The 56,054-nt window shown below is 63.8% G+C and carries 52 protein-coding genes, 1 other RNA gene and 1 pseudogene (2 of these 54 cut by a window edge); 35 read left to right on the top strand and 19 right to left on the bottom strand.

The annotated features are described in order from the left end of the window. Window positions 1–1,666, bottom strand: partial view of a VRR-NUC domain-containing protein gene (locus tag QY917_RS03465; protein ID WP_123676432.1) — the 5' portion only. The gene continues 20 nt to the left of window position 1, outside the view; 1,666 of the gene's 1,686 nt are visible here — the first part of the coding sequence; the start codon lies at window positions 1,664–1,666; its stop codon lies off the left edge, out of view. 109 nt (window positions 1,667–1,775) lie between these two features. Between QY917_RS03465 and QY917_RS03460 the strand changes: the two genes are divergently transcribed. Genes QY917_RS03460 through QY917_RS03450 form a run of 3 tightly spaced genes read left to right on the top strand, consistent with a single transcriptional unit; the run spans window position 1,776 to window position 4,751 of the window. Then, window positions 1,776–2,453 carry a response regulator gene (locus tag QY917_RS03460; RefSeq protein ID WP_088887013.1) on the top strand — a complete coding sequence of 226 codons (678 nt, stop codon included), beginning with the start codon at window positions 1,776–1,778 and terminating at the stop codon, window positions 2,451–2,453. Continuing rightward, a complete protein-coding gene (locus QY917_RS03455; protein ID WP_123676433.1) occupies window positions 2,450–3,910 on the top strand; it encodes an ATP-binding protein in 1,461 nt (486 codons plus the stop codon). Before QY917_RS03460 ends, QY917_RS03455 begins: the two co-directional genes overlap by 4 nt. A gap of 7 nt (window positions 3,911–3,917) precedes the next feature. Then, on the top strand, window positions 3,918–4,751 hold the full coding sequence (locus tag QY917_RS03450; protein WP_123676434.1) for a TlpA disulfide reductase family protein: 834 nt from the start codon (window positions 3,918–3,920) through the stop codon (window positions 4,749–4,751). Window positions 4,752–4,789: 38 nt separating this feature from the next. Here QY917_RS03450 and QY917_RS03445 read toward each other — a convergent pair whose 3' ends face one another. Beyond that, window positions 4,790–5,692, bottom strand: coding sequence for an MBL fold metallo-hydrolase (locus QY917_RS03445; protein ID WP_123676435.1), 903 nt, complete (start codon window positions 5,690–5,692; stop codon window positions 4,790–4,792). Between the two features lie 107 nt (window positions 5,693–5,799). Between QY917_RS03445 and QY917_RS03440 the strand changes: the two genes are divergently transcribed. The 4 genes from QY917_RS03440 to QY917_RS03425 all read left to right on the top strand — a co-directional run bounded on the left by QY917_RS03440 (window position 5,800) and on the right by QY917_RS03425 (window position 7,737). After that, the gene (locus QY917_RS03440; protein ID WP_047349308.1) at window positions 5,800–6,123 is read left to right on the top strand and encodes a metalloregulator ArsR/SmtB family transcription factor; all 324 of its coding nucleotides are present in this window, start codon (window positions 5,800–5,802) and stop codon (window positions 6,121–6,123) included. A 4-nt stretch (window positions 6,124–6,127) separates the two neighbouring features. Continuing rightward, entirely contained in the window at window positions 6,128–6,571 is a 444-nt protein-coding gene (locus QY917_RS03435) for a YeeE/YedE family protein (protein ID WP_123676436.1), read from the top strand. 22 nt (window positions 6,572–6,593) lie between these two features. Further along, window positions 6,594–7,016, top strand: coding sequence for a YeeE/YedE family protein (locus QY917_RS03430; RefSeq protein ID WP_123676437.1), 423 nt, complete (start codon window positions 6,594–6,596; stop codon window positions 7,014–7,016). 103 nt (window positions 7,017–7,119) lie between these two features. Next, window positions 7,120–7,737 carry a DUF599 family protein gene (locus QY917_RS03425; RefSeq protein WP_228403738.1) on the top strand — a complete coding sequence of 206 codons (618 nt, stop codon included), beginning with the start codon at window positions 7,120–7,122 and terminating at the stop codon, window positions 7,735–7,737. A gap of 4 nt (window positions 7,738–7,741) precedes the next feature. On the opposite strand, the gene QY917_RS03420 is transcribed toward QY917_RS03425, so the two are convergent. From QY917_RS03420 to QY917_RS03410, 3 genes are all read right to left on the bottom strand, one after another. Continuing rightward, window positions 7,742–8,314: a hypothetical protein gene (locus QY917_RS03420; RefSeq protein WP_123676438.1), complete on the bottom strand. Its 573-nt coding sequence runs from the start codon at window positions 8,312–8,314 to the stop codon at window positions 7,742–7,744. A 410-nt stretch (window positions 8,315–8,724) separates the two neighbouring features. After that, complete coding sequence (locus QY917_RS03415; RefSeq protein WP_123676440.1) at window positions 8,725–9,345, bottom strand: FMN-binding negative transcriptional regulator; 621 nt, start codon at window positions 9,343–9,345, stop codon at window positions 8,725–8,727. Window positions 9,346–9,516: 171 nt separating this feature from the next. After that, window positions 9,517–10,098, bottom strand: coding sequence for a TetR/AcrR family transcriptional regulator (locus QY917_RS03410; protein ID WP_123676441.1), 582 nt, complete (start codon window positions 10,096–10,098; stop codon window positions 9,517–9,519). 106 nt (window positions 10,099–10,204) lie between these two features. Between QY917_RS03410 and fabF the strand changes: the two genes are divergently transcribed. After that, entirely contained in the window at window positions 10,205–11,476 is a 1,272-nt protein-coding gene (gene fabF, locus QY917_RS03405) for a beta-ketoacyl-ACP synthase II (protein ID WP_123676442.1), read from the top strand. A 105-nt stretch (window positions 11,477–11,581) separates the two neighbouring features. Here the strand turns inward: fabF and QY917_RS03400 are convergent. The 5 genes from QY917_RS03400 to QY917_RS03380 all read right to left on the bottom strand — a co-directional run bounded on the left by QY917_RS03400 (window position 11,582) and on the right by QY917_RS03380 (window position 15,169). After that, a protein-coding gene (locus tag QY917_RS03400; RefSeq protein ID WP_085945346.1) for an IS3 family transposase occupies window positions 11,582–12,711 on the bottom strand; the annotation gives its coding sequence in 2 pieces (ribosomal slippage) (window positions 11,582–12,450 and window positions 12,450–12,711; 1,131 coding nt in all). Next, window positions 12,645–13,352, bottom strand: coding sequence for a hypothetical protein (locus QY917_RS03395; RefSeq protein WP_302078601.1), 708 nt, complete (start codon window positions 13,350–13,352; stop codon window positions 12,645–12,647). Before QY917_RS03395 ends, QY917_RS03400 begins: the two co-directional genes overlap by 67 nt. Window positions 13,353–13,477: 125 nt before the next feature. Beyond that, a complete protein-coding gene (locus QY917_RS03390) occupies window positions 13,478–14,014 on the bottom strand; it encodes a BrnT family toxin (RefSeq protein WP_302078599.1) in 537 nt (178 codons plus the stop codon). A 106-nt stretch (window positions 14,015–14,120) separates the two neighbouring features. Then, window positions 14,121–14,465 (bottom strand): hypothetical protein, encoded by a 345-nt coding sequence (locus QY917_RS03385; protein WP_148061011.1) that lies wholly within the window; start codon window positions 14,463–14,465, stop codon window positions 14,121–14,123. Window positions 14,466–14,845: 380 nt separating this feature from the next. Next, entirely contained in the window at window positions 14,846–15,169 is a 324-nt protein-coding gene (locus QY917_RS03380) for a hypothetical protein (protein WP_123676457.1), read from the bottom strand. A 149-nt stretch (window positions 15,170–15,318) separates the two neighbouring features. On the opposite strand from QY917_RS03380, the pseudogene QY917_RS03375 reads away from it, so the two are divergent. After that, window positions 15,319–16,302: pseudogene (locus QY917_RS03375) on the top strand (integron integrase); the annotation flags it as partial. 284 nt (window positions 16,303–16,586) lie between these two features. Here QY917_RS03375 and QY917_RS03370 read toward each other — a convergent pair. Continuing rightward, complete coding sequence (locus QY917_RS03370; RefSeq protein WP_302078597.1) at window positions 16,587–16,712, bottom strand: hypothetical protein; 126 nt, start codon at window positions 16,710–16,712, stop codon at window positions 16,587–16,589. A 71-nt stretch (window positions 16,713–16,783) separates the two neighbouring features. Further along, a complete protein-coding gene (locus tag QY917_RS03365; protein ID WP_123676459.1) occupies window positions 16,784–17,491 on the bottom strand; it encodes a VIT family protein in 708 nt (235 codons plus the stop codon). Between the two features lie 621 nt (window positions 17,492–18,112). Between QY917_RS03365 and QY917_RS03360 the strand changes: the two genes are divergently transcribed. The 5 genes from QY917_RS03360 to QY917_RS17335 all read left to right on the top strand — a co-directional run bounded on the left by QY917_RS03360 (window position 18,113) and on the right by QY917_RS17335 (window position 22,002). Beyond that, on the top strand, window positions 18,113–18,724 hold the full coding sequence (locus QY917_RS03360) for a glutathione S-transferase family protein (protein ID WP_123676460.1): 612 nt from the start codon (window positions 18,113–18,115) through the stop codon (window positions 18,722–18,724). A 47-nt stretch (window positions 18,725–18,771) separates the two neighbouring features. Then, the gene (locus QY917_RS03355; RefSeq protein ID WP_123676461.1) at window positions 18,772–19,761 is read left to right on the top strand and encodes a pyridoxamine 5'-phosphate oxidase family protein; all 990 of its coding nucleotides are present in this window, start codon (window positions 18,772–18,774) and stop codon (window positions 19,759–19,761) included. 11 nt (window positions 19,762–19,772) lie between these two features. Further along, the gene (locus QY917_RS03350; protein ID WP_123676462.1) at window positions 19,773–20,237 is read left to right on the top strand and encodes a nuclear transport factor 2 family protein; all 465 of its coding nucleotides are present in this window, start codon (window positions 19,773–19,775) and stop codon (window positions 20,235–20,237) included. Between the two features lie 157 nt (window positions 20,238–20,394). Further along, window positions 20,395–21,282, top strand: a complete 888-nt coding sequence (locus QY917_RS03345; protein WP_123676463.1) for a LysR family transcriptional regulator — start codon at window positions 20,395–20,397, stop codon at window positions 21,280–21,282. Between the two features lie 498 nt (window positions 21,283–21,780). Continuing rightward, window positions 21,781–22,002, top strand: a complete 222-nt coding sequence (locus tag QY917_RS17335) for a type IV toxin-antitoxin system AbiEi family antitoxin (protein WP_369684867.1) — start codon at window positions 21,781–21,783, stop codon at window positions 22,000–22,002. A gap of 360 nt (window positions 22,003–22,362) precedes the next feature. On the opposite strand, the gene QY917_RS03340 is transcribed toward QY917_RS17335, so the two are convergent. Further along, window positions 22,363–22,662: a DUF6471 domain-containing protein gene (locus tag QY917_RS03340; protein ID WP_123676465.1), complete on the bottom strand. Its 300-nt coding sequence runs from the start codon at window positions 22,660–22,662 to the stop codon at window positions 22,363–22,365. A gap of 122 nt (window positions 22,663–22,784) precedes the next feature. Between QY917_RS03340 and QY917_RS03335 the strand changes: the two genes are divergently transcribed. Genes QY917_RS03335 through QY917_RS03325 form a run of 3 tightly spaced genes read left to right on the top strand, consistent with a single transcriptional unit; the run spans window position 22,785 to window position 27,901 of the window. Beyond that, entirely contained in the window at window positions 22,785–25,490 is a 2,706-nt protein-coding gene (locus QY917_RS03335; RefSeq protein WP_123676466.1) for a DDE-type integrase/transposase/recombinase, read from the top strand. A gap of 1 nt (window position 25,491) precedes the next feature. After that, window positions 25,492–26,538, top strand: coding sequence for a TniB family NTP-binding protein (locus tag QY917_RS03330; protein WP_123676467.1), 1,047 nt, complete (start codon window positions 25,492–25,494; stop codon window positions 26,536–26,538). A gap of 1 nt (window position 26,539) precedes the next feature. Continuing rightward, window positions 26,540–27,901, top strand: coding sequence for a TniQ family protein (locus QY917_RS03325; protein WP_123676468.1), 1,362 nt, complete (start codon window positions 26,540–26,542; stop codon window positions 27,899–27,901). A 349-nt stretch (window positions 27,902–28,250) separates the two neighbouring features. Here the strand turns inward: QY917_RS03325 and ssrA are convergent. The 4 genes from ssrA to ompA form a co-directional block, all read right to left on the bottom strand. Then, window positions 28,251–28,629, bottom strand: a transfer-messenger RNA (tmRNA) gene (ssrA, locus tag QY917_RS03320). 13 nt (window positions 28,630–28,642) lie between these two features. Further along, entirely contained in the window at window positions 28,643–29,320 is a 678-nt protein-coding gene (locus QY917_RS03315) for an HAD-IA family hydrolase (RefSeq protein WP_123676469.1), read from the bottom strand. Then, window positions 29,317–30,030: a bifunctional 2-polyprenyl-6-hydroxyphenol methylase/3-demethylubiquinol 3-O-methyltransferase UbiG gene (gene ubiG, locus QY917_RS03310; RefSeq protein WP_011805662.1), complete on the bottom strand. Its 714-nt coding sequence runs from the start codon at window positions 30,028–30,030 to the stop codon at window positions 29,317–29,319. The genes QY917_RS03315 and ubiG overlap by 4 nt, the downstream gene beginning before the upstream one ends. 79 nt (window positions 30,031–30,109) lie before the next feature. Then, window positions 30,110–30,766 (bottom strand): outer membrane protein OmpA, encoded by a 657-nt coding sequence (ompA, locus tag QY917_RS03305; RefSeq protein WP_011805663.1) that lies wholly within the window; start codon window positions 30,764–30,766, stop codon window positions 30,110–30,112. A 226-nt stretch (window positions 30,767–30,992) separates the two neighbouring features. Here ompA and gyrA point away from each other — a divergent pair, with 226 nt between their 5' ends. From gyrA to QY917_RS03225, 16 genes are all read left to right on the top strand, one after another. Further along, a complete protein-coding gene (gyrA, locus tag QY917_RS03300) occupies window positions 30,993–33,626 on the top strand; it encodes a DNA gyrase subunit A (protein ID WP_123676470.1) in 2,634 nt (877 codons plus the stop codon). Between the two features lie 69 nt (window positions 33,627–33,695). After that, window positions 33,696–34,805, top strand: a complete 1,110-nt coding sequence (serC, locus tag QY917_RS03295; protein WP_123676580.1) for a 3-phosphoserine/phosphohydroxythreonine transaminase — start codon at window positions 33,696–33,698, stop codon at window positions 34,803–34,805. A gap of 115 nt (window positions 34,806–34,920) precedes the next feature. Next, on the top strand, window positions 34,921–36,036 hold the full coding sequence (pheA, locus tag QY917_RS03290) for a prephenate dehydratase (protein WP_123676471.1): 1,116 nt from the start codon (window positions 34,921–34,923) through the stop codon (window positions 36,034–36,036). A gap of 9 nt (window positions 36,037–36,045) precedes the next feature. Continuing rightward, window positions 36,046–36,930: a prephenate dehydrogenase/arogenate dehydrogenase family protein gene (locus QY917_RS03285; RefSeq protein WP_011805667.1), complete on the top strand. Its 885-nt coding sequence runs from the start codon at window positions 36,046–36,048 to the stop codon at window positions 36,928–36,930. After that, complete coding sequence (locus QY917_RS03280; RefSeq protein ID WP_123676472.1) at window positions 36,930–38,951, top strand: bifunctional 3-phosphoshikimate 1-carboxyvinyltransferase/cytidylate kinase; 2,022 nt, start codon at window positions 36,930–36,932, stop codon at window positions 38,949–38,951. The genes QY917_RS03285 and QY917_RS03280 overlap by 1 nt, the downstream gene beginning before the upstream one ends. Window positions 38,952–39,124: 173 nt before the next feature. Beyond that, on the top strand, window positions 39,125–40,810 hold the full coding sequence (gene rpsA, locus QY917_RS03275; RefSeq protein WP_015913004.1) for a 30S ribosomal protein S1: 1,686 nt from the start codon (window positions 39,125–39,127) through the stop codon (window positions 40,808–40,810). A 121-nt stretch (window positions 40,811–40,931) separates the two neighbouring features. Then, window positions 40,932–41,243 (top strand): integration host factor subunit beta, encoded by a 312-nt coding sequence (locus tag QY917_RS03270; RefSeq protein WP_011805670.1) that lies wholly within the window; start codon window positions 40,932–40,934, stop codon window positions 41,241–41,243. A gap of 129 nt (window positions 41,244–41,372) precedes the next feature. Then, window positions 41,373–41,687: a lipopolysaccharide assembly LapA domain-containing protein gene (locus QY917_RS03265; RefSeq protein WP_123676473.1), complete on the top strand. Its 315-nt coding sequence runs from the start codon at window positions 41,373–41,375 to the stop codon at window positions 41,685–41,687. After that, entirely contained in the window at window positions 41,677–42,834 is a 1,158-nt protein-coding gene (gene lapB, locus QY917_RS03260; RefSeq protein WP_123676474.1) for a lipopolysaccharide assembly protein LapB, read from the top strand. The genes QY917_RS03265 and lapB overlap by 11 nt, the downstream gene beginning before the upstream one ends. Before the next feature lie 8 nt (window positions 42,835–42,842). Beyond that, a complete protein-coding gene (locus tag QY917_RS03255; protein WP_123676581.1) occupies window positions 42,843–43,187 on the top strand; it encodes a helix-hairpin-helix domain-containing protein in 345 nt (114 codons plus the stop codon). A 111-nt stretch (window positions 43,188–43,298) separates the two neighbouring features. Further along, window positions 43,299–46,253, top strand: coding sequence for a monovalent cation/H+ antiporter subunit A (locus QY917_RS03250; RefSeq protein WP_123676475.1), 2,955 nt, complete (start codon window positions 43,299–43,301; stop codon window positions 46,251–46,253). Beyond that, on the top strand, window positions 46,253–46,618 hold the full coding sequence (locus tag QY917_RS03245) for a Na+/H+ antiporter subunit C (protein WP_011805675.1): 366 nt from the start codon (window positions 46,253–46,255) through the stop codon (window positions 46,616–46,618). Before QY917_RS03250 ends, QY917_RS03245 begins: the two co-directional genes overlap by 1 nt. Further along, window positions 46,615–48,351 carry a monovalent cation/H+ antiporter subunit D gene (locus QY917_RS03240; RefSeq protein ID WP_088887029.1) on the top strand — a complete coding sequence of 579 codons (1,737 nt, stop codon included), beginning with the start codon at window positions 46,615–46,617 and terminating at the stop codon, window positions 48,349–48,351. The genes QY917_RS03245 and QY917_RS03240 overlap by 4 nt, the downstream gene beginning before the upstream one ends. Further along, the gene (locus QY917_RS03235) at window positions 48,348–48,839 is read left to right on the top strand and encodes a Na+/H+ antiporter subunit E (RefSeq protein ID WP_015912998.1); all 492 of its coding nucleotides are present in this window, start codon (window positions 48,348–48,350) and stop codon (window positions 48,837–48,839) included. The genes QY917_RS03240 and QY917_RS03235 overlap by 4 nt, the downstream gene beginning before the upstream one ends. Then, on the top strand, window positions 48,836–49,117 hold the full coding sequence (locus QY917_RS03230; RefSeq protein ID WP_011805678.1) for a K+/H+ antiporter subunit F: 282 nt from the start codon (window positions 48,836–48,838) through the stop codon (window positions 49,115–49,117). Before QY917_RS03235 ends, QY917_RS03230 begins: the two co-directional genes overlap by 4 nt. Further along, a complete protein-coding gene (locus tag QY917_RS03225; RefSeq protein ID WP_123676476.1) occupies window positions 49,114–49,482 on the top strand; it encodes a monovalent cation/H(+) antiporter subunit G in 369 nt (122 codons plus the stop codon). Before QY917_RS03230 ends, QY917_RS03225 begins: the two co-directional genes overlap by 4 nt. A 70-nt stretch (window positions 49,483–49,552) precedes the next feature. Here the strand turns inward: QY917_RS03225 and QY917_RS03220 are convergent, their stop codons facing one another. Continuing rightward, window positions 49,553–53,272 (bottom strand): hydantoinase B/oxoprolinase family protein, encoded by a 3,720-nt coding sequence (locus QY917_RS03220; protein ID WP_123676477.1) that lies wholly within the window; start codon window positions 53,270–53,272, stop codon window positions 49,553–49,555. A 119-nt stretch (window positions 53,273–53,391) separates the two neighbouring features. On the opposite strand from QY917_RS03220, the gene QY917_RS03215 reads away from it, so the two are divergent. Beyond that, entirely contained in the window at window positions 53,392–55,215 is a 1,824-nt protein-coding gene (locus QY917_RS03215) for a peptidase M14 (protein ID WP_123676478.1), read from the top strand. Window positions 55,216–55,260: 45 nt separating this feature from the next. Here QY917_RS03215 and QY917_RS03210 read toward each other — a convergent pair whose 3' ends face one another. After that, window positions 55,261–55,833 carry a winged helix DNA-binding protein gene (locus QY917_RS03210; RefSeq protein WP_015912995.1) on the bottom strand — a complete coding sequence of 191 codons (573 nt, stop codon included), beginning with the start codon at window positions 55,831–55,833 and terminating at the stop codon, window positions 55,261–55,263. Between the two features lie 203 nt (window positions 55,834–56,036). Between QY917_RS03210 and QY917_RS03205 the strand changes: the two genes are divergently transcribed. After that, window positions 56,037–56,054, top strand: the beginning of a protein-coding gene (locus tag QY917_RS03205; protein WP_015912994.1) for a TRAP transporter substrate-binding protein. 960 nt of this gene lie beyond the right edge of the window; only the first 18 of its 978 coding nucleotides appear in the window; the start codon lies at window positions 56,037–56,039; its stop codon lies beyond the right edge, outside the window.

Raw genomic sequence — 56,054 nt, 5'->3', positions numbered from 1 at the left:
GCACGTGGCACACCTGCACCGGAATGCCCTGCGCCACGCAATAATCCAGCCAGCGGGTCTGGTTGTCCTGCAGCTTGTCGCCGGGGGCCTTCACCTCCACCAGCGCATAGCGCTCGGCCCCGGGCGGGCGGCCGGGCCAGAAGCGCACCAGGTCGGGCAGGCCGGTGCGGTTGGCCTGCACGTCGCACAGCAGCCGGGCAAACAGCCGCTCCAGGTGCGCGGGCGGAATGCAGTCCAGCGCCAGCGCCAGCAGCTCGGCGCTCAACGCGCCCCAGGCCACGAAGGGCGACTGGGTGCCGTGCTTCTCTTCAAAGCGCTGCACGATGGTGGCGCGGTAGCGGCCGTCGTGCAGTTCGGCCAGGCAGGCGTTGAACAGGGCCTGGCGGCGCGCCACGAAGTCGGGCGCGGCCAGGTCGGCCGGCCCGCTCTGGAAGGGGTGGAAGAACGCGCCGGGCAGCGGCGCAAAGATGGCCGGCCAGCACAGCAGGCCGAACAGCGCGTTGACGAGCGTGTTCTCCACATAAAACACCGGCGCCTCCGCGCAGTGCCAGTGCGCGCGCAGCGCGTGCTCCACCGACTGGGGCGGCGTGGGCGCGGGCAGTTCCACGTCCATGCGCAGCGCGGCCACGGCCGGGGCCAGTGCCGGCCGGCGCGGCCCGCCGCCCTGCCCCAGGCTGCGGCGCAGACGCGGCAGCATGCGCGCCACGCGCTGGTGTTCTTCTTCACTTTCAGGAGCATCCAGCGCTTGATGAGCAAGGGCTAGGGCCTGATCGGAGCATTGCATGCGCTCCAGCACGCGGATCTGGCGGTGGCGCGCACCGGGGGCGCGGCTGGCGGCGTAGGCCTGCACGGCCAGCGGCCAGTCGTGCGCGCGCTCGCAGGCCTGGCCCACGCGCAGCAGGACCCGCGCGCGGCGCTGCTCCAGCCATGGCGTGGCGCTGTGCGCGGCGGCCAGGGCCTGCAGCAGCGCAGCGGCATCGGCGCCCTCCGCGTCCAGCGCCTGGCGGCAGGCGCTGAGGGCAAGGTAGGTGTCCACATCGGCTGGGCTCTGGAACGGGCGCGAGGCGGCGTCCAGCGGCACGGCCTCGTAGCGGAACACGCCCAGGTCGGCCAGCACGAACTCCGCCCAGCTCTGGTGCAGGTTGCCGAAGAACATGAGCCGCAGGCGCTCGCAGCGCGCGCCCACCGTCACGTGCCAAACGGGCTCGTCGGCGTGCGGGTGCCAGGCGGCGTAGGGCTGCCGCAGGTCAGCGCGGTCGGCCAGGGCCTGCAGCATTTCGGCCTTGCGCATGGTGGGGTGCAGCGCAGTGCCCTGCAAAATCTGTAGCAGCTCGCGCTTGGTGTGCAAGGCGAACAGCTCCAAAAGACCCAGGGGCGCATCGGCGCACAGCCAGCCCCGCGACAGCAGCGGCGCGGCGGCGTCGCGCGTGTCGGGAATCTCGTCATAGGCCAGCTTGCTCGCGCGAAACCACGGCCCGCGCCGCATCACCATGCGCACCAGCAGGGCCTGTGCGGCCTGGGGCAGTTGCCGAAAGTCGGTGAGGAACTGCAGGTCGTCCACACCGAGCAGGTCGCCATAGCGCGTGTGCAGCCAGTCCAGCGCACGCTGGAAGTTGTGCAGGTAGTAAAAGCGGTGCGGTGCGGGCGCAAGGCCGGGCTGCGGCATACAAAAGACTGTGCGTTTATACAGTCAATGATACCGGCGCAGCGGGTGCGCCGTTAATGTGGGGATAACGCGCCGTTCCTAGAATGCGGGCTTTTGCCAAGCGGGCCGCATGCACATCCTGATCGTCGAAGACAACGCGCTGGTGGCCAGCGGCATCCAGGCCGGGCTGGAGCTGCACGGCTTCACCAGCGACACCGCGGGCAGCGTGGCGCAGGCGCAGGCCCACATGACCAGCCGCCAGTTCGATGCCTGCGTGCTGGACTTAGGCCTGCCCGATGGCGACGGCATCAGCCTGCTGCGCCAGTGGCGCGCCAAGGGGTTGGCGCTGCCGGTGCTGATCCTTACCGCGCGCAGCACCATCGAGGACAAGGTGGCCGGCTTTCAGACCGGCACCGACGACTACCTGACCAAACCCTTCGACCTGCAGGAGCTGGTGCTGCGCCTGCGCGCCCTGCTGCGCCGCGCGGGCGGGCGCACCAGCGACCTGCTGGCGCTGGGCGACTGCCAGGTCAACATGGCCACCGGCGAAGTCACGCGCAACGGCGTGGCGATAGACATCTCGCGCCGCGAATGGGCGCTGCTGCAGGCCCTGCTGCAGGCGCACGGGCGCGTGCTGAGCGCGGCGCAGCTACATGACAGCCTGTACGGCCTGGACCAGGACGTGGGCAGCAACACCGTGAACGTGCACGTGCACCATCTGCGCAAGAAGCTGGGCGCCGATGTGATCGACACCGTGCGCGGCCTGGGCTTTCGGCTGGGCACGCGGTACTGCGGCGGTGCGGCATGACGCCACGTCCTATGCAAAGCCTGCGGGTTCGGCTGGTGCTGGGCCTGAGCCTGACCATTTGCCTGGTCTGGAGCGGCGTGGCGATCTGGCAGTTCATCAACATGCAGCGCGAGCTGCGCACGCTGCTGGACGACCGCCTCATCGCATCGGCCCGGATGGTGGTGGGCATCGTGCAGCAGTTCCAGCAGGCCGAGCTGGCGGCAGCGCCGCGCGCCAGCAACGATGCGCTGCTGTCGGTCATTGGCCGCGATGGCGTGGCCTGCGAGGTGAGCCTGGTGCGCAGCGAAGTGGACATCCTGCCCATCGCGCGCACCAACAACATCCCGGACATGGCCTCTGCCGGCAGCGCGGGCTTTGGCCAGATCACCAAGGGCGGCAAGCAGTGGCGCACCTATGTGCTGGAGGACAAGGGCGTGCGCGTGGCCACCGCCGACCGGCTGGATGTGCGCGACCAATTGGTGCAGACCTTCGTGCGCACGCTGGTGCTGCCCTTCGTGCTGGCGCTTGCCGTCATCCTGCTGCTGACCTGGTGGATGGGCACGCGCAGCCTGCGCCCGCTGCAGCGCCTGCGCGAGGAGCTGGTGCAGCGCCCACCCCACGACCCCACGCCCGTGCAGTCGGGCCGCGACGTCAAGGAACTGGCCCCGCTGGTGGACAGCCTGAACCAGTTGCTGGCGCGCATGGACGCCAGCATGGAACACGAGCGCCGCTGGACCGCCGACGCGGCGCATGAGCTGCGCACGCCGCTCACCGCCATCAAGACCCATGTGCAGGTGGCGCAGCTGACACTTGCCGCGGGCAACAACAACGCCAGCCCCGACAAGGCCGCCAACGCACTGCGCCAAGCGGGCGAAGGCATCGACCACATGCACGCCACGCTGGAGCAACTGCTGCAGCTTGCACGCGTGGAAAGCGCCAGCGCGGGAGAGGCGCGCGCCACCGTGGGCACCGGCATCGCGCAGGCCTTCCGCCTGGCCTGCAGCCAGTCCCTGCAGCGTGCCGAGAACGAGGGCATTCAGTTGCCCTCCCCACCGCTGGACGCGACAGAAATACCCGCCGACCCGGCAGCCTGGCAGGCAATACAGCTACCGCTGCCCCCCGCGCTGCTGGCCTGCGCCATCACCAACCTGATCGACAACGCGCTGCGCCATCACCAGGGCCCCGCCCCTGTGAGTGCCACGCTGCGCTGGCAAGCCGATGCTGCCGGCCCGGGCACGGTGGAAGTCTGTGTGCGCGACGAAGGCCCCGGCCTGACCCCTGCGGAGTGCGAGCAAGCGCTGCGGCGTTTCTGGCGCAAGTCCAGCTCCTCGCCCGGCAGCGGTCTGGGCCTGACGATCGTGCGCCGCATCGCCGAAAGCGCCCATGGCACGCTGACGCTGGAGCCGGCCCAGCCCGGCCTGCGGGCGCGGCTGTGCCTTCCGGCGCTGGCGGTGACCTCTTCGGCGGCAAAGGACTGACGCCGCCGTGGACCGCGTGCTGCACCTGGGCCCACTGGTCCTGCCGTGGATGTTGCTGGTGCTCCTGGGCGCCTGGCAGTTGGGCACGATGGTGCATGAGCGACTGGCCGCACGGCGTGGCCTGACGGGCGGCCCGCATGGCTGGCGGCTGCCCCTGGTCGCACTGATCGCGGCGCGGCTGGGCTTCGTGCTGCGCTATGCGGATCTGTATGCCAGCGCGTCGGTGGCTGTGCTCGACATCCGCGACGGCGGGTGGTCGCCCTGGGCGGGCCTGGGCGCCGCGCTGCTCTATGTCGCGCTGCTGTGGCTGCGCCGCAGCCCATGGCGGCAGAGCGCCACGGCCGGGCTGGCCACATTCGCCGGCGTATGGCTGCTGGGTTGGGGCGTGCTGCAGGCTACGGCACCGCGCGAGCAGGCCGCCCTGCCCTCATGGCAAGGCGTGGCGCTGGATGCGCGCACGGTCGCCCTGCCAGAACTGAAGGGGCAGCCCGTGGTGGTGAACCTGTGGGCCAGTTGGTGCCCGCCCTGCCGGCGCGAGATGCCCGTCATGCTGCAGGCGCGCGAGGCGCAGTCGCCCCAGTCACAGGTGCGTTTTCTGTGGGTGAACCAGGGGGAGCCGCCCGAGACAGTCGCCCGGTTTGCGGCGCAGCAGCGCCTGCCGGCCGCCGATGTGCTGCTGGACTCAGCGGGCCAGCTGGGTAGCGCGCTGGGTCACAAAGCCCTGCCCACCACCCTGTTCTATGACCGCCAGGGCCGTCTGGCCGCGGTGCGCGTGGGCGAGCTGTCGGCTGCCACGCTGGCCCAACACATCGCGCTCATCAGCGGCCACTCCGCCCCTTAGCAACGCGGCCGCTGGCGCAAAGAGGTGCGCCGCCGGCATCACGACATGCCCTGCGGCGCGCCAGCCCCTTTCAGGAACGCATTGATGGGCAGCTGGATATAGGTACGCCCGTCGTCCTGCGCGGGCGGCAGCTTGCCGGCGCGCACATTGACCTGCACCGAAGGCAGGATGAGCGTGGGCATGGCCAGTGTGGCGTCCCGCGCGGTGCGCATCTGCACGAACGCGGCCTCGGTCACGCCCTCGTGCACATGGATATTGCCGCTGCGTTGCTCTGCCACGGTGCTGACCCAGGCAGGTGCGCGGTTCTCGGGCGGATAGTCGTGGCACATGTGCAGTCGGGTGTGTGCGGGCAGCGCCAGCAGGCGCTGGATGGAGCGGTACAGCGTGGCGGCGTCACCGCCCGGAAAGTCCGCGCGGGCCGTACCCACGTCGGGCATGAACAGCGTGTCGCCAACGAACACGTCGTCGCCCACGCGGTAGGCCATGTCGGCAGGCGTGTGGCCGGGCACATGCAGCGCCGTCAGCGCAAGCCCGCCGACATGGAAGGTCTCGCCGTCCTCGAACAGGTGGTCGAACTGGCTGCCGTCGGGCAGGAAGCTGCGCTCGAAATGGAACACGCTGCGAAAGAGCTGCTGCACCGCGCGGATGTGCGCGCCGATTGCGACCTTGCCGCCGAGGTGGTGGCGTATGTGCTGCGCACCCGAGAGATGGTCGGCGTGTGCGTGGGTTTCCAGAATCCACTGCACCTGCCAGCCCTGGCGGCGCACGTATTCAATGATGCGATCCGATGAGGCGCTGATCAGCGTGCCGGACTTCGGCTCGAAATCCAGCACGGGGTCGATCACTGCCGCTTGGCCGGCGTCGGTGTCTGCGAGCACATAGCTCACGGTGCCCGTCACGGGGTCGAAGAAGGGCTCGATATGCATGGAGGCGTGGGGCATGAAGGTCCTTTCGCAATGAAGACGGAAGTGCCGAAGTAGCACCACCAACCAACAACAGTTTATTTTTTGATATATTATATGAAAACATATTGTTTTGCACCTCCATCATGATTGACGACGCCACGACCCTGGACCTGCCCGCCATGCGCGCCCATGCGGGCGAAGCCGTGACCATGCTCAAGCTGCTGGGCAACGAAGACCGGCTCATGCTGCTGTGCCAGCTGACCGAAGGCGAGCGCACCGTGGGTGAGCTGGAGCAGCTCACCGGCATCGGCCAGCCCACGCTGTCGCAGCAGTTGGGCGTATTGCGCCGCGACGGGCTGGTGCAAACCCGCCGTGAAGGCAAATTCATCTGGTACCAACTGGCGGACGACCGCGCACTGCAGCTGATGCAGGCCATCCATCGCCTTTTCTGCAAGCAAGGAGCTTGATCCCATGACCATCCTCTGGAATTCGTTCACCCCCTGGTCATCGCTGGCCGGCGGCATGCTGATCGGCCTGGCCGCGGCGCTGCTGATCGTGCTGCTGGGGCGCATCGCCGGCATCAGCGGCATCGTGGGCGCGCTGCTGCAGCGCAGCAGCTGGGCCAGCGTTGCCAACTGGGGCTGGCGTGCGGCCTTCGTGATCGGCATGGTGGTGGCGCCATTGGTCTGGCAGCTCATCGCCCCCCTGCCACCCATGGAGATGCCCAGCAACCCGCTGGTCATCGTGCTGGCCGGCCTGCTGGTCGGCTTTGGCACCCGGCTGGGGTCGGGCTGTACCAGTGGGCACGGCGTGTGCGGACTCTCGCGCCTGTCGCTGCGCTCCCTGGCCGCCACCCTGACCTTCATCGGTGCCGGCGCCGCCACGGTGTTCGTGGTGCGTCACGTGCTGGCCTGACCCCATCTCAAGGAGAAACACCATGGCTTCTGCCATCGCATCACTGCTCGCCGGCCTGGTCTTCGGACTGGGCCTGATCCTGTCGGGCATGGGCAATCCCGCAAAAGTACAGAACTTCCTGGACTTCTTCGGCGCATGGGACCCTTCGCTCGCCTTCGTCATGGGGGGCGCCATTCTTGTGGGGCTGGTGGCGTTCACCTGGGCCCGCAAGCGCCAGACCTCGCTGCTGGGAGACCCCATGCAGCTGCCCTCCTCCACCGCGGTGGACAAACGCCTGCTGACCGGCGCGGCGCTGTTCGGCATCGGCTGGGGCCTGGCGGGGTTCTGCCCCGGCCCGGCCGTGATGAACCTGGGGACGCTGCGCGGCGAGGTCTGGCTGTTCGTGGCCGCCATGTTGGCGGGGATGCAGCTGCAACACTTCTGGGATCGCCGCACGCGCTCCTGAAAAAATAGCTGGCAGCGCTTGTCATTGGCTGAATTCATCGCAGTAACGCATTGAAAACCAATACCAGCAAGCGCTATAAGCTCCTTAATTCATAGCGATGCACATGGACTCCCTGCTGTTTCTCCTCACCGCAGCGCTGCCGTTGCTGTACCTTGTGCGGCACTGGGCGTGGGCACCTTCCGCCACACGCGCCCATACACGGTTGCGGCAGGAATGGTTTACCGCCATTGCGCAGCACAAGGGCACCGAAGTGCTGGGGGTCCAGACGCTACGCAACTCGCTCATGTCCTGCACCATGACGGCGACCACCGCCACCCTGGCCTTCATGGGCGGGCTCACGCTCACCCAGGGCCACTGGCCGTCGCAGTGGTGGCACCACGGTTTTCCACCGTTGGGCACCGACCAGGGGTTGGCCTTCTGGAACGCGTTCGCCGTGCTGGTGCTGCTGGCACTCGCATTTCTGACCTCGATGCTGGCGGCGCGCAACTACCACCACGCCGGCTTCGTGGCGGGCATGCCGGTGGAGTCCGCTGCGCGCCGGTCATGGCAGTCCCTGGGCGAGCGCAGTCTGATGCGCGCGGGCCTGTACTACAGCCAGTCGCTGCGCCTCATGATCTGGGCGGTGCCGCTGGCGCTGTTCTACATCCACAGCCTGCTGGGCGCCGCCGTCGCGGTGGCGCTGTTCGTGTCGATGTGGGGCTGGCTGGACGTGGACCGCTGATGCCCTATTTGCCGCCGCCCAGCCGGTCCATCAAGCCGCCGCGAGAGCTGTCGGGGTTTGCCACCTGGCCGCTGGCGGACTCCACGGCAGTGACAAAGTAGCTCATCGCCTCGACGGCCTTGCTGCGCTCTTCACCGCTGTTGAGCGTCTCATCCACGCTGCGCCCATCCGCCGTATAGACCCGCACCCAGCTGCGCGGGGTATAGGCGATTTGGTCCACCAGCCGCAAGGGCACATCGAACGCCGTGGCGGGGTAGCCCAGCGCAGCGGCCTCGGCGCGCGAACGCGAACGCACGCGCACCGCCTGCCCGCCCCCCAAATGGAAGTCCGCGCCCGTGACCTCCGCCTCCTGATGGGGCAGGCCCACGGTGAGCACCGCCTGCGCCGACTTCGCCGCGCTCCACGCCGCCGCCAGCACGGGGCACTGGGGCCGGGAGCACGCGGCACTCGCGGGCGCCACCGTCACGGTCTTTTTCCCTTCGGATTCACCTTGCTGAATCTGCGGCACCAGCGTTTGCTGGCTGGCACAGCCCGCCAACACCAACGCTCCGAACGCACCCGCCCGCCAGAATTTCATGGATTCACTCCCACATAGAAAACCGCATGGTGCCATGCCCGCGGGCGAGATGCGGCAACCCTCGGGATCCTTCATGGGCCCGCTCCCGGAATAAGGCATCCATGCTGACCGGCTCCGGCATCGCCATTGCACGCTCTGCGCCAACGCGACGGCACGCGATGCGGCGCGCGGCTTTCACCGAGGCGCGCAGGAGGCGATCCGCCACCACACTGCCGGGCATTACCGCCCCCAGCAGGTCCGCCGACGGATTGCATGGCAGCCACCATGGCCGGGCTTACCACCAGTGCCCACCTTGCTAGGTCAGGGCTTGGATCGTTTGCTCGCTAGCGCATCACCTGGCAGGCAACGCACTGAGGCCCGCCACCCCGCTCCGCGCATGGCCACAAGCCGGCCGGCCAAGGAGTTGCGGGTCACGATGTGGGGGACGTCGCGTCCCTCATGGCTTTGGCGAGCCCATGGTTGCCGCGGGACTCCAGTCCTTGAATCGCGCCCTCGCGGTCTTGCTCGCTGTGGTGCTGGTTCAGCTTGCGCTTTCCTTCCAGTCGCCCGAGACGGATCTCGATGCCCACGATATGCCGCAGTTGCTCATCCAGGTAGTCTGGCGGCGCATCGCCCAACTTCCACGGCTGTGCCTGCCCCGCCTCATGCTGGCGCGTTAGCAAGGCGACCACCCTGCGAACGAATTTCACATCGTCGCGGACATGAATCGTTCCGTGGGCATGGACAACCTCGTAGTTCCAGGTAGGCACGCGCCGATGCGTCTCCTGTTTACCGGGATACCAGTTGGGAGAGATATAACCTTCGACGCCGCGGAAGACGACAAGCACTTGATCGCCGTCGCGTACCTCGCGCCAGATGGGATTGCCACGCGCCACATGCGCCAGCAGCATGTCGCCATCCAGAAAAAATGGAAGGTGGTTGGCCTCCAAACCGGCGGGAGTGTGTGTCACCAGCATGCCCAGCGCGTTCTCGCGGACGATGCGGTGAAGCTCCCCAATCCGGGACTCGGCGAATTGTGCAGGTAGGTACATAAAGCGCGTGGTGGAAAAAGTTGCCGGAAGCCTTTCAGCCAGGCGCCCGTTTGGCGCCTATCCAAACCCGCTGCGCAAAGGATGGACAGGCCCCCTAAGGCTAGCAGCCTCATCGTCAGCACTAACGTGATGGGCGCTTCAAATGTGCGAGCGCCTGTCCAAATCCAGCGACTACGGGGCTAGCTGCTCCCGCAAGGTTGCCAATATTTCTTCAGACAGCGCCGGGTCGCCTGCCGCCGTGGCGCGGGCGAGAACCAATGCCCCAACCATGCTGCTGAGGGTCGCGATAGTCCGGGCACGCTTGGCCCCGTCATTACCCGGGAGCACGCTCATAAAGCGCTGGATGTTGCGCTCCACCCCCTGCGCAAAAACCTTTGACATCTCAGGCCCCGCTCTTGCAGCATCCGCTGCCAATGCCGCAGCAGGGCAACCCTCTCCAGGGTGATCGCGGTGGTTCACAGAAAGGTAGCCATGCACCAGCGCACGGAGTCTGGTTTCAGGCGCACCTTCCGCCTCCCGAGTCTCCCATCCGTCTAGCGGCGTGATCGTCCATTCAAATGCACGCAGGCACGCCTCGCGCGCGAGGGCATCCTTGGACTCAAAGTGCCGGTACAGCCCGCCGTGCGTCAAGCCTGCATCGCGTGTGATCTCGGCCACGCCCACGCCATCCAGGCCCTTCTCCCGATAAAGGCGCGCAGCGGCTTCCACGATTCCTTCGCGATTCTCGGCGGCCTGTGCTTTGCTCACTTTCATGCATTAGATGATACCCATCATCAAAACTCACTTATGATGACAATGATCATCAATAAATCACGCTCAACGCTTCGCAGGAGCTGGATTTCACAGTGGAAGGTGCAGCATGGATCGTCGGGTCGTCATCACTGGCTTGGGCTTGGTATCTCCTTTGGGGTGCAATGTGGAGGTGGCCTGGCAACGACTGCTGGCTGGCCAGTCTGGGATCCGCACCCTGGATGCAGCCGTGGGTGAAGGCACGGGTGTCTCCATCGCTGGACGGGTGCCAAGCCAGGAAGAGGATCCGCAAGCCGGGTGGAACGCAGAAGCTGTCGTCTCGGCGAAGGAGCTACGTCGCATGGACCGCTTCATCGCCTTTGCGTTGGGCGCGGCAGACCAAGCTCTGGCACACGCACGGTGGACCCATCCAAGCGTTGAGCAGCAAGAGCGTGCGGCGACCATCATCGGCTCCGGCGTGGGCGGCTTTAGCACCATCGCAGAAGCGGTGCGCACGACGGATGGCAAGGGGCCGCAGCGCTTGTCGCCTTTCACCGTACCCGCTTTCCTGGCCAATCTGGCGGCCGGACAGGTGTCGATCCGGCACCGGCTGAAGGGTCCGTTGGGTGCTCCGGTGACGGCCTGTGCGGCCAGCATTCAAGCCATTGGCGATGCAGCACGGCTGATCCGCAATGACGAAGCGGATATGGCGCTCTGCGGCGGCAGCGAAGCCACCATTGACCGGGTTGCGCTGGGCAGCTTTGCCGCCGCGAAAGCAGTAACGACCTACAGTGACGGCGATCCCGCAAAGGCTTCGCGCCCCTTTGACCTGGCTCGGAACGGCTTTGTCATGGCCGAGGGTGCGGGTCTATTGGTGCTGGAGGTCCTGGATCATGCATTGGCGCGTGGTGCCACGCCGCTGGCCGAGATCGTGGGCTACGGCACCTCCGCCGATGCATACCATGTCACCTCCGGGCCGGAGGATGGCTCTGGCGCCGCACGATCAATGCGCGCCGCGTTGCGCCAGGCACAGCTGCAGCCTTGGGATATTCAACACCTGAATGCGCACGCGACCTCCACTCTCGTGGGCGACCGAGGCGAGTTGGCAGCCATTCGACAAGTGTTTGGAACCGGCTCTGGCCCATCCATTACAGCCACCAAATCCGCCGTGGGTCACATGCTGGGAGCCGCTGGCGGGGCCGCTGCGATCTTTACCGTATTGGCATTGCGCGACCAAATGGCGCCACCTGTGCTCAATCTAGAACATCCAGATCCATTGACCGACGGCCTGGATCTAATCGCTGGGAGTGCGCGTGCCCATGCCATAGAGCACGCCATGCTCAACGGATTTGGTTTTGGCGGTGTGAATGCGTCGCTGGTTCTGAAGAGATTTACAGCCTGAACCATATCTTGACCAGAAGCCTCAATAGACAACATCACACATGCCACTGACCTGCCCCCAATACCCGTACCAGTCGTTTTGAGAAAATCCGCTGGTTAAAGGAGATTACTCCTGGGTTTGAAGCGGCGCCGTTACGGCGCCGCCAGTTGATTGTCGATGTCGCGCTGCGAACTTTGCTGGGGGAATCCGGCCGCAGCTGCTGTGCGGTCTGATCTCGTTGTAGTCAGCCCGCCAGCGCGCAATCTCGGCACGGGCCTGTTTCAGGCTCTGGAACCAGTGCTCGTTCAGACACTCGTCGCGGAACTTGCCGTTGAAGCTCTCGATGTAGGCATTCTGCGTGGGCTTGCCGGGCTGGTTGAGGATATGGCGCACGCCCCTGGCCTGCGCCCACGCCATGAAGGCTCGGCTGGTGAATTCGGGCCCCTGGTCTGTGCGCACGGCCTGCGGGTAACCGCGAAACCGCGCCACCTGCTCCAGCACGCGCACTACGTACTCGCCGCCGATGCCGTGGTCGACGGCGATATCCACGCACTCGTGGCTGAAGTCATCGGTGATGGTCAGGCACTTGATGCGCCGGCCACTGGCCAAGCTGTCGCTGACGAAATCCATGCTCCAGACCTCGTTGACGCTCTGGCATTGGTGCAGCGGCACGCGTTCGAGCTTCAGGCGCTGCTTGCCGCGGCGCTTGCGCACCGACAGCTCAGCCAGCCTGTAGAGCCTATAGACGCGTTTGTCGTTGACCTTCGTGCCTTCAGCCCGCAGCAGGTCCGCAATGCGCCGGTAGCCGAAGCGACGCCGCTCGTGCGCGAGCTCGACGATGCGCTGACTCGTGGCCTGGTCGTGCTGTGCGCGCTGGGGCGGGTGCCGCCAGCTGTCGCGCGACAGTCCCACCAAAGCGCAGGCGCGCCGTTCACTGATCGAGGTCTCTTCCAACATCTTGCCCACCGCGCGTCGCTTCGCCGGTGGGCTCAGCGCTTTACGCCGAAGGCCACCTTCAGCGCCTCGTTGTCCAACACCGCTTCGGCCAGTAGCTTCTTGAGCCGGTTGTTCTCGGCTTCGAGGTCGCGCAGCCGTTTGGCGTCGCTGGCTTCCATGCCGCCGAACTTGGCTCGCCACTTGTAGAACGTGGCCGAGCTGAAACCCTCTCGGCGGCACAGGTCCGCAACGCTCATGCCAGCGTCGGCCTGCTTGATGAACCCAATGATCTGTTCGTCCGTGTACCTGCTCTTGCGCATCGCGCTTCCTCTCGGTTGCGCGGATTCTCTATTGCCTTGGTACGGGTGGCGGGTTGCAGGTCACGCTCACGAAACAGAGCTTCCGCTTCCTTGGCGAGTCGAAAGGGGGCGCTCTCTGAGAGAAACAACGTCCACGCGACCGCCGCCGCCGGTATGCCTAATGCGGCGACTATCCCGAAAGCTGCACCGATGCCAAAAGGCCGAGAGACATTTCGTGGTTGCTCCTTGCGACCGCAAATGGAGCGGACTGCTAACCATACGAGCCCTGTGCCCAACATTATCCAAGCAGGAAAAATTACGAAAGGGGCAAACGACATCACAACAAAGCTTGCACCTCCCCCCTGTATCGTCGAAGCGAATGTGCGTGAAGCAACGTAGAGAATTAGTAGAACATTCGCCAAGCCGAGCAGAACGTGAATTGCAGGTCGCGGTCGAAGCCATGACTCGGCGCGCATGAAACGTAAGATCAGGTACGCAAGAACAGCAGGCACCCAGTAATTGGTGAAAGCCAACAGCAGATGGCTTTGATAAGGAGGAAGGCTTTGGAAGACAGGCCCATCAACTGCCAATTGGAGAATACGCCTCCCCGGAGATAGCAGAGATGAAATTGCAAAGGCGAAGGCAAGTGCGATGTTGACCATCAGTTAGTTCTCCGAATACACCGGCAATGACTGAGACGCCCAACGTTTGAGTTAAGCCGCGCCGCGAAGCGGCGTCGGCTTGAATGAATTGTTAGAGCGCGTTGCATGGACTTTCAGAAGTGCGCTCATAGTTTCTTCCTCAGATCATACATAGTCTGTTCTTCTAGACGTGCTCTTCGCGCAGAGATGACTCTCTGTTTGATCTTTCCAAACTCACCCCTAAGCGTGGATACCAGTGCCCAAACTTTCTCATTGTATGTAAACAGATAAACGTCTCGAACTGGGTCAGTATTTGCAAATGTTCGCATGACGCCCTTGCCGTCGAAATCGAAATCGGTGAGATCATCCCAAGACTTCGCAACATACCTGAATGAGTTCTTGTCAGCATCCAATGCTGCTACTGCGTCCTCAAATGAAACTCCGTGCTTCTCGATATTCTTCTTGTTTTTGTTTTCATCCCATTCCCAGCGAGGGCGATGAGGATCGTATTCAATGAATTGATCGCAGCTTTCGGTCAATGGGTCTGTGATTGCAGGAGGAAATCCAGCAACATATCTACTTTCCTTGCCGCATCTCAATGAGTTTCCATCCGGAAATTTTTCTTCTGGAATGAGTCCCGATAGATTCATTAGGAACGTACAAGCAGAGCAGTTGGCTTTCATGTGCCTTTTTCCATCAATCGCTACGGGCAAGGTGCAGCGCTCTAACGTCAGAAGTAAGGGGCGCGGCGCTTTAGCGCAGCGTCCCGCTTGACTGTGGGGTTAGGGTTCAGCATGACTTGCTCTTTAGTGAGTAGCCTAAAAGTGTACGTAACCCAAAGACCAGAAAAGCTAGCCCAAGCCCCGTGTCGAGAATTGTGCATGCGACAAAAAGAATTGGATGATCCGTGCTGCTGAAGGGGGCGGCCATCTTGAGAGGAAGAATGGCCTGGTCTTTGGCAAATAATGTGTAGGTATAAAACAATGCAAACGCACCAAGGCCAAGTAAAAACAATCCAGTGAATGTTGAAAATGTGCGCGGAAATTTTTTTCGGTTTTGGGTTAGTAAAAACGCGAAAAAAATCATTGCCACAGGGGCAAAGAAAAGAAGGGCGATCAGTTCTAAAGTGCTCATCGGGTCCCCCTAACGAAAAAGATAAGCCGCCCGCCGAAGGTGGGTCGGCTTGAGCGAGATGTTAGGAACGGCTTTTGAAGATTGCTATTAATCCTATTATTATGGCAACGAATGGCCAAAGAATTAGAGAAAATATGAAACCAATGAATCCCCAAAAGATAAGAAATTCAAAAATAAAATTTAGCCCACACCCATTGCAACCTGCGCCTTCATCGCAATGACAGCCTGGTATTGCAAGAGTGATTAGTCCAGAAATAAGGGAAGAAGCGAGGCACGTTAGGGTAATGAAAATCCATGCCTTCTTGAGCTTCTTGGCTAACCCCGCTTCCTCTCCTGACTCTGGGAATTGGTTAATTACTTTCATGACCTAACGTTGAAGTTCAGCGGCCGCCGGAGGCGGTCCGCTGCAACGCCCGGTTAGGTTTCTTTCCGCCAAAGACCCGCTTGTGCCAGTACATGTGCGGCGCTGCGAACCAATGCTCGTTCGTGGACGTTCGAAACTGAGAAAGTTGTGCCATCGGAATTTCGTAGCGGCTGAACAAGGAGAGCAGATCTCGCAGTGAGGCTTCGGATAGACGAGAGCGAACTACCAACGTGTCTTGTTCCCAGCGCAGAAAGCCAGGGATCTCGGCAGCCCATTCGAAGAGGTGCTTTTCGTCCAACTGCGAGCCGAACCAGATTCCAGAGCAGTCCAGATGAACCATGTGAAACCTAACGTAATGTAGACCGCACCAAGCCGCAGGCCATATCTGGCGCTTGCGGTCTAAATTGGTACGAAAAAAACGCGGAAAGGGGCTTGTAGCCTAGCTTGACGGCGCGTATGCTGTATGAAAATACAGTACTAAATTCAGCCATGAAACCCGCATCCCCTCCTGTGTTGCGCGCCACACGGTTGCTGGATCAGGTCCGTGAGCGAATTCGTTACAAACACTATAGCCTGCGCACCGAGCAGGCTTACGTGCAGTGGGTGCGCATGTTCGTGAAATGGCACGGCTTGCGGCATCCGCGAGACATGGGGCAGCTGGAAATCGAAGGTTTTCTCGCCATGTTGGCCAACGAGCGGCGGGTGGCGGCTGCCACGCACAACCAGGCGTTGAGCGCACTGCTATTCCTCTACCGCGAGGTGTTGGGCACGGACCTGCCATGGCTCGATGGCGTGCAGCGCCCGCGCACGCCCAAGCGCATTCCCTCGGTTTTGACGGTGGCCGAGGTGGCGGCTCTGCTAGCGGCGTTGCCGACCGATATGGCCTTGCTGGCCCGCCTGCTGTACGGCACCGGCATGCGGCTGATGGAAGGCTTGCGCTTGCGGGTCAAGGACGTGGATTTTGATCGTGGGGTGGTCGTGGTACGCCAGGCCAAGGGCGACAAGGATCGGGTTGTGATGCTGCCGCGCAGCCTGGCAGCCGAGCTGCGCCAACAGGTGCTCGCTGCGCGTGCGCTGTGGGAGCAAGACCGGCAAGCGCAGTGCGGTGGCGTGGACGTTCCGCATGCACTGGAGACCAAATACCCCGGCGTGGGACAACGGTGGGGTTGGTTCTGGGTGTTCCCTGCTTCATCCCTGTCTGTGGACCCGCGCACAGGTGTGTGGCAACGACATCACCTCTATGAGGAGCGATTACAGCGCGCACTGAAGAAGGCCGTTGCACAGGCGGGCATTTGCAAACCCGTTTCAGTGCACACCTTGCGCCACAGCTTCGCCACGCACTTGTTGCAGTCGGGCACTGACATTCGCACGGTGCAGGAGTTGCTGGGGCACTCGGACGTGAGTACGACGATGATCTACACCCAAGTTCTGAAAGTCGCAGCCACGCGCACCACCAGCCCGTTGGACTCCTTGGCCTTGCACTTGCGGCCTAGCGGAATGACGGCTTTGGAGCTTCTAGCTGGATGGCGGCTCAGGGTCGTAAGCTGCTGTTTGCGCTGCAAGACTGGAGGCCCGCTCCCAGCCTGAAGCAGCCGCCGTTGGACATATACAGTCTGGCTGCCAGTTCAGCTATCGGAGAAGCAAGATAAATTGCGCCGCCGGTCAATAGAAGAAGTTGGAGGAACTGTGCCCGTTGCCGAGAAGCAGTTGGTTGTTCTGTGCCTCCCTCTGTACACATGAGGCCTACCTCCGCAAACTCAGCTCTCAAATTGCAGGCGTCCGGTCTCGATCGATGCAGTCTTGCCTTCCGGCACGAGCGTGCCGGTGGTGGTAGGGGGCACCGCACCGAACTGCGGCTTGCGCTGGCTTTGGTCCTCGCGCATGCTATAGACTGCCGCGGGCGTTCTCGCTGGACAACGGTCGATTGTCCGCTCGGCTCGGCCCTTGGTGCTGTCTACACAGCGGTGCCGAACATTGCTCCCACCCCCGCTGTCACCGCCATGGCAAATGTGCCCCAGAACGCTACGCGCAGTGCACTTTTCAAAGGCGGCGTTCCGCCTACGGCTGCGGCGGCAGCGCCAAGCATGGCCAGGAAGACAATCGCCGTCGCTACGACCCAATAGAGCAAGCTCTGCTCCGGTGCCAATAGAACCACAGCCAGCGGCATGGCCGCTCCCACGGCGAAGCTGCCAGCAGACGCCAGTGCAGCTTGCAGAGGGCGAGCGCTTAACGCTTCCGAGATGCCCAACTCATCGCGCGCATGCGCGCCCAGCGCATCATGGGCCATCAATTGCGTGGCGACTTGATCCGCGAGTTGGTGATCTAGTCCACGCCGGACGTAGATGGCCGTTAGTTCTCGATGCTCTGCTTCCGGACTGTTTTTAAGTTCATCTCGTTCCCGCGCCAAATCCCCTTTTTCCGTGTCGGCTTGTGAATAGACCGATACGAACTCACCGGCGGCCATGGACATGGCGCCGGCTACCAGCCCCGCGATGGCCGTGGTCATGATGCTGGCATGGCTTGCCTGGGCCGCAGCCACGCCGGCAACCAGGCTAGCTGTGGAAATGATGCCGTCATTGGCCCCCAGAACAGCTGCGCGTAGCCATCCGATATGTTCAGTGCGATGGCTCTCAGGGTGGGCACGGTGGTGAAATTTTGTCATTGGAGATGCGAATCCATGTGAAGCAGCCTGAGGCCAACAGCTCAGGGGCGATGACCGGGAAGCATGCGAACCAGTGTGGTGTCGCGCATGACGTAATGGTGCTACAGATTCGGGACTACAAACGAGTGGGCTTACCTGCGATCGCAGCCAACAAACGGACATCGCTGCCTTTTACTCTGGTCGCACACTCCTCCCCTCCACGCCGAACATCACCATTCTCGGCCACGTCTGCGACTGCGTTAGGGGCGCTTCCCATCCGGCTTTCCCGAGCTGCGAACGTGCCCAGCGATTCCCCAGTCACCTGCGATGACGCCAACCGCTCCAGTTCTTTTACGCGTGAAGGGGATCTGCGAAAAGAGACTCAGCCCGAAATTGCCGATCACGAGTGGCCGGTCATAGTGAATTTGTCGCCAATGTTCGCGTCGCCCCGGGGGTAAGGTCATCCCAGCTCGGTATATCGGGGTAGTCCTATCGATCGGCTTCTATTGGCGCATTATTTCTAGTGGACAGTTTCTTCGCGTTATTTCATCGCGTGAAATACTGAACTGCAGAAGTAACGGATTCTCATCGCACCGGCAGGGAATCAAACTGCTTCTGTTCCAACAACACAAAGACTTCAGCATGAAGCTCTACTGCCATCCTCTCTCGGGCCACTCCCATCGAGCCCATCTGTTCTGCTCGCTGGTAGGTTTACCTGTTGAACTTGTCGAAGTTGACCTTAAAGGTGGTGCACACAAGAAACCAGATTTTCTCAATAAAAATCTCTTCGGGCAGGTTCCGGTCTTGGAAGACGACGGTATCTATGTCTCTGATTCCAATGCAATCCTTGTGTACTTGGCCAAGAAATATGGGCTCTCAGAGTGGCTGCCTGAACAAGCACACGCCGCTTCCGTAGTACAGCGGTGGCTCTCGGTCGCCGCTGGCGAAGTCGCCTACGGGCCCGCCGCAGCGCGTCTGCTGACGGTCTTCGGCGCCAATTATTCGGCGGAGGAAGTGATTGCGCGTTCCCATGTATTGCTGGGGAGACTAGAGATGCAGCTGAATCAGACCTCTTGGTTGACGGGAGACCGCCCAACAATTGCAGATGTGGCCATTTATAGCTATGTGGCCCATGCTCCTGAAGGAAATGTTGATCTATCGGGTTACCCAGCAGTGAATGCATTCCTTAGACGACTGGAAGCTCTTCCTGGGTTTGTCCCTTTCCAGCGAACACCCGTCGGCCTTGCAGCCTAGTCGTGCATAGCGAGTGGCTATTCAACGGTCAAAATTGGAGAACGGCTATGGATAACCAAGCCATTTGGCACGATGGCGAGCGATTCCTCCAGGCAGCAATCGGTGCCGAGGAACGCATGGCAGAAGTCGGTCAACGTGTTATCAGATCGTATATGCCCGATCAGCATCGGGAATTTTATGCGCAACTCCCCTTTATCGTGCTTGGAAGCGTAGATAAAACAGGCGCGCCGTGGGCCACCGCTATCGAAGGACAGCCGGGGTTCATATCCTCACCGGCTCCGTCGGTCCTTGATATTGCCATCTCGCTGGCCCCTTCAGATCCGGCGAGCCGGGGGATCGTTTGCGGCAGTTCTGTAGGGCTGCTTGGTATTGAAATGCATACCCGCAGGCGCAACCGAATGAACGGTGTGATAACGAAAACAGGGGGTCAGTTGCGAGTCAACTGCGACCAGAGCTTCGGCAACTGCCCTCGCTACATACAAATGCGCGACTACTTCTTCTCCCGCCCTCCTGGAGATTCATCCAGCGGCAGGATGGAAGAAATGGCTTCCTTGGACACTGTAGCCGTGGAGACCATTCAGGAAGCCGACACCCTATTTGTTGCTTCCTACGCCGCCGTAGGGGACCGCAAACAGGTAGACGTTTCACATCGAGGTGGGCGGCAGGGATTTGTTCGGGTGAACACCGACCGCAGTCTTACCATCCCCGACTTCAACGGAAACCGTTTTTTTGCCACTTTAGGGAACATAAAGCTGAATGGAAAGGCCGGGCTTCTATTTATCGACTTTGGCACAGGAAGCATGCTGCAGATGACGGGAGAAGCCGAGCTCGTTCTCAGCTCGTCAGAGATTACGGCTTTTCAAGGAGCGGAAAGGCTTTGGAATTTTCGCCCTGAGCAAATCGTTCGCAGAACCGAGGCGCTTGCTTTGCGTTGGTCATCACGCCCCGATGGATATTCGCCGCACTCATTGATGACTGGTGATTGGAGTTCAGTATCCAATGTTGGAGCACACCGCACTGATCAGCTATCTACCTAGTTGAGAAACGCATGATTCGCATACCAACACCGCCTTTCACGGAAGAAAGCGCCATAAAAAAGGTCCGTCTTGCTGAGGATGCTTGGAACACCCGGGATCCGATACAGGTGTCACTTGCGTACACGACCAATACACGTTGGCGCAACCGTGTGGAGTTTGTCAGCAGCAGAACGCAAGCCCAAGCGTTCCTGGCACGAAAATGGGCAAAGGAATTGAACTACCGCCTGATTAAAGAACTCTGGGCCTTCACCGGCAATCGCATCGCGGTGAGATACGCTTACGAATACCATGACGATAGCGGTCAATGGTACCGTGCTTATGGTAACGAAAACTGGGAATTCACTAAAGAGGGGCTCATGCGAGCTCGGCATGCAAGCATCAACGAACACCCCATCGAAGAGCAGGAACGGAAATTTCGATGGTCACTCGGAAGACGCCCTGACGACCATTCTGGTCTGAGCAGTTATGGGTTCTAATGCCGAGAAATGCGGACTGGGAGTATGTTAGACAGAATTCCTGGCTGCCCGAGCGTTCGGGCTTCTGCGGGCGAGGTCACTCGCGGCGACGCTGTGCATCACCGTTCGGGTACTGGACTGCTCGGTCAGCCAGGGCGCAGCAATTGGCGAGGAGAACATGGATCGTTGGCAGGCAATGCGCATTTTTGTAGGTGTGGCAGAGACAGGAAGTTTTGCGGAAACTGCGCGTCGCCTGCGTATAAGCGCCCCAGCGGTCACACGATCGGTCTCCGCTCTTGAAGAGTTAGTGGGCGCACGTCTTTTTGTACGAACGACCCGTGCCGTAAAACTTACAGATACGGGGGTACGTTATCTTGCGGATTGCAGACGAATTTTGTCCGATATAGCCGAAGCAGAGGCGGCCGCAGCAGGGTCGTATGCGAAGCCAACTGGAATGCTCTCGGTCACCGCTTCAGCGATGTTTGGCCAAAAGTACGTTCTGCCGATAATGGCTGACTATTTGGACCAATATCCGGCAATGTCGGGGAGGACACTCTTTGTTGACCGACAGGTCAATATCATTGAGGAGGGCATCGACGTCGCCGTTCGTATCGGACATCTCGCAGACTCGGGGCTTACGGGCATTAAAGTAGGTACTGTGCGTCGCGTTGTCTGTGGCTCGTCTGAATATTTTGAGAAGCATGGGATACCAGCCTCTCCTGCGGATCTCAAGAAGCACCGTATTGTGAGCTCCACGAGTGCGTGGGCATCTTCTGAATGGCGGTTTGCTGATGATCGGCGAGTAACGGTGAACGCAGCGCTGCAATGCAACACTAACGAAGCCGCGATCGCTGTTGCCGCTTCCGGCTGGGGATTAACGCGAGTTATTGACTATCAAATCAACCCGGCACTTCTCAAAGGGGGGCTTCAAGTTGTACTCGCGGAATATGAGGAACCGCCACTACCCATTCACATAGTGTACGCAGCTGGTCGCCACGCCCCTGCCAAAGTGCGGACCTTTGTAGATATGGCCATCGCGCGGCTTGGGACTGATCTTCCTGGATGACTTACTGAAGTCGACTGACGATATGCACCCACATAGAAAGCCTCGAGTCCGAGTCTCCGGTCAGATTCGTGCTGTGAAGGCAATCCCAAGCCCGGACGCTTCTTGGACCAGCTGTGGAGCTCTTGCATCCTACCGACGTTCATTTATCGTTCTTGTTCACGTTACGTGAACATCACTAAAGAATGAACGAACTAGCCATTCTCCAAAGCGCCCTCCAAGCCAGCAGTCCGGTGTTGAACTAGCGAGAGTTGTCCGAGCCATTGCGGAGGAAGGGATCCCCTGAGGCGACTTTTGCGACTGACCATGCGCGATGGTCCGGAGCGGCTATTTCTCGCCGAGATTAGGATCACCGTCCCCGATCGTACTGCGCGACAAGCTCAACCCTCAGCGGTATTCGGCCATCACTGAAGACTGGTGGCTCGCCACACAACTGCAACCAGGTGAGGGGCTTGGCGCGGTGAGGTTGACGCGGCGCTGCTGACCTCGTACCTGAAGCCAGTGCAGGCGACGATCTACTGTTGGACGGGTCGCGAAAAGCTAATGATGCGCTACCGGCTGCGCCCCGATCCACACGGCATGACCGTGATCCTTGATGCCTTCTGGGTTCCCATGGACAACACAGCTCGTCCCATCGCGCCGCAGCTGCTTTCTATGCCTACCGGATCGCCGCGCTTGACGATCGAAACAGGGAAGTGGCGCAAGCGCTGCTGGAGCAACTAGATGACGTTGAAGCCACCGCCAGACCGGGATACTGAACCGGCGCTGCGCGACCCATTTGATGCTGGCAAGCACGTTCTATCCGTGTGTTGAATCATTCTCCCTCGCAGTTGGGAGCGCAGTTAAGCATTTAGAGGTGTGTGGCGCGGCCATCGCACGGTCGCGGTAAGTTGCGAAATCTGCAGACTTGCCATATTCTAGGAACGCACATCTGCCGATGCTGCCTTTGGATTGAAGACGTACACGCTCTTTGAGCCTCATGCAAGGCTCTGGCGGCCTATTGGGTGAGAGGACTCAATAGGTGAAGCGATGCCGCCTCCTTCTGATCCAGAGCCAGCCGACCGCTGCCGGCTAGTGGCAGCGTCAGTTGCTCCCCTGTTTGTCCGTTGGCAGCCCAAGCGGGCGGGCATTGGGCTCCTCTTCGGGCTCAAGTGCCTCCAAGCAAGCCAACAGGAATGCCGCGGAGAACTTCTTTCGGTTGACCTTGCGGTTCAACTGCGCCGCCGACTCGTAGATTCCCAACCTCTCAAGCGCCTTCGAAAGCGCCTTGTAGCTCATGCGGTGCTTCCGCATCTCATCCAGCAGCGTCTCGGCAGCCTCTTCCTCCCATACCTCCCACGCCGAGGCCTCAGATGTCGATGCGAGTGTGGTGGGGGTCGCCATATGGGTTGGGGTGGCAATCGGAACCCATGTATTCTGCCCCAAATCGGTCGTAAACGACTGATCTGCAGCGAATTTGCCGCTCGAGTTCCTTTACTTCAGCAGGACCCTTTGCCTGAACGCCCATGCTGAACAAAGAAGAACTCAACGCACTATTCGACCGCCATGGCCTGCCGGCCACTGGGCGCAACCTTGTCATTCGTGCCCGGGCAGAGGCGCCCGTGCGCCAAGTCAAATCCCAAGGTGGCAACGTCATCACGCTGATGGCCAGCCGCAAAATGGGCCGAGAGATCCGCACCGAGAGTCGTCACATCGAGTTCGCGGCCGCAGTCGAGAAAGAGTTCGACCCGCAGGTCATCGAGTATTACCCCCAGCCCTGTTTGCTTCGGCTCGAACTCATCGACGACACCACCGGCGAAATCCGCAACATCCAGCACACCCCAGACTTTCTGACCATCCGCGAGGACGGGTTCACACTGGAAGAATGGAAATCTGATGCAAAGCTGGCGCGCTTGGCTGAGCGCTATCCCTACCGCTATCGGAGAGGCAGCGATGGTCAATGGTGTGCACCTCAGATCGAGCGACAGCTTGCTGAAATGGGCATTCGCTACCGCGTTTGCAGCGACGCGGCAATCTCTGCCAAGCGCATCGAAAACTACCTGCATCTCGCAGACTACCTTGATCCCGCAGCGCAGCCCTGCCCACCTGCAACGCTCGCCCGTTTGCATGCCGCGCTGCAAGAGCATGGAGCCATCTACCTGTCCGAGCTTCTGGCGGCGCCCCACCATTTCAACGCGGACGAGCTGAACAAGGCGATCGCGGACCACCTGGTCGTTGTCGACCTCGATCGCGAGGCGCTGACGCAGCCCTTGCGCTCGCGCTTGTATCGCGACACAACCTTGAGAGATTTTCTGGCTGATCAGGTGGACGCCGGCGAGATGCCTGGGCAAGGGGACTTCGTCGTAAGCATTGCACCCGGCGCGGTGTTTCGCTACGAAAACCAGACTTTCAACATCTCCTTGGTCGGCGAGCGCGACATTGTGTGCACCCTGGAGGATGGGACAACTAGCACGCTGGCAAAAGCGTGGCTGCTGAACGCCATCGAGCAAGCACACGTGCGACCGGTGCACGACGCTGTAGCGCAGAGATCTGATCTGGCGCGCTACACGGAACAAGAGCTGCGCGTGGCAGCACAGCGCGCAGCACGGCTGGCGGGGGATCAGTCGAGCCAGGGCAACCGAACAACTCGCCGCTGGCTCGCCAAGCAACGAATCGCCCTGGCTAACGGTGCCAACGAGGTCATAGCACTGATTCCCAAAACCGCAGCGAGAGGCAACCGCGCAGCCAGGCTGACCGAGGAGCAGGAGTACCAACTCCGTCGCATCATTGAGACAAAGTGGACCAGCCACGAAGCACGCAACTACCGCTCATGCTACCGAGAGCTTGTGGTGGCTTGCGAAGCGTCTGGTGTCAAGCCCCCGTCTTATCCCACCATGATTCACCGCATCAGAGCCATGGAAGACGCCCAAACCAGGCGAACCCGCGAAGGCAAACGCAAGGCCTACCAGATGAGCCCTTTCATCGATGTGCTGTGTGTCGATACGCCTGCCCATGGCAGTCGTCCTTTTCAGTATGTGCACATCGATCACACACAGTTGGATATCGAACTGATCTCCAGTCGAACGGGAAAGCCAATGGGACGGCCCTGGCTCTCGTTTGCGGTGGATGCGTACTCACGCCGCATTGTTGCGTTGTATCTGACGTTTGATCCACCGTCGTACCACTCGGTGATGATGGTGGTGCGCGACATGGTGCGACGCTTTGGCCGGTTGCCAGAGTTCATTGTCGTGGACAACGGGCGCGACTTCATGTCTTCGGCCTTTGAGACCTTTCTCGAGGTCATGGGTGTGCACCTGCGCTATCGCCCAGCCGGTCAGCCCCGCCATGGCGCGGTGCTCGAGCGGTTGTTTGGCCGGGTCAACACGGAGTACATCCATAACCTCGCCGGCAACACAAAGGCCACAAAAAACGTACGCATGACAACCGGCAAGCATCTGCCGGTGAACTTCGCGCAATGGACCCTCGAGTCCATGTACCACGGTGTGAGCTTCTGGGCGACCGAATACTACGACCAGGAGCGTCACCCGGCGCTGGACATCAGCCCCCGCGAAGCATTTCAAAGGGGTATGGCGCAGTCGGGAGCGCGCCCGCACCGCCACATTCTGTTCAACGAAGACTTCCTGATCGCAACCTGCCCCCCCGTGGACCGCAAGGCGTCGCGCTTGGTGCACCCTCAGCGTGGCGTCAAGGTCAACGACATGCTGTATTGGCATGCGGACTTCAAGGATCCGCGCTACGCCGATAAGCAGTGGCCGGTGCGCTATGACCCCTGGGACGCCTCAACGGTTTACGTGCGTCTGAAAGACCGATGGGCGCGCGCCGTATGCCGCAATCTCAGGAATCTGGGACAGCTCACCGAGATTGAGCGCCGCACGCTGACCGAGGAATATGCGAAGAAAACTGGAGCGTCAATCAACGACGAGCGTGCTCGCGAACGACTGCGTGAGTTCATGCAGGTGTTCACTCCCGAGGGCGCACTGGCTGCTGCATTGGAGCGCCAGGCCGAGAACAAGTCGCTCTACAACCACCTTCAGCTGTCCAGCATCCACCCCGTGCCGGCGGCCTCGAAAACCTGCCTGATTAAGGACACACCACTTGTTGAAAGAGTCACACCGGAGAGGTGCGACCACAGGACACCTTCGCCCCTATCCCTCCAGGCGCCGCCTCAGGCACAGGCACCTGGTGACCTCCCTGACTTTGACACTTTCTAACATGACCCGTCCTGAAATCCTCCCCTCCGACCTGGCGCTCGTGAGCCCTCCCAGCTACACCCAGGCTCTGCAATCGCTGCGCATCAAGCACACCCGCATCAAGCAGGTGATGGATGAGCTGAACTGTTTGATCTACCCGGGCAGCCAGGACAGCATCTTGATGGTCTGCGGCCCCACGGGCGTGGGCAAGAGCGCACTGGCCAAATCGATGGTCAAAGCGGAAAACGAGCGCAGTGCGCCTGAAATGCAGGCCGATGCCGGCATCATCCCGGCGGTATATGTGGAAGCGCGGGCCTCGGGTGAAGACGATTTTTCCTGGCGCCTGTTCTACCAAAGCGTGCTGGAGCAACTGGATACGGACCTGGAAATCCCAAAGTACCACTTCGATATCGATCCCATCACCGGACGCATGGTGAGCCCGCGCAGTCTCAAGGACCGCACGCTAGCCGGCCTTCGCACTTCGGTCGAGCGCACACTGCGTCATCGCAAAACCCGCTTCCTCGTCATTGATGAAGCCGCACACATCATCCACCAGACGCGGCGCAATCGGCTGGAGATCCAACTGGACACATTGAAGTCGCTGGCCAACCAGACGGGCGTGCAAATCGTTATGGTCGGCTCCTATGACCTATTTCAGCTGATGTCGCTCTCCGGACAGTTGGCTCGGAGAACGCACGTGTTGCATATGGAGCGGTATCGGCAGGACAACGACCACGATATTCGTGCCTTCCACGCCTGCGTGCAGAAATTCCAGAACACGGCCGAGCCGGTCTGGGGACAGGGATTGATGCCCTATGCCGACAGCCTCCATGAGAACACCCTGGGATGCATCGGCACGCTCAGTGCAATCCTGACGCGGGCAGCGAAGCTTGCCGAGACCACCGGCAGTTGGTCGCCAGATCACCTGCGCACGGCACTGCTATCAGAACTGCAGCGCAAGCAGATCCTGGAAGAGATTTTGGATGGAGAGGCGGCAATCAATCCCGGGCTGACCCGCAGCATGCCCAAACTGCCCAAGACGGGCGCTCAACAACGAAAGGTCGCGTGATATGGACAAGGTCGTAAATCCCCGCTCGGTACTACACGCGCTACAGCCGCTGGGCCTGGGCAGCGCCCAGGTCGAGAGTCTTCTGAGCTATTTTTGCCGGCTTGCCGCCTCCCACAGCACCTCCACCGTAAGTCTGTCTCGAGAGGTGGCGCGGCGCTTCGAGCACGACGTGGAGGAGCAGTTCGACTGGTTTCAGCGGCAAATTTCTGGGATCGGGGACTCGGCGCTCACATGGTCGAGCGCCTTGTCGGCGCTCACGAGTATTCCAATGCTGGACCGGCTCACGTTCCTGCCTTGGCGCAACGTGATCGCACAAAGCGGCTTCCCCATCGTGAGCAAAGGACAATTTTGCCCGCATTGCTTGGCCGAGGACCGGGTCAACGGGGGAACGCCCTATTTCCGCCTTGCTTGGGAGTCCAAGGCGGTCACTGTCTGCCACACCCATCACGTCAGACTGGAGCAACACTGTCCCTGCTGCTACAAGGACAACGTGCGGCATGCGGCGGCCCTCGTCGTGCCCGGTTGGTGCACAAAATGCGGGGCGTTCTTGGGCCGTGACGTGAGCCAAGCGAGCACTGACCATGCCATTGAACCGGTTGAGCTGTGGCGCGCACGCCAGATGCATGAAATGCTCCGCGTGCAGCAGCAGTTCGCGCACAATCCCCGGCGCAGTGCGTTGGTGGACGCCATCCAGCACATCATTGCAGAGATGGACGGCGGACAGGGGACTCGCTTTGCGAAACGCGTGGGGATCTCCAAGGGGACCGTTCACTACTGGCTTCAGTCGAACAAATTGCCCACACTGGAGATCAGCATGCAAGTGGCATCGCAATCGGGCATCGGCGTGGTCCAACTGCTGACTGGCGATACGGCGCACTGGAAGCCACCGTCGCAAGAGCCGCAATTGACTCTGTTCAAGGCCCAGGACCGCAAGCGCGGGCCTCAGCGAGAGATCGATTGGAACGAGGTGGAACAGCAGTTGAAGACCTATTTGCACCAACCCAACCCTATGCCGGTAAGGGAAGTCTCCAAGCAATTGGACATCGAGACGCGGTTTTTGTACCTGAAGTGCAACCAGACTGCTCGCCAGATAGGTCAGCGCTGGCTGACTCATCAGAAGCACCGCCGCCAGGTCCGCCTTGCGAAGGCCATGCCCTATCTGGAGGCGGCCGGACGGGATGTACTGAAGGAGGGTAAAGCGCTCAATCTCAGAGAAGTAACAACCCGCGTTCCCGCGGAGGTGTTGTCTGGCGTGCAGGGACTTTATGAGGTCCTGCGGGATGTGAAAAGTCGGGTGGGCCACCCCTCCGCCGCCGCGAGCAACGATTGCACTGAATCACCAAAGCCTGGGCTGGCACGCTGAACCCAGTGGCTTGAAGCGTTACTGGGCCGCTCTTCGCAGCCTTTTTTGCGCTTGCAGCGCGACAAGCGATCTGATGCACAGCCTGAGGTCTCAAGGGTACGTCCCAAAGACTTCCCGCACTTTGCGCAAAAAAAGCCCGCGAGCATGCGCTCGCGGGCTTATCCATTTACGCAAGAACAATCCACAAGGTAGCCACGCAGTCACCTCGTGCGGGACTTCTTCCAAGGTTCCTAGCACAAATTTCGCATAAAGCAAAATTTGGCCAAACGTCAAATAAACCATAACGTGGCCAGATGGCCACTTTATGCCTTACGCCACAGGGTTCTCCAGAGTGTGGCGGTGTCTTGAGTGGTGGAGCTGGCGGGAATTGAACCCGCGTCCGCAAGCCTTCTTCGGGCAGATCTACATGTTTAGTGCTCTGTTTTCATTCTTGCATCTCACGTCGCGCAGGCACACGCTACGCAAGATGCCAGCACCCTTGAATCTCATGCCATGCCAAGGTACCCGGCATGCCACCAGCTGATGTAAATTCCCTTGCAGCCTGGAGGCCTTGCGACCCCCTTGCCCAGCCCATCAGCGTGCTGTTGCAAGGCTCACCGGTATTTAAGCGGCGAGTGCGAAACGTTCGTCGTTTGCAGTTAGTTTAGTGAATGGAGATTTACGAGCGTCACTCAAGCTCGACATGCACCGCTCCGATTCCGAACCCACGTCGAAACCGGGACAGCCCCTTAGATGACTATTTTAGTCCAGGCCCATCAATTTCAAGAGGTCAAGGGGGGAATAAATCTCTGCATCCGCGCCCCAACTCTTCGGGGAGGCGCCCGAGCCAAGATAGCCGTACATGGCCACCACGGTTTTCATGCCTGCGGCTTGCCCTGCTTGAATATCTCTTTCGTCGTCACCGACGTAAATGCACTCGTGCGGCTCCAGCCCCAGGCGCCGTGCAGCCTCCCACAAAGGCTCTGGGTGGGGCTTGGAATACGCAGTGGTGTCTCCACTGACGATGGCCCCCGCATTGGCGAAAAGCGCCACGCGCTGGGCAATGAGCGAGGTAAAACGCTCCACTTTATTGGTCACCACACCCCATTTCAACGGACTATGCTCAAGAGTAGCCACCAATTCCTGGATGCCAGGAAACAATGCCGTTTGGTCGTGGATGCATTGCTCGTAGTTAGTGAAAAACTCTTCCCTCAAGCCGGGAAAGTCCGGATGGTCCGGCGTGATACCGAATGCCACCGACAACATACCCCTCGCGCCCGCGCCGGCCAGGGGACGATAGGCCTGCAGCGGCAGCGAAGGGAGCCCGCGGACGGACCGCAACTGGTCCGCAGCAAAGCCCAGGTCAGGCGCACTGTCGATCAAGGTGCCATCCAGGTCGAACAACACCCCGCGCACCGCCGTGAAAGACACCTCGCTCATGCAGTGGGTCGCCTGGTAGCGAACAGGTAATTCACATCGGTATCCCCGCTCAGCCAATAGCGGCCGGTTACGGGGTTGTACTGCATGCCGCGCGTATGCAACACATCAAGGCCCGCCTGGCGGCATGCGGATGCCAGCTCACTAGGGCGGATGAATTTGGCGTACTCATGCGTTCCCTGGGGCAGCATCTTGAGCAGGTATTCCGCCCCCACGATCGCCAACGCAAAGGCCTTCGCATTCCGGTTGATCGTAGAGAAGAACACCCATCCGCCTGGCTTGACGAGGCGCGCGCATGCGGCCACGACCGACTGGGGATCGGGCACATGCTCCAGCATCTCCATGCAGGTGACCGTGTCGAACGACCCAGGACACTCGTTTGCCAACTCCTCGACGCTGATCTCCCGGTACTGTACGCGCGGCGTTTCCGCCTCCAGGGCATGGAGCCGCGCCACGCGCAATGCCTTGGACGCCAGGTCGATCCCCGTGACTTCTGCCCCCTTGCGGGCCATGGAGTCCGACAGAATTCCCCCGCCGCACCCCACGTCGAGAACCTTGCGCCCTTCCAGAGGCGAGAGTTGATTGATCCAATCCAGCCGCAACGGGTTGATTTGGTGCAGCGGACGGAATTCGCTGTCGGGGTCCCACCAGCGATGGGCCAGTTCCGAAAACTTGGCCAACTCAGCGGGATCGGCGTTTACAGAAACAGTCATGTTTTCATTGTCCCATCTGCAACGAGCAAGGCATAAAAAAAGCCCCGTTGCCGGGGCTTTTTTGTGACCGATGGATCGATCAGTTGGCGCGGGTACCAACCACTTCGATTTCCACACGGCGGTTCTTGGCGCGACCTTCCTTGGTCTTGTTGTCCGCCACGGGCTGCTTTTCGCCCTTGCCTTCGGTGTAGACGCGGTTCTTTTCGATGCCCTTGGACACCAAGTAAGCCTTCACGGCTTCAGCGCGACGCACGGACAGCTTCTGGTTGTATGCGTCGGTACCGATGGAGTCGGTGTGACCCACGGCAATGATCACTTCCAGGTTGATGCCCTTGACCTTGGAAACCAGGTCGTCCAACTTGGCCTTGCCTTCGGGCTTGAGGACGGACTTGTCGAAGTCGAAGAAAGCGTCGGCTGCATAGGTCACCTTGCTAGCGATAGCAGGTGCGGGGGCAGGAGCGGCAGGAGCTGCGGCTGCAGGAGCGGGTGCAGCTGCGGGAGCAGGAGCAGCAGCCTTCACCAGAGCGCCGTCGCAACCTTCAGCAGCGGTTGCGGGGGTCCAGTTGGCGTCGCGCCAGCACAGTTCATTCGTGCCGTTCTTCCAGACCAGCTCGCCCGAGCCGTTTTGCCAGTTATCGATGACCTTACCGCCGTCTGCCGCCTTCACTTGAGCAACAGCCGAGGTAGCAAGCACAGCAGAGGCCAACAACATCGCCACTTTGTTCAGTTTCTTCATGGTTCTCCTCTTGGGGAAAAAGCCGCAGCCGCGCTGCGAATCAGGGACGTCGTCAGTGACCATCACCAAAAACGTTGAAATGATTGTGCCATACGTAACAAGGCCGGGGCTGCTTTGACGAGGTGCAAACCGTAGGACAAAAGCGCAATCCCAGGGATGTGTTGCTCAGCTACTACAGGGCGTTGCACCTAAAATGGCCGCTTCCTGCCGCCACCCCTCCGTCGACATGACCCAGTTTGCCAAAGAAACCCTGCCCATCAGTCTCGAAGAGGAGATGCGGCGCAGTTACCTGGATTACGCGATGAGCGTGATCGTCGGGCGCGCCCTGCCCGACGCGCGGGATGGCCTGAAGCCTGTGCACCGGCGCGTGCTGTTTGCCATGCACGAGCTCAACAATGATTGGAACCGGCCTTATAAGAAGTCCGCCCGTATCGTTGGTGACGTGATCGGTAAGTACCACCCCCACGGCGACAGCGCGGTATACGACACGATCGTGCGCATGGCGCAAGACTTCTCTCTGCGCCACATGCTGGTGGACGGCCAGGGCAACTTCGGCTCAGTGGACGGCGACAGCGCCGCGGCAATGCGCTATACCGAAATCCGCCTGTCAAAAATAGCGCACGAGATGCTGGCGGACATCGACAAGGAAACGGTCGATTTCGGCCCGAACTACGACGGCAGCGAGAAGGAACCGCTGGTGCTGCCGAGCAAGCTGCCCAACCTGCTGGTCAACGGATCGGCCGGCATCGCCGTGGGCATGGCAACCAACATCCCGCCGCACAACCTCAATGAGGTGGTGGATGCCTGCTTGCACCTGCTGCGCCAGCCTGACGCGACGGTGGACGAACTCATGGAGATCATCCCCGCGCCCGACTTCCCCACGGCCGGCATCATCTATGGCATCAACGGGGTCAAGGAAGGCTACCGCACGGGCCGCGGCAAGGTGGTGATGCGCGCCAAGTGCCACTTCGAGGACATCGACAAGGGCCAGCGCCAGGCCATCATCGTTGACGAGCTGCCCTACCAGGTCAACAAGAAGACGCTACAGGAGCGCATGGCCGAGCTGGTGCACGAGAAGAAGCTCGAAGGCATCAGCCACATCCAGGACGAGTCGGACAAGTCCGGCATGCGCCTGGTGATCGAGCTCAAGCGCGGCGAAGTACCCGAGGTGGTGCTCAACAACCTGTACAAGCAGACCCAGCTGCAAGACACCTTTGGCATGAACATGGTGGCGCTGGTGGACGGCCAGCCCAAGCTGTGCAACCTGAAGGACCTGATCGAGGTCTTTCTGCAGCACCGCCGTGAAGTGGTCACGCGCCGTACGGTGTTCGAGTTGCGCAAGGCCCGCGAGCGCGGCCACGTGCTGGAAGGCCTGGCCGTGGCGCTGGCCAACATCGACGAGTTCATCCGCATCATCCGTGAGTCGCCCACGCCGCCCGTGGCCAAGGCCGAACTGATGGCGCGTTCCTGGGACAGCCAGTTGGTGCGCGAGATGCTCACGCGCACGCGTGCCGATGGCGGCGTGGTCAACGCGGATGACTACCGTCCCGAAGGGCTGGAACGCGAGTTCGGCATGCAGGAAGGCGGCCTGTACCGCCTGTCGGACACGCAGGCCCAGGAAATCCTGCAGATGCGCCTGCAGCGCCTGACGGGCCTGGAGCAGGACAAGATCGTGGCCGAGTACAAGGACGTCATGTCGGTCATCGAGGACCTGCTGGACATCCTGGCCAAGCCCGCGCGCGTGTCCACGATCATCGGCGAAGAGCTTTCCACGCTGCGCCAGGAGTTCGGCCAGTCCAAAGTGGGTGCGCGCCGCAGCACCATCGAGCACAGTGCCCAGGACCTGTCCACCGAGGACCTGATCACGCCCACCGACATGGTGGTCACGCTGTCGCACACCGGCTATATCAAGAGCCAGCCACTGTCCGAATACCGCGCGCAAAAGCGCGGCGGGCGCGGCAAGCAGGCGGCGGCGACCAAGGAAGACGACTGGATCGACCAGCTCTTCATTGCCAATACGCACGACTACATCTTGTGCTTCTCCAACCGCGGCCGGCTGTATTGGCTCAAGGTGTGGGAAGTGCCCTCCGGCTCGCGCAACTCGCGCGGGCGCCCCATCGTCAACATGTTCCCGCTGGCCGAGGGCGAAAAAATCAACGTCGTTCTGCCCCTGACGGGCGGCATGCGTACCTTCCCCGCCGACCACTATGTGTTCATGGCGACCAGCATGGGCACGGTGAAGAAGACCGCACTGGACGAGTTCAGCAACCCCCGCAAGGGCGGCATCATCGCGGTGAACCTGGATGATGGCGACTACCTCATCGGCGCGGCGCTGACCGACGGCCAGCACGACGTGATGCTGTTCTCCGACGGCGGCAAGGCCGTGCGCTTCGACGAGAACGACGTGCGGCCGCTGGGCCGCCAGGCGCGCGGCGTGCGCGGCATGATGCTGGAGGACGGCCAAAGCGTGATCGCCATGCTGGTGGCTGAGGATGAGAACCAGAGCGTGCTCACCGCCACCGAGAACGGCTACGGCAAGCGCACGAGCATCGTCGAGTACACCCGCCATGGGCGCGGCACCAAGGGCATGATCGCCATCCAGCAAAGCGAGCGCAACGGCAAGGTCGTGGCCGCCACGCTGGTGCATGCCGACGACGAGATCATGCTGATCACCGATACCGGCGTGCTGGTGCGCACCCGCGTGTCCGAGATCCGCGAACTGGGCCGCGCCACGCAGGGCGTGACGCTGATCTCGCTGGACGAAGGCGCCAAGCTCAGCGGACTGCAGCGCATCGTGGAGAACGACGCGAACGCCGCCGATCTCGATGCAGCCGACGCCCCGCCGCCCGCTGACGCCTGAAACCGCTTCCAAAACGATAGCTGCCAGCGCTTGACTGAAAAGCGCTTGCAGCACATTTGACCCATGACCATGAATCGCCCTTACAACTTCTCGGCCGGTCCGGCCGCCATCCCTGAGGAAGTGCTGCAGCAGGCCGCCGCCGAGATGCTGGACTGGCACGGCAGCGGCATGGGCGTGATGGAGATGAGTCACCGCGGCAAGGAGTTCATCGCGATCTACGAGCAGGCCGAAGCCGACCTGCGCGAGCTGCTGGCGGTGCCGCCGGAGTTCAAGATCCTGTTCATGCAGGGCGGTGGCCTGGCGGAGAACGCCATCGTGCCGCTGAACCTCTCGCGCGCAGCCACAGTGGACTTCGTGGTCACCGGTAGCTGGAGCCAGAAGTCGCGCAAGGAGGCAGCCAAATACGCCGCCGAGGTGCGCACCGCGGCCTCCGGTGAAGAGAGCCACTTCACCACCCTGCCCGACCCGGCCGGCTGGCAGCTGAGCCGCGGCGCCAGCTACGTGCACATCTGCAGCAACGAGACCATCCACGGCGTGGAATTCCAGGAGCTGCCCGACCTGCGCGCCCTGGGCAGCGATGCCCCACTGGTGATCGATTTCTCCTCTCACGTGGCGTCGCGCCCCGTCGACTGGAGCCGCGTGAGCCTGGCCTTCGGCGGCGCGCAGAAGAATCTGGGCCCTGCAGGCCTGACGCTGGTGGTGGTGCGCGAGGATCTGCTGGGCCACGCCTTGCCCGCCTGCCCCAGCGCCTTCGATTACAAGATCGTGGCCGAGAACCACTCCATGTTCAACACGCCCCCCACCTGGGGCATCTACATGGCCGGCCTCACCTTCCAGTGGCTCAAGCGCCAGCGCGAGGGCGCGGCCAGCGGCGTGGCCGCGATGGAGCAGCGCAACATCGCCAAGGCGCGGCTGCTGTACGACTTCATCGACCAGTCGCAGTTCTACGTGAACAAGGTGGCGGCCAACTGCCGCTCGCGCATGAACATCCCCTTCTTCCTGCGCGATGAGTCGCGCAACGACGCCTTCCTGGCCGGCGCCAAGGAGCGCGGCCTGCTGCAGCTCAAGGGCCACAAGTCCGTGGGCGGCATGCGCGCCAGCATCTACAACGCCATGCCTCTGGCGGGCGTGCAGGCGCTGGTGGACTATCTGCAGGACTTCGAACGCACCGCTGCCTGAAGCCACGGCACGGCCCTTTCATAAAAATGTGAGCTGTCGCGCTTGATGTATCTGGGTTTGAGATAGTTTCTCCACTCAAACACAGAACAGACAAGCGCGGACAGCTATCAAATCCATGGCAGACAACGCTTCAAGCCCCACACCCCAGGCCAGCCCCGCGCTGGCCGATCTGCGCGTGCAGATCGATTCGCTGGACCACCAGCTGCTGCAGCTTCTCAACCAGCGCGCCCGCGTGGCCGAGCAGGTGGGCGAGCTGAAGAAGCGCGAGGGCACGCCCTACTTCCGCCCCGACCGCGTCGCCCAGGTGATCGAGAAGATCACCAAAGCCAACCCCGGCCCGCTCAAAGGCGCACACGTGTCCGCCATCTGGCGCGAGATCATGTCTGCCTGCCTGGCGCTGGAATCGCCCCAGCGCGTGGCCGTGCTGGGCCCCGAGGGCACGTTCTGCGAGCAGGCAGCCATCGAGTACTTCGGCGGCGCGGCCGACCTGATGTACTGCAACAGCTTCGACGAGGTGTTCCACGCCACGGCCGCGGGCAGCGCGCAGTACGGCGTGGTGGGCGTGGAGAATTCCAACGAGGGCGTGGTCACGCGCTCGCTGGACATGTTCCTGCACACCCCCTGCCATGTGGTCGGCGAGGTCAGCCTGCTGGTGCGCCACAACCTGCTGCGCTCCACCAACAGCGCCGAGCACATCGAGTCCGTGTTGGCCCATCCCCAGGCGCTGGCACAGTGCCAGGGCTGGCTGTCCAAGCACCTGCCCCACGCCGAGCGACGGCCCGTGTCCAGCAATGCCGAAGGCGCACGCCTGGCCGCCACCAACCCGGCGTGGGCCGGCATCTCCAGCGAGCGCGCCGCACAGCAGTTCGGCCTGCATGTGGTGGCCCACGCCATCCAGGACGACGCCTACAACCGCACGCGCTTTGCCGTGATTTGCCTGCCGCACACGCTGGCCACGCCCGCGCCCACGGGGCGGGACTGCACCAGCCTCATCATCTCGGTGCCTAACCGTCCCGGCGCCGTACACGACCTGCTGGTACCCCTGAAGAAGCACGGCGTGTCCATGACGCGCTTTGAATCCCGCCCCGCGCGCACAGGACAGTGGGAGTACTACTTCTACATCGACATCGAAGGCCACCCCGCCCAGCCCAACGTGGCCGCCGCGCTGGCCGAGCTGCAGCAGCTGTGCGCCTTCTACAAGGTGCTGGGCACCTACCCCGTTCCGGCGTGAGGGGGCAGCATGTTTGAACAACTGGGACTGATCGGCTGCGGCCTCATGGGCGGCTCCTTCGCCCTGGCATTGAAGAAGGCGGGGCTGGTCAAGCGCGTCGTAGGCTACAGCAAGTCGCCCTCCACCACCGATCGGGCGCGCCAGCTCGGCGTGATCGACGTTGAGGCGCCCTCCGCGCTGCTGGCCGCCGCGGGTGCCGACATCGTGCTGCTGGCCGTTCCCGTGGCCGCGACCGAATCCACCTTGAAGGCCATCAAGCACCTGGTCACACCGCAGATGCTGCTCATGGACGTGGGCTCCACCAAGGCCGACGTGGTGCAGGCCGCGCGCCGCGCGCTGCGTGACCAGATCGGCTCGTTCGTGCCGGCGCACCCGATCACAGGGCGCGAGGTGTCGGGCGTGGAACATGCCGACGTCGACCTGTACACCGGCCGCCAGGTGATCCTGACCCCCACCGAGCGCACCCTCACCGCCCAACTGCACCGCGCGGAGGAAGTGTGGCGCGCCCTGGGCTGCCACGTGAGCAGCATGTCGCCCGAAGCACACGACGCCAGCTTCGCGGCCGTGAGCCATCTGCCGCACATGCTCGCGTTCGCCATGATCTCGGGCATCACCGCACAGCCCAACGCGGACGAACTGCTCGCGCTGGCCGGACCCGGCTTTCGCGACTTCACGCGCATCGCCGCCAGCGACCCCAAGATGTGGCGCGACATCCTGCGCGCCAACCGCGACGAGGTGCTGGCCCAGTCGCGCGTGTTCAAGCAGGCACTGCAGACGCTGGAGGAGGCCATGCAGGCCGACAACGACCAGGCGCTGGAAGACCTCATCACGCTCGCCAGTCACACCCGCGCGCACTGGCGCATGGGCGCGCCCCGCAAGCACAAGGACCACTGATGTTCTCCACCGCGTTCCTCGACCTGCCGCCCCTGGCCAGCGTGCAGGGCAGCGTGCAGCTGCCGGGCTCCAAGAGCATCTCCAACCGCGTGCTGCTGCTGGCCGCGTTGAGCCAGGGTACGACCGAGGTGCGCGACCTGCTGGCCTCAGACGACACGCGCGTGATGCTGGATGCGCTGCGCCAGCTCGGCTGCACGGTCGACGAAGCCGGAGGCGGCAACGTGCGCATCACGGGTTTGGGATCGTCCACGCCGCCCCCGCCCACGCAGCTCTTCATGGGCAACGCCGGCACGGCCATGCGCCCGCTCACCGCGGCACTCGCGCTGCTGGGCGGCGAGTACGAACTGTCGGGCGTGCCGCGCATGCACGAGCGTCCCATTGGCGACCTGGTGGACGCCCTGCGCCAGCTCGGCTGCCGCATCGACTACCTGGGCAACGAAGGCTTTCCACCGCTGCGCATCGCCCACGCGGGCGGCCTGCCGCCGCTGCAGCTGCAGGCGCCGATCCGCGTGCGCGGCGACGTGTCCAGCCAGTTCCTCACCGCGCTGCTGATGGCGCTGCCGCTGGTGGCCCGGCAGCAGGACGTGGTGATCGAAGTCGTGGGTGAGCTGATCTCCAAGCCCTACATCCACATCACGCTGGAGCTGCTGGCGCGCTTTGGCATCGCCGTGCGGCACGAGCAGTGGCAGCGCTTCACCATTCCCGCGGGCAGCCGGTACCAATCGCCGGGGCTGATCCATGTGGAGGCGGATGCATCATCTGCTAGCTATTTCATAGCTGCTGGCGCAATCGCTGCGGGCGCTAGCGGCCAAAATGGCATCAAGATCCTGGGCGTTGGACTGGATTCGATCCAGGGCGACATCCGCTTCGTCGAGGCCGCACAAGCCATGGGCGCACGCGTCACCGGCGGCCCCAATTGGCTGGAGGTGGCCCGCGACACCTGGCCGCTCAAGGCGATCGACCTGGACTGCAACCACATCCCCGATGCAGCGATGACCCTCGCCGTCATGGCGCTGTATGCGCGGGGCACGACCGTATTGCGCAACATCGCAAGCTGGCGCGTCAAGGAAACCGACCGCATCGCGGCCATGACCTGCGAGCTGCGCAAGCTGGGCGCCACGGTGGAGGAAGGCGCGGACTACCTGCGCGTGACGCCACCCGCCCAGTCCGGCGACTGGCGCGCCGCCAGCATCCACACCTACGACGACCACCGTGTGGCCATGTGCTTTTCGCTGGCGGCCTTCAACCCGGCCGGGCTGCCCGTGCGCATCGAAGACCCCAAGTGCGTCGCCAAGACCTTCCCGGATTACTTCGAGGCCCTGTTCCAGGTGGCGCAGACCGACGCGGACCGCATCCCCGTGATCTGCATCGACGGCCCGACGGCCTCGGGCAAGGGCACGGTGGCCGCTGCCGTGGCGCGTGCGCTGGGCTACCACTTCCTGGATTCAGGGGCGCTGTACCGCGTCACCGCCCTCGCGGCGACCCGTGCGGGCCTGGAGATCAGCCCCGACAACGAGCCGCGCATCGCCGAACTGGCGCGGCAACTGCCCGTGCGCTTCGCGGGCGACCGCATCTGGCTGGGCGAGGAAGACGTTACCGACGCCATCCGCACCGAGCAGGCCGGCATGAACGCCTCGCGCGTGTCGGCGCTGCCGGCGGTGCGCGGCGCCCTGGTCGCGCTGCAGCATGGCTTTCGCCGCCTGCCGGGCCTGGTGGCCGACGGGCGCGACATGGGCACGGTGATCTTCCCGCAAGCACCGCTCAAGGTCTTCCTCACGGCCAGCGCCGCCTGCCGGGCCGAGCGCCGCTATAAGCAGTTGATTTCCAAGGGAATTTCGGCTAATATCGCCGACCTTCGCGCAGACTTGGAAGCGCGGGACGCGCGGGACGCAAACCGCAGTGCCTCGCCCCTGAAGCCCGCGCAGGACGCCCTGGTACTGGACAACTCCGAGCACACGATCGACGAGGCCGTGATGCAGGTGATTGACTGGTGGCAGGCTCGCCAGCCGTTCGGCGCGTAAGTGCTGACGGCCGGTACATGGCCCACACGGCTCCCGCCGCGCCCTGACTGCGCACTGGCCGTGTGGTTCTTACAACCTCAACCCCGCGGTGTGATGCCGCACAACCTCCGCAGGCAGTCTTAGAAACGAAGGCAATGGTGCCGTCGGAAACCTGCATGCGGGCAAGGAACTACATGTCTGAATCTTTTGCCGCCCTTTTTGAAGAGTCGTTGACACGCACCGAAATGCGTCCCGGCGAAGTCATCACCGCTGAAGTCGTGCGCGTGGAGCACAACTTCGTCGTGGTGAACGCTGGCCTGAAGTCGGAAGCCTATGTGCCGATCGACGAATTCAAGAACGACCAGGGCGAGATCGAAGTCCAAGTGGGCGACTTCGTGTCCGTGGCCATCGGCTCCATCGAAAACGGCTACGGCGACACCATCCTGTCGCGCGACACCGCCAAGCGTCTGGCCTCCTGGCTGTCGCTGGAGAAGGCGCTGGAATCCGGCGAATTCGTGACCGGCACGACCTCCGGCAAGGTCAAGGGCGGCCTGACGGTGCTGGTCAACGGCATCCGCGCCTTCCTGCCCGGTTCGCTGATCGACACCCGTCCCGTCAAGGACCTGACTCCGTACGAAAACAAGACCCTGGAGTTCAAGGTCATCAAGCTGGACCGCAAGCGCAACAACGTGGTGCTGAGCCGCCGCGCCGTGGTGGAAGCCTCCATGGGCGAAGAGCGCGCCAAGCTGATGGAAACGCTGAAAGAAGGCGCCATCGTCAACGGCGTGGTCAAGAACATCACCGAATACGGTGCGTTCGTGGACCTGGGCGGCATCGACGGCCTGCTGCACATCACCGACATGGCATGGCGCCGCGTGCGCCACCCCTCCGAGGTGGTCACCGCCGGCCAGGAAATCACGGCCAAGATCCTCAAGTTCGACACCGAGAAGAACCGCGTCTCGCTGGGCCTCAAGCAAATGGGCGACGACCCGTGGCTGGGCGTATCGCGCCGCTACCCCTCGGGCACGCGCCTGTTCGGCAAGGTCACGAACATCGCCGACTACGGTGCGTTCGTCGAGCTGGAGCCCGGCATCGAAGGCCTGGTGCACGTCTCCGAAATGGACTGGACCAACAAGAACGTGGCTCCTTCCAAGCTCGTGTCGCTGGGTGACGAAGTCGAAGTCATGGTCCTGGAGATCGACGAAGACAAGCGCCGCATCAGCCTGGGCATGAAGCAGTGCAAAGCCAACCCCTGGCAAGAATTCGCGCAGGACACCAAGCGCGGCGACCGCGTCAAGGGCCCGATCAAGTCGATCACCGACTTCGGCGTGTTCGTGGGCCTGGCTGCCGGCATCGACGGCCTGGTGCACCTGTCCGACCTGTCCTGGAACGAGCCCGGCGAATCCGCCGTGCGCAACTACAAGAAGGGCCAGGAAGTCGAGGCGATCGTGCTGGCCGTGGACGTGGACCGCGAGCGTATCTCCCTGGGCATCAAGCAGCTCGACGGCGACCCGTTCACCACCTTCGTGACGGTGAACGACAAGGGCCAGACGGTGACCGGCAAGGTCAAGACCGTGGACGCCCGTGGCGCCGAGATCGATCTGGGCGAAGACATCGTGGGCTACCTGCGCGCTTCGGAAATCTCCCGCGACCGCGTGGAAGATGCCCGCAACGTGCTGAAGGAAGGCGACGAGGTCACGGCCGTGGTGGTGAACGTGGATCGCAAGACCCGCAACATCCAGCTGTCCATCAAGCAAAAGGACATGGTTGACCAGCAGGAAGCCATGGCGCACCTGTCGGCCCAGTCCGCGAAGGAAAACGCCGGTACCACCAGCCTGGGCGCCCTGCTGCGCGCCAAGCTGGACAACTCCGACAAGTAATCCGTCGCGGCCTGCCCTGCAGGCGCCGGTGTTCCGCCACCTGCGGGTGGCGGCACACCACACACAGCGGGCGCTCTGGTAGCGCCCGCTGTCACATCAACCTCTGCCCGAATGCCGTCCCATGACCCGATCTGACCTCGTCGAAGAACTGGCTGCCCGCTTTGGGCAGCTCACCCAGCGCGACGCCGAATACGCCGTCAAGACCATTCTGGACGCCGTGAGCGATGCACTGGTGCGCGGGCACCGCATCGAGATCCGCGGCTTTGGCAGCTTCTCGGTCAACCGCCGCCCCCCGCGCATGGGCCGCAATCCGCGCAGCGGCGAGGCGGTGCATATCCCCGAAAAGCGCGTTCCCCACTTCAAGCCCGGCAAGGCACTGCGCGAAACCGTGGACCAGCGCACCGCTGAACTGCAGGGCGTACAGGCGCAATAAAACCATAGCTGTTCACGCTTGCTGGGCAGGCGCTAGAGCCGTTTTTGGCTTGAGGCCAACGGATGGCCTGCCGCCCACCGCTCAGGCCGCTACGCTGCCCGTAGAATCTCGCCACCACTGGGGAGATGCATGAAATACCTCCTGTGGCTGCTCAAGGCAGCCATTTTTTTTACCCTGTTCGCGTTCGCGCTGAACAACCAGCAGGACGCCACGGTGTACTTTTTCTTCGGCACGCAGTGGACGGCACCGGCCGTACTGATCGTGCTGACGGCCTTCGCGCTTGGCGTGGCCGTGGGCGTGCTGGGCATGGTGCCGCGCTGGTGGCGCCACCGCAGCGCTGCGCGCCGCGCGCACCAGGCCTTGCCGCGCCCCGCCGCGCCCACCGCCGCATCTCCGGCGGCGGTCGACCCCGCCCTGCCGCAGCCACCCGTCCATGGAATTTGACCTGAGCTGGATCTTCCTGGGGCTGCCGCTGGCCTTCGGGCTGGGGTGGTTCGCCTCGCGTTTCGACCTGCGGCAGATGCGCGAGGAGAACCGCCGCGCACCCAAGGCTTACTTCAAGGGCCTGAACTACCTTCTCAACGAGCAGCAAGACCAGGCCATCGATGCCTTCATCGAGGCGGTGCAGAGCGACCCTGACACCACCGAACTGCACTTCGCCCTGGGCAACCTGTTTCGCCGCCGCGGCGAGTACAACCGCGCCGTGCGGGTGCACGAGCACCTGCTGTCGCGCGGCGACCTGAGCCGCGCCGACCGCGAGCGCGCACAGCATGCGCTGGCGCTGGACTTCCTCAAGGCAGGCCTGCTCGACCGCGCGGAAGACGCACTGCGCCGCCTGGAGGGCAGCGCCTTCGAGGGCCAGGCACGCATGGCCCTGCTGGCCATTTACGAGCGTTCGCGCGACTGGCCACAGGCGTCCGACATTGCACGGCGCATGCACGATGCGCAGCAGGGCGACTTCAGCACCCGGCTGGCGCACTACCTGTGCGAGCAGGCGCTGGCGCTGGCGGCCCATGGCGAACTGCCCGCCGCCCAGGCGCTGCTGGAGCAGGCCCTGGCCACGGCGCCCCAGGCGCCGCGCGCGCGCATCGAGCTGGCGCGGCTGCAGCAGCGCCAGGGCCAGCCCGAAGCGGCCTTCGACACCCTGCAAGCGCTCGCCCAGGCCGCACCCGCCGCGCTGCCGCTGGCCGCACCGCTGCTGGTGGAAACCGCCACCGCCACGGGACAAGCGCCGCTGGCCCAGGCGCTGCTGCAGCACCACTACGAGGACATGCCATCCCTGGATCTGCTGGAAGCCGTGGTGGCGCTGGAGGCTGCCAACGCGGACACTGCGGCCGTGGGGCGCGAATGGTACGTGCGCCACCTGGAGCGCGAGCCCTCCCTGGTCGCCGCGACGAAGTGGCTGGCAGGCGAGACGCTGACCCATGAGCAGTTCCACCCGCAAATCCAGCGCGCGCTGGAGCAAGCGGCAAAGCCGCTCACGCGCTACCGCTGCGCAGCCTGCGGGTTCGAGGCACGCCAGCACTTCTGGCAATGCCCGGGCTGCCAGACCTGGGACAGTTATCCAGCGCGTCGCGTCGAGGAGCTGTAGCCGTGCGCATGCCTGCGGCCCTGCGGCATGCGAGCGTAGCGCTCGTGCTGCTGCATGCCGCCGTCGCGCTGGCCGGCGTGGACGTGAACCGCGCACGCGAAGCGGACCTGGATGACGTCAGGGGCATCGGGCCGGCAATGTCGTCGCGCATCCTGGCAGAGCGGGCACGCGGGCCCTTTCAGGACTGGAGCGACCTGATCGCACGCGTGAAGGGCATCGGCCCCGCGGCCGCCGCCCGGCTGTCGGCGCAGGGGCTCACCGTCAATGGCGCCGCCTATCCAACCGTATCAACGCCCGCGGGCGCGCCTACAGCCTCCGGCGCGGGGGTTGGCGACAGCCCCTCCTCACGCTGACACACACCGGTAGCCGCGCGCCATAACGCGCTGGACGGCAGCGTAATCGCCGCCACTTGCTCGGGTTTTCATAGCACGCAGGAAGGGGCGACGCCCTAGAATCAGACGCTGATGCCTCTGACCCTCCTCATTCTTCTTCCCTTTGTGGGCAGCTTGCTGGCGGCCGTGCTGCCCGCGAATGCGCGCAATACCGAGTCCACGCTCGCGGGCCTGGTCGCGCTGTTTTGCACGGTGCAAACGGCGCTGTACTTCCCCCAGATCGCCGAAGCGGGCGTGTTGCGCGAGGAGATCACCTGGTTGCCTGCGCTGGGCCTGAACCTGGTCATCCGCATGGACGGGTTCGCCTGGATGTTCAGCATGCTGGTGTTCGGCATCGGCACGCTGGTGGTGCTATATGCGCGCTACTACATGTCGCCGGCGGACCCGGTGCCGCGCTTTTTCTCGTTCTTTCTGGCTTTCATGGGCGCCATGGCCGGCGTGGTGCTGTCGGGCAACATCATCCAGCTGGTGTTCTTCTGGGAACTCACCAGCCTGTTCTCGTTCCTGCTCATCGGCTATTGGCACCACCGCGAAGACGCCCGCCGGGGCGCGCGCATGGCCCTCACCGTGACGGGCGCGGGCGGACTGTGCATGCTGGCCGGCATGCTGGTGCTGGGCCACATCGTGGGCAGCTATGACCTGGACCGCGTGCTGGGCGCAGCCGAGCTGGTGCGCGACCACCCCATGTACCTCACGGCGCTGGTACTGGTGCTGCTGGGGGCGTTCACCAAGAGTGCGCAGTTTCCGTTCCACTTCTGGCTGCCCAACGCCATGGCTGCGCCCACGCCCGTGTCGTCGTACCTGCACTCGGCCACCATGGTGAAGGCGGGCGTCTTCCTGCTGGCACGGCTGTGGCCCGTCATGGGCGGCACCGAGCCGTGGTTCTGGCTGGTGGGCGGCGCGGGCCTGGCCACGCTGCTCATCGGCGGCTACGCGGCCATGTTTCAGAACGACCTCAAGGGCCTGCTGGCGTATTCCACGATCTCGCACCTGGGCCTGATCACGCTGCTGCTGGGCCTCAACAGCCCTCTGGCCGCCGTGGCCGCCGTGTTCCACATCATGAACCACGCCACGTTCAAGGCGTCGCTGTTCATGGCCGCAGGCATCATCGATCACGAAAGCGGCACGCGCGACATACGGCGCCTCTCGGGCCTGCGACGCATGATGCCCGTCACCGCCACGCTGGCTACGGTCGCCAGCGCCGCCATGGCGGGCGTGCCGCTGCTCAACGGCTTCCTGTCCAAGGAGATGTTCTTCGCGGAGACGGTGTTCTTCGACGCTGCGCCGGCCGTGGCCCAGATACTGCCGATCGCGGCCACCGTCGCGGGCATGTTCAGCGTGGCGTATTCGCTGCGCTTCATCGTCGATGTGTTCTGGGGCCCCCCCGCGACCGACCTGCCGCACGAGCCCCATGAGCCGCCGCACTGGATGCGCGTGCCGGTGGAGCTGCTGGTCTGCGCCTGCCTGGTGGTGGGCGTGCTGCCCGCGTGGTCGATCGGCCAGTACCTGAATGCCGCGGCGCTGCCGGTGGTGGGGGGCGAACTGCCGGCCTTCAGCCTGGCGGTCTGGCACGGCTTCAACACGCCCTTCATGATGAGCCTGGTGGCGCTGGTCGGCGGCACCGCCCTGTACATGGTGTTGCGCTGGGAGCGCAAGCAAGGCCGCATCAACGCCGCCCCACTGATGCACCGCGTCAGCGGACGCGGCGTGTTCGAGGCAGTGCTGGTGCAGATCACGCGCTGGGGGCACAGCGGGCGGCGCCTGCTGTCCACGCACCGCCTGCAGTGGCAGATGCTGTGGCTGGTGCTCGTCACGCTCGTGGGCGCCGCCATGCCGCTGTACACACGTGGCTTGCAGCTGGGAGACCGGGGCACGCTGCCGCTGTCGCCCGCTTTCGTGCTGATCTGGGCGTTGGGCATGGTCTGCGCCGTGGCCTCGGCCTGGCAGGCCAAGTACCACCGCCTGGCCGCACTGACCCTCATGGGCGGTGCAGGTCTGTGCGTCTGCATCACCTTCCTGTGGTTCTCTGCGCCGGACCTCGCACTCACCCAGCTGGCCGTGGAACTGGTCACCACCATCCTGATCCTGCTGGGCCTGCGCTGGCTGCCCAAGCGCGACGAAAGCCTGCCCGCCTCGCCCGCCAGCGCCGCGCTGGCGCGCACGCGGCGTGTGCGCGACCTGCTGCTGGCCGTCGCCGCGGGCAGCGGCATGGCGTGGCTGGCATTTGCCATGATGAGCCGGCCCTTCGCGCAGAGCACCTCCACGTTCTTCCTGGAGCGCGCCCTCACCGAAGGCGGCGGCACCAACGTGGTCAACGTCATGCTGGTGGACTTCCGCGGGTTCGACACCTTCGGCGAGATCGTGGTGCTGGGCATCGTGGCGCTCACGGTGTATGCGCTGCTGCGGCGCTTTCGCCCCGCGGTGGAGACCATGGACCTGCCCGAGCAGCAGCGCTACCTGCCGGCCGATCTACAGACCGACCTGCTGAACCCGCGCAACGCCACCGACACGGCCATCGGTTACCTGATGGTGCCCGCGGTGCTGGTGCGGCTGCTGCTGCCGTTCTCGGCCCTGGTGGCCTTCTACCTCTTCATGCGCGGGCACAACCAGCCGGGCGGCGGCTTCGTGGCGGGGCTGGTGTTCTCGGTGGGGCTGGTGCTGCAGTACATCATTTCGGGCACGTCGTGGGTCGAGGCGCACCTGCCCCTGTATCCGCGGCGCTGGATCGCCTCCGGCCTGCTGCTGGCGCTGGGCACCGGCCTGGGCGCCGTGGCGCTGGGTTATCCGTTCCTTACCAGCCACACCGCGCACCTGCACCTGCCGCTGATCGGGGACCTCCACGTGGCCAGCGCCATGTTCTTCGACATGGGCGTCTTCGCGCTCGTCGTCGGCTCCACGCTGCTCATCCTTACGGCCATCGCCCACCAGTCGGTGCGCAGCCACCGTTACCACGCCCGTCTCATGGAAGAAGAACAACAAGCGGCTAGCGAGCAAGCAGCCGTCCCGGCCACACAAGGAGCCGTCTGATGGAAATCGTGCTGGCTCTGTCCATCGGCGTGCTCACGGGCTCGGGCGTCTGGCTGCTGCTGCGCCCCCGCACCTTCCAGGTCATCATGGGCCTGTCGCTGCTGTCGTATGCCGTGAACCTGTTCATCTTCAGCATGGGTCGCCTGGGCCTGGCCGTGGACAAGGAGCCCGTGCTCGTGCCCGGCGTGCCGCAGGATCTGCAGCATTACGCCGACCCCATGCCCCAGGCGCTGGTGCTCACCGCCATCGTGATCGGCTTTGCCATGACCGCACTGTTCCTCGTCGTGCTACTGGCTTCGCGGGGCATGTCGGGCACCGACCACGTGGACGGCTCGCACTCGCGTGAAACGCAGGAGATGCCATGAGCCGCATCGCGGAGCTGACCTCCCTGCTCATGCCGCACCTGATGCTGGCGCCCATCGGGCTGCCGATGCTCACGGCCGCTTTGCTGCTCACCATGAAGGAAGAGCAGCAGCGCCTGAAGCTGGGCCTGAACATCCTGTCCACCCTGCTCGGGCTGCTGGTGGCCGTGGCGCTGCTGCTGTGGTCGCACGAATCCGGAGCGCCCGCAACCATGGGTGTGTACCTGCCGGGCAACTGGCCGGCGCCGTTCGGCATCGTGCTGGTGCTGGACCGGCTCTCGGCCATGATGCTGCTGCTGACGGGCTTCGTGGCGCTGTGCTCCATCGTGTTCGCCGGTGCGCGCTGGCACCGCGCCGGCGTGCACTACCACACGCTGTTCCAGTTGCAGCTCATGGGGCTGGGGGGCGCCTTCCTCACGGGCGACCTGTTCAACCTGTTCGTCTTCTTCGAGATCCTGCTGGCAGCCTCGTACGGCCTGCTGCTGCACGGCGCCGGCCGCACGCGCGTGCAGGCCGGCCTCCACTACATTGCCATCAACCTGGCGGCGTCCTCGCTGTTCCTGATCGGCGCGTCCATGCTCTACGGCATCACCGGCACGCTCAACATGGCCGACCTGGCGCAGGCCATCCCGCAGGTGTCGGCCGCCGACCGGGGGTTGTTGCACTCGGCGGCCGCCATCCTGGCCACGGCGTTTCTCATCAAGGCGGCCGTGTGGCCCCTGAACTTCTGGCTGGTGCCGGCCTACAGCGCGGCCACGGCGCCCGTGGGTGCGCTGTTCGCCCTGATGACCAAGGTGGGCATCTACACGCTGCTGCGCCTGTGGACGCTGATGTTCAGCAGCGAGGCCGGTCCCTCCTCCCTGTTCGGCAGCCTGTGGCTGATCGGCGGCGGTATGGTCACCATGGCATTCGGCGCCATCGGCATGATGGCCTCGCAGCGCCTCACCCACCTGGCGGGTCATGCGGCCGTGCTGTCGTCGGGCACGCTACTGGCGGCGGCAGGCTTCGGGCAGAACGCGCTCACCGCCGGGCTGCTGTACTACCTGCCCAGCTCCACGCTGGCCGTGAGCGCGCTGTTCCTGCTGGCCGACCTGATCGACCGCTGGCGCAACGATGGCGCGTCGCTGGCGCCTTACGAACTGGACGACGTGGCGCCCTTCCTCACCCCCGAGCTAATGCCCACCACCGGCCTGAACCTGGACGAGGACGAGGAAGTGCTGGTCGGCCGCGTCATCCCCGCCGCGGCCGCGTTTCTGGGTCTGGCCTACATGGCCTGTACGCTGGTGATTGCGGGCCTACCGCCGCTGTCCGGCTTCATCGGCAAGTTCGCGATGCTGACGGCGCTGATAAACCCGCTGGGGCTCGGCTCCTCGGCCGGCACCCAGCCCGGCCTGCCGGGCTGGACGTTGATCGCGCTGATGATCGCCACGGGTCTGCTGGCGCTGCTGGCGCTCACGCGCTCGGGCATACGCCACTTCTGGGCCGCGCACGACCGCCCCACGCCCCAGTTGCGCGTGATGGAGGGGCTGCCCATCGCCATACTGCTGGGGGCCTGCGTGGCGCTCACCCTGCAGGCCAACGGCGTGATGCGTTTCACCGAGGCAACGGCCAACGGGCTGCATGCGCCGGGCACGTATGTACGCGCCGTGATGACGGCCGCCCCCATTCCCGGCCCCACCACGACGCCGACGCCTGAGCGCGCGGAAAGCTCTGCCACCACGAAGGCCGCACCATGATGAAGAAGCTGCTGCCCGCCCCGCTGGTCTCCCTGGGTTTGTTCGTGATGTGGCTGCTGCTCAACCACACCACCAGCATCGGCCACGTCCTGCTGGCACTGGTACTCGCATGGGGCCTGCCGGTGCTGTTCAGCGAATTGCGCCCGCAGAAGGTGCGCGTGCGCCACCTCGGCACGATCATCCGGCTGTGCTTCACGGTGATGGTGGACACCACGCGATCCAACCTTGCCGTGCTGCGCTTTCTGCTGCTGCCGTCGCAGCGCCGCCACCCGCCGGACTTCGTCAAGATTCCGCTGGAGCTGCGCGACCCCAACGCCCTCGCCGTACTGGCCATGATCGTGTGCATCACCCCTGGCACCTCCTGGGCCGAGCTGTCGCTGGACCGCAGTCTGCTGATGCTGCATGTGCTGGAGGTGGACGATGCGCAGGCCATCATCGACCACGTCAAGGCGAGCTACGAGCGCCCGCTGATGGAGATTTTCGAATGACCGGTTCCGTACTGTCCTGGGCGCTGCCCATCGCCATGTTCCTGCTGGCCGCGGCCATGGTGCTGTGCCTGGTGCGCCTGCTCAAGGGCCCCGCCGCGCAGGACCGCGTGCTGGCGCTGGACTGCATGTACCTCAACGGCATGCTGCTCATGCTGGTACTGGGCATCTACTACGGCAGCACCAACTACTTCGAGGCCGCCATGTTGATCGCACTGCTGGGCTTCGTCAGCTCCACGGCCATGGCCAAGTTCCTCTTGCGCGGCGAGGTGATCGAATGAGCGACGCACTGCCGCTGTGGCTGGACATCGTGCTGTCCGCGCTGGTGCTGTGCGGCGCGACCATCGCGTTCATGGGGTCACTGGGGCTTCTGCGCCTGGCCACCTACTTCGAGCGCGTGCACGCACCCTCCATCATCGCCACGATGGGCTGCTGGTGCATCATGCATGCCACGCTGGTGTACTTCTCCGTGACGGGCAACGGCCTGGCGCTGCATGCGCTGCTGATTGCCCTGTTCATCGCCATCACCGTGCCCGTGACCAACATCTTCCTGATGCGCGCCGCGCTGTTTCGCGCGCGCCGCGCGGGCGAGAAGGTGCCGCCCAGCCTCAGCCGCGTGGCGGACAGCAGCACGCTCGACTCGTGATTTGCTATTGAAAATATAGCTACTAGCGCTTGACCAGCAAGCGCTAGAGCCTTATTTCACTCAAACCCACTCAGCGTCCACCAAAGCCACCACCGCCCGGCGTTTGGATCTCGAACACATCCCCCGCTTCCATTTGCGCCTGCCCGATGTGCTGCAGCGGCTCCGCCCGGCCGTCCGCACGCACGACGCGGTTGACGCCGGGCATGCCCGGCTGCCCGCACGCCATGCCGAAGGCGCCGTGCACCCGGCCGTTGGACAGAATGCTCGCGGTCATGGGCTCCAGGAAGCGGATGCGGCGCACGCCGCCGTCACCGCCCTTCCAGCGGCCGCCGCCGCCCGAACCGGCGCGGATGGCGTAACTCTCCAGCCGCACGGGGAAACGGAATTCCAGCACCTCCGGATCGGTCAGGCGTGAATTGGTCATGTGCGTCTGCACCACGCTCGTGCCATCAAAGCCCCCCACCAGCGCGCCCGCATCGTCGAACTGGCCGCCCGCCCCGCTGCCACCCGAGATGGTCTCGTAATACTGGTAGCGCGCGTTGCCGAAGGTGAAGTTGTTCATCGTGCATTGGCTGGCCGCCGACACGCCCAAGGCGCCCAGCAGCGCGTTGGTGATGCAGCTGGAGGTCTCCACGTTGCCCGCCACCACCGATGCCGGCGGGTTGGGGTTGAGCATGGAGCCCGGCGGAATGATGACCTGCAGGGGCTTGAGACACCCGGCGTTGAGCGGAATGTCGTCCTCCACCAGCGAGCGGAAGACGTAGAGCACCGCGGCCATGCACACCGCCGTGGGCGCATTGAAGTTGTTGGACTGCTGCACACTGGTGCCGGTGAAGTCGATCACCGCACTGCGCGTGGCCGCGTCGATGCGCACGGCCACGGTGATCTGCGCGCCGTTGTCCAGCGGCAGGGTGAAATGCCCGTCCTGCACGCGCGCGGCCAACCGCGTGATGGCGCGGCGCACGGACTCCTCGGCGTTGTCCTGCACATGCTGCATATAGGCCTGCACCACGCTCAGGCCGAAGTGCTCCACCATGCGGCGCAGCTCCTGCACGCCCTTCTCGTTGGCGGCGATCTGCGCCTTCAGGTCGGCCAGGTTCTGCTGCGGGTTGCGGCTGGGGTACTCGCCACTCTCCAGCAGCGCAATCATCTCGGCCTCGCGCAGCACGCCGGCATCCACCAGCTTCACGTTGTCGATCTGCACGCCCTCTTCCTCGATGCGTGTGGAAAACGGCGGCATCGACCCGGGCGTGGTGCCCCCCACGTCCGCATGGTGTCCGCGGCTGCCGACATAGAAGGTGGGCTCGGCCGCTTCACCGTGGTCGTCGCCGATGTAGACGGGCGTGATCACGGTGATGTCCGGCAGGTGCGTGCCGCCATGGTAGGGGTCGTTCAGCACGAACACGTCGCCGCGCCGCATGTGGCCGCGGTTGCGTGCGATCACGGTGCGGATGCTCTCGCCCATGGATCCCAGGTGTACCGGCATATGCGGCGCGTTGGCAATCAGTTGGCCCTCGGCGTCGAACAGCGCGCAGCTGAAGTCCAGCCGCTCCTTGATATTCACCGAGTACGCGGTGTTCTGCAGCTGCAGCCCCATCTGCTCGGCAATGTTCATGAACAGGTTGTTGAACACTTCCAGCAGCACGGGGTCCACCTGCGTGCCCGCGGCGTGGCGCTGGGCGCGCGGCAGGTGGCGGTGGAGCACCAGATGGTCCAGGGACGTGAGCCGTGCCTGCCAGCCCGGCTCTACCACCGTGGTAGCGTTCTTCTCGGCAATGATGGCCGGGCCCTGCAGCAGGTCGCCGGGGCGCATGTCTTCGCGCACCACCAGCGCGGCGTCGTGCCAGGCCGGCGTGCCGTCCGTGCCCACGGTGAACATGCGCACGGTGTCGCGCCGCGGCACTTCGCGCTCGGGCTGCAGATCCTGCGCATGCTCGACCGGCGCATCGCCCGCCACCACGGCTTCCACCGACACCGCCTCCACCATCAGTGCCTTGCCCTGCATGAGGAAGGCAAACCGCTGGCGGTACGCGGCCTCGAAGCCCCGCGTGATCGCCTGCAGGTCGCCAAAGGGCACGGCCAGCGCCGAATCGGTGCCCTCGTAACGCACATGCACTCGCCGACGCACCACGATGTCGCCGCCTGAGAGGCGCTCTTGCGCCATCTCGGCCTCGGCGGCCTCGGCCAGTGCATCCAGCGTGGCGGTGATGCCGGGCAGCGCCTCTGGTGTGAGGCGTGCCTCTACCGCCTTCTCGCGCATCACGTTCTGGTCCGCCAGCCCCATGCCGTAGGCCGACAGCACGCCCGCCAGCGGATGCACCAGCACCTGCTGCATGCCCAGCGCATCGGCCACCAGGCAGGCGTGCTGGCCGCCCGCGCCGCCAAAGCACTGCAACGTGTAGCGCGTGACGTCATAGCCGCGCGCCACGGAGATCTTCTTGATGGCGTTGGCCATCTGCTGCACCGCGATCTGGATGAAGCCATGTGCGCAGGCCTCGGGCGTCAGCGCGGCTGCGCCATCTGCCGCTCCTGCGGTCTGGCCCGCCAGCGCCGCAAAACGCTCGCGCACCACGACCGCGTCCAGCGGCTCGTCGGCGCCATGGCCGAACACACGCGGGAAGTACGCGGGCTGGATCTTGCCCACCATCACGTTGGCATCGGTCACGGCCAGCGGGCCGCCGCGGCGGTAACTGGCGGGACCGGGGTTGGCGCCGGCGCTTTGGGGACCTACGCGGAAACGGGCGCCGTCGAACTCCAGGATGGAACCGCCGCCCGCGGCCACCGTGTGAATGCTCATCATGGGCGCACGCATGCGCACGCCCGCCACCTGGGTCTCGAACTCGCGCTCGAACTCACCCGCAAAATGGCTCACGTCGGTGGACGTGCCGCCCATGTCGAAACCGATCACGCGCACCGGCGGCTGCGTGGCGGCCGCACCGGCCCCTGGCGCTGCCTCGGCCTGCGCCGCAATCTGCGCCGTGCGCGCCATGCCCACGATGCCGCCGGCCGGCCCGGAGAGGATGGCGTCCTTGCCCTGGAAGCGGTGCGCATCCGTGAGCCCGCCCGAGGACTGCATGAAATACAGCGGCACGCCCGGCATCTCGGCCTCCACCTGCTGCACGTAGCGCCGCAGGATGGGCGACAGATACGCGTCCACCACGGTGGTGTCGCCCCGGCTCACGAACTTCATCAGCGGGCTGGTGCCGTGCGAAGTGCTGACCTGCGTGAACCCGGCAGCCAGCGCCAGGCGGGCGGCTGCTTCCTCATGCGCGGGATAGCGGTAGCCGTGCATGAACACGATGGCCACGCTGCGCAAGCCGGCGTCATAAGCGGCCCACAGGCGTTCCTTCAGGTGGTCTTCCTCCAGCGGCTGTACCACCTCGCCGTGCGCGCCCATGCGCTCCTGTGCCTCGATCACGCGGCTGTACAGCAGTTGCGGCAGCACGATGTGCCGGTCGAAGATGCGCGGGCGGTTCTGGTAGGCGATGCGCAGCGCGTCCTTGAAGCCACGCGTGGTAACCAGCAGCGTGGGTTCCCCCTTGCGCTCCAACAGCGCGTTGGTGGCCACGGTGGTGCCCATCTTCACGCACTCCACCAATTCAGGCGTCACGGCCTCGCCCGGCGCCAGCCCCAGCAGGTGGCGGATGCCCGCCACCGCCGCATCGCGGTACTGCTCGGGGTTTTCGGAGAGCAGCTTGTGCGTGACCAGGCTGCCGTCGGGGCGCCGGCCCACGATATCGGTGAACGTACCCCCCCGATCCACCCAGAACTGCCAGAGTTTCTTTGCCATACCCGTTTCCTTTGTGTGCCGCGTGCGAAACATTGCGGAGAAAGAACCCACAATTTACCGATAATTTATCTGCAAGCCTGCATGATCCATACCGGATATTCACCACCCCGCCCACGCATATGACCCAACCGCCCGCCGCCGCAGGTTCCCGGCTGCTTGACCTGCCACTGGAGCGCACGCTGCACACCTGGGTACAGCGCTTTGGCGAGCCGCGCTGGCGCGGCTGCCACGTGGAAGGCTGGGTGTTCGAAAGCCAGGCCGCGCGCCTTGCTGCAGCGCAGCAGCTGGCAGCCGCAGGCGTGCATGCCCGCTTTCACAGTGCCTACAAGCCGCTGGTACAGCATTTCATGGACCACGTGGATTGCACCCAGGTGGTGCAGGCCCGCGTGCGCTATCCGCTGGCGGCGCACGGGCCTGCACAGCGCTTTCGGTTGGAGGCCTATCCGCTCGCAGCCCTGCTGGGGGGCGGCATCTTGCACCTGGAGCCCCACGACGACGCCAGTGGCGGCTACCACGTGGAACTGGAGCTGCGCGACGGCACCCGCACCGTGCAGCACGTGCACGCACCCAACCGCGTACACACCGACATGACGGGCGCCACGGTGCTCTCGCCCACCGGCTGGCTGCGCGTGGGCACACAGGAAGGCGCTGCCGACCTGATCGACACCGCCGTATGCACCGACTACGAGCAGGCCTTCGCCACGGCGGTGCAGGCGGTGCGCGGTCACGCGTGGCCGGACCATGAGCCGTACTTCGACCGCCTACTGCTGCGCGTGGACCTGCCGGGCTACGAGCAGCCCGTGGGCGCCACCGGCGAGACCATAAGCACCCTGGAGGCGCTGCACGAGGACCTGTACTTCACGCTGCTGGAGTTCTTCCAACAGCACAGCGGCCGCCCCGTGGGCGACCGCCGGTTGCAGCCCGGGCAGATCGTGCCCGACGTGCGCGCGGGCGACGGCGCTCCGCACGTACAGGTGGACCTGCTGCCCTTCGCGGCGTGCGCCGACGACCTGCCAGCCCACCCAACGGCCCACGCCCCGGACAGTTTGGCGACGCTGGCCGAGTCCCCTGCCCCTGCTCGCATCACCCAGACCCTGCACGCCTGGCCCGCGCAACGTTTCAGTGCCCGGTCACGCCAGGGACGCACCGTATGGGGGCAGTACCACGCGGGCACGCAGGCACCGGTGTTCATCAGTGCGGGCCAGCATGCCAACGAGACATCGGGCATCGTGGGCGCGTTGCGCACCGCCGAAGTGCTGCAGGCGCAACCCGGCGCGCACTTCGCGCTGATCGCGCTGGAGAACCCCGACGGCTACGCTCTGCACCGCGCGCTGTGCGCCCGCCACCCGGGCCACATGCACCATGCCGCGCGCTACACCGCGCTGGGCGACGATGTGGAATACCGCGACCACGCGCCGCTTTACGAGCGCGAGGCCCGTCAGACCGCGCTGGCGCTGTCGGGCGCGCAACTGCATGTGAACCTGCATGGCTACCCCGCGCATGAGTGGACGCGACCGCTGTCGGGCTATGTGCCGCGTGGATTCGAGCAGTGGATGCTGCCCAAGGGGTTCTTCCTCATCCTGCGCTACCACGCCGGCTGGCAGCAGCCCGCGCGTGCGCTGCTGGAGGCCGTGTGCGCGCGCCTGCGGCAGGTGCCGGGGTTGGCGGATTTCAACGCACGCCAGCGAGCCCTCTACGAGCACCACGCAGGCCCGCTGCCCTTCGAGGTGCTGGATGGCATCGCCTGCATGCAGTCGCAGACGTCGCACGATGCGCCGGTGACGCTGATCACCGAGTTCCCCGACGAGACGGTGCACGGCGACGCCTTCCGCTTTGCGCACACGGTGCAGATGCATACCGCCCTGGCCGCCGTGCAGGCCTGGCAAGACATTGCCACGCATCTGCCATCACCCGTCGGCACTTCAAGCCAAACAGGCCTCTAGCGCTTTACCGACAAGCGCTAACAGCTATTAAATATATAGCACGTCTCACATGGACGCCGCGGCACGGGCCGCCTGGTCGTACATGCCGGACAGCACGCGCAGCAGGCGCGCCAGCTCGCCAATGTCGCGGTTCAGGCCGTCGTCGGCATTCAGCGCATCGATCAGGCAGCTCTCGCGGATCTCACGGTAGCGCTGCACATGGGCGCGGCCCGCCTCGGTGGCGGCGTAGGTCACGTCCTTGCCGTTCTTGCTGGAGGCCACCACGCCCAGCGCCAGCAGCTTCTTGAGCGAGTAGTTCACCACGTGCGTGTCTTCCACGTTCATGATGAAGCAGATGTCGGCCAGCCGCTTGTCGCGTGCGCGGTGCGTCACATGATGCAGCACCACCACGTCCAGCGGCGTGAGGTCGCGCAGACCGGCCGCGGCCATGCAGTGCACCACCCAGCGGTGGAACGCATTGCCCGCGACGATGAGGCCGAACTCGAACTCGCTCATCTCCGCACTGCGGTCCGACACCAGATGCGCGGACGACACGATGGGCCCGCGCGCCTTGGCGGCCTTGCCCACCTTGGCAGTGGCAGCGGGGGCCGGGGACTTGGGTCTGGCGGCTGCGGTCATGGTTTCACTCCGAGGACTGCGCCAAAAGCGACAGACGGCATTGGCATGGGATGTGCATGTCGATTGATTGTAGGGAGCAGCCCGATGATTTGCCGGCAATTTATCGACATTCAGGTGAATCACCTAGGCCGTTTCCCTGTGGCCCCCGCTACAGTGAACGCGCTGAGCCCCCTCTCTTCTCAACCCTTGCGGAGACCCCCGAGATGAAGCGTCGAAACCTT

It is taken from the genome of Diaphorobacter sp. C33 (assembly GCF_030503915.1).
GTDB classification, from domain to species: Bacteria; Pseudomonadota; Gammaproteobacteria; order Burkholderiales; family Burkholderiaceae_C; genus Diaphorobacter; species Diaphorobacter nitroreducens.
This window is presented reverse-complemented; position numbering and strand designations above follow the sequence as displayed.

Bases quoted from the DNA above. Each gene is read 5' to 3' on its own strand.
- QY917_RS03270 (WP_011805670.1), top strand. From the start codon at position 40,932: ATGACCCGATCTGACCTCGTCGAAGAACTGGCTGCCCGCTTTGGGCAG.
- serC (WP_123676580.1), top strand. From the start codon at position 33,696: ATGAATCGCCCTTACAACTTCTCGGCCGGTCCGGCCGCCATCCCTGAG.
- QY917_RS03325 (WP_123676468.1), top strand. From the start codon at position 26,540: ATGGACAAGGTCGTAAATCCCCGCTCGGTACTACACGCGCTACAGCCG.
- QY917_RS03240 (WP_088887029.1), top strand. From the start codon at position 46,615: ATGAGCCGCATCGCGGAGCTGACCTCCCTGCTCATGCCGCACCTGATG.
- QY917_RS03350 (WP_123676462.1), top strand. From the start codon at position 19,773: ATGATTCGCATACCAACACCGCCTTTCACGGAAGAAAGCGCCATAAAA.
- QY917_RS03245 (WP_011805675.1), top strand. From the start codon at position 46,253: ATGGAAATCGTGCTGGCTCTGTCCATCGGCGTGCTCACGGGCTCGGGC.
- QY917_RS03435 (WP_123676436.1), top strand. From the start codon at position 6,128: ATGACCATCCTCTGGAATTCGTTCACCCCCTGGTCATCGCTGGCCGGC.
- QY917_RS03315 (WP_123676469.1), bottom strand. From the start codon at position 29,320: ATGAGCGAGGTGTCTTTCACGGCGGTGCGCGGGGTGTTGTTCGACCTG.
- QY917_RS03425 (WP_228403738.1), top strand. From the start codon at position 7,120: ATGGACTCCCTGCTGTTTCTCCTCACCGCAGCGCTGCCGTTGCTGTAC.
- QY917_RS03355 (WP_123676461.1), top strand. From the start codon at position 18,772: ATGGATAACCAAGCCATTTGGCACGATGGCGAGCGATTCCTCCAGGCA.
- QY917_RS03415 (WP_123676440.1), bottom strand. From the start codon at position 9,345: ATGTACCTACCTGCACAATTCGCCGAGTCCCGGATTGGGGAGCTTCAC.
- ompA (WP_011805663.1), bottom strand. From the start codon at position 30,766: ATGAAGAAACTGAACAAAGTGGCGATGTTGTTGGCCTCTGCTGTGCTT.
- QY917_RS03330 (WP_123676467.1), top strand. From the start codon at position 25,492: ATGACCCGTCCTGAAATCCTCCCCTCCGACCTGGCGCTCGTGAGCCCT.
- QY917_RS03380 (WP_123676457.1), bottom strand. From the start codon at position 15,169: ATGGTTCATCTGGACTGCTCTGGAATCTGGTTCGGCTCGCAGTTGGAC.
- QY917_RS03440 (WP_047349308.1), top strand. From the start codon at position 5,800: ATGATTGACGACGCCACGACCCTGGACCTGCCCGCCATGCGCGCCCAT.
- QY917_RS03215 (WP_123676478.1), top strand. From the start codon at position 53,392: ATGACCCAACCGCCCGCCGCCGCAGGTTCCCGGCTGCTTGACCTGCCA.
- QY917_RS03385 (WP_148061011.1), bottom strand. From the start codon at position 14,465: ATGAGCACTTTAGAACTGATCGCCCTTCTTTTCTTTGCCCCTGTGGCA.
- QY917_RS03265 (WP_123676473.1), top strand. From the start codon at position 41,373: ATGAAATACCTCCTGTGGCTGCTCAAGGCAGCCATTTTTTTTACCCTG.
- QY917_RS03370 (WP_302078597.1), bottom strand. From the start codon at position 16,712: ATGCGCGAGGACCAAAGCCAGCGCAAGCCGCAGTTCGGTGCGGTGCCC.
- rpsA (WP_015913004.1), top strand. From the start codon at position 39,125: ATGTCTGAATCTTTTGCCGCCCTTTTTGAAGAGTCGTTGACACGCACC.
- QY917_RS03225 (WP_123676476.1), top strand. From the start codon at position 49,114: ATGAGCGACGCACTGCCGCTGTGGCTGGACATCGTGCTGTCCGCGCTG.
- QY917_RS03280 (WP_123676472.1), top strand. From the start codon at position 36,930: ATGTTCTCCACCGCGTTCCTCGACCTGCCGCCCCTGGCCAGCGTGCAG.
- QY917_RS03230 (WP_011805678.1), top strand. From the start codon at position 48,836: ATGACCGGTTCCGTACTGTCCTGGGCGCTGCCCATCGCCATGTTCCTG.
- QY917_RS03445 (WP_123676435.1), bottom strand. From the start codon at position 5,692: ATGCCCCACGCCTCCATGCATATCGAGCCCTTCTTCGACCCCGTGACG.
- QY917_RS03210 (WP_015912995.1), bottom strand. From the start codon at position 55,833: ATGACCGCAGCCGCCAGACCCAAGTCCCCGGCCCCCGCTGCCACTGCC.
- QY917_RS03390 (WP_302078599.1), bottom strand. From the start codon at position 14,014: ATGAAAGCCAACTGCTCTGCTTGTACGTTCCTAATGAATCTATCGGGA.
- QY917_RS03340 (WP_123676465.1), bottom strand. From the start codon at position 22,662: ATGGCGACCCCCACCACACTCGCATCGACATCTGAGGCCTCGGCGTGG.
- QY917_RS03395 (WP_302078601.1), bottom strand. From the start codon at position 13,352: ATGGTCAACATCGCACTTGCCTTCGCCTTTGCAATTTCATCTCTGCTA.
- QY917_RS03410 (WP_123676441.1), bottom strand. From the start codon at position 10,098: ATGAAAGTGAGCAAAGCACAGGCCGCCGAGAATCGCGAAGGAATCGTG.
- QY917_RS03420 (WP_123676438.1), bottom strand. From the start codon at position 8,314: ATGAAATTCTGGCGGGCGGGTGCGTTCGGAGCGTTGGTGTTGGCGGGC.
- QY917_RS03255 (WP_123676581.1), top strand. From the start codon at position 42,843: ATGCCTGCGGCCCTGCGGCATGCGAGCGTAGCGCTCGTGCTGCTGCAT.
- pheA (WP_123676471.1), top strand. From the start codon at position 34,921: ATGGCAGACAACGCTTCAAGCCCCACACCCCAGGCCAGCCCCGCGCTG.
- QY917_RS03220 (WP_123676477.1), bottom strand. From the start codon at position 53,272: ATGGCAAAGAAACTCTGGCAGTTCTGGGTGGATCGGGGGGGTACGTTC.
- QY917_RS03430 (WP_123676437.1), top strand. From the start codon at position 6,594: ATGGCTTCTGCCATCGCATCACTGCTCGCCGGCCTGGTCTTCGGACTG.
- gyrA (WP_123676470.1), top strand. From the start codon at position 30,993: ATGACCCAGTTTGCCAAAGAAACCCTGCCCATCAGTCTCGAAGAGGAG.
- QY917_RS03455 (WP_123676433.1), top strand. From the start codon at position 2,450: ATGACGCCACGTCCTATGCAAAGCCTGCGGGTTCGGCTGGTGCTGGGC.
- QY917_RS03250 (WP_123676475.1), top strand. From the start codon at position 43,299: ATGCCTCTGACCCTCCTCATTCTTCTTCCCTTTGTGGGCAGCTTGCTG.
- QY917_RS03360 (WP_123676460.1), top strand. From the start codon at position 18,113: ATGAAGCTCTACTGCCATCCTCTCTCGGGCCACTCCCATCGAGCCCAT.
- QY917_RS03285 (WP_011805667.1), top strand. From the start codon at position 36,046: ATGTTTGAACAACTGGGACTGATCGGCTGCGGCCTCATGGGCGGCTCC.
- lapB (WP_123676474.1), top strand. From the start codon at position 41,677: ATGGAATTTGACCTGAGCTGGATCTTCCTGGGGCTGCCGCTGGCCTTC.
- QY917_RS03345 (WP_123676463.1), top strand. From the start codon at position 20,395: ATGGATCGTTGGCAGGCAATGCGCATTTTTGTAGGTGTGGCAGAGACA.
- fabF (WP_123676442.1), top strand. From the start codon at position 10,205: ATGGATCGTCGGGTCGTCATCACTGGCTTGGGCTTGGTATCTCCTTTG.
- QY917_RS03365 (WP_123676459.1), bottom strand. From the start codon at position 17,491: ATGACAAAATTTCACCACCGTGCCCACCCTGAGAGCCATCGCACTGAA.
- QY917_RS03460 (WP_088887013.1), top strand. From the start codon at position 1,776: ATGCACATCCTGATCGTCGAAGACAACGCGCTGGTGGCCAGCGGCATC.
- QY917_RS03335 (WP_123676466.1), top strand. From the start codon at position 22,785: ATGCTGAACAAAGAAGAACTCAACGCACTATTCGACCGCCATGGCCTG.
- ubiG (WP_011805662.1), bottom strand. From the start codon at position 30,030: ATGACTGTTTCTGTAAACGCCGATCCCGCTGAGTTGGCCAAGTTTTCG.
- QY917_RS03235 (WP_015912998.1), top strand. From the start codon at position 48,348: ATGATGAAGAAGCTGCTGCCCGCCCCGCTGGTCTCCCTGGGTTTGTTC.